Below are 56,031 nucleotides of genomic sequence, written 5' to 3' on the forward strand. Positions count from 1 at the left end.
CGCCGACGGCGCGTAGCGCCAGCAGCGTCACGGTCTGGACGGCGTCGCGCATCTTGACGGGATCCTCGAGATTGTCGGGCGCGAGCGGGCCGACCAGGGCCTCATGCAGCGCCCCGAGCAGCGCGGTCGCGGCGAGCGCCGTGTCCTGCGCCGGCAGATGGCCGGCGCGCACCGCAGCGTCGATCCGCGCGGCGATCTCGCCCGCGATCTCGCGGCGGCTGGCCAGCCGTGAGGCGCTGACATCGACATCGACAGGCTCGGCCAGGATGCCCCAGGCGAGGCGCCGCTGCGACAGCGTATGGACCGCCACGGTGGTCACGGCTGCCGCCAGCGCCGAGGACGGCCCCGGCGCGGCATCGGCGGCCCGCCTGATCGCCGCGAGCTCGTCGCGGGAGACTTCGGAAATCAGTTCAGAGATCAGCTCGGCCTTGGAGGGGAAGTAGCGGTAGACGGTGCCGGCCGCCACATTCGCCCTGACGGCAACCGGCGCGATCTGAACCGCGGCCATGCCGCCTTCGGCTGCGGCTTCCCTTGCCGCCGCCAGGATGGCGCTGCGCCGAGCCGCAAGGCGCTTCACCACTTGATGCGTCCGCCGATAAACCATGGCGCGCTTCCTGTCCCACCACGCCTGCCGCACGCCGCGGCCGAACGCTTCGTCACCGATTGCACTGCAAATCGCCCCGCAAGGACTGAACAACTATTCAGGGAGGATGACAAGAAGCAAATGTGTTGTGCATCACACGCGCAACGCTGCACTGCAAACCACTCAAATTGTAGGGAATCGGTTGGCAAACGGCTGACCACACTTCTTACCGCGGTCTTAAAGCGCCTCGGTGAGTGTGGCTGCGATCCAACCCGGTGCAGCATGGTCGACACGGACGCCAAAACCGCCTGGCAGCTTTTCCATTTGAATTGGCTTCCCATCGCGATCATGGGCAGCCTGCTCGCGCTTGGCCTGTCCGCCACCGGCCTCCGGCTCGAGCCGGTCGCCTACGGCATCACGCTCGCGGTCGCCGCATGCTTTGTCGCCATCGCCTATCGCCACCGCTTCGCCAAGGGCGATCGCGCCGATCCGAAACTGATCTTCTCGCTCGGCACGATCGGTCAGGTCATCATCACCTGCGCCATCGTCGGGCCGCTCAGCTACGTCGCCGGCAAGATGGGTTTACCGCTGCAGGATCAGGCGCTGCTCGCGGTCGATCGCGCGTTCGGATTGGATCCCGAGCCGATCGCGCGCTTCGTCAACGACCATCCCTGGCTCGCCGACCTGCTGTCACGCAGCTACGGCCTGATCAAATGGCCGCTGCTCTTCATCCCCATCGCGCTGACGCTGTCCGCGCGTTACGTGCGGCTGCAATTGTTCATGCTGGCGATGAGTCTCGCGCTCGCGATCACCATCGCGATCTCGGCACTGGTGCCGGCGATCGGCACCTATTACGGACTGCAATTGGCCGCGGCCCACTTCCCCGACATCAACACTGCTGTTTACGCCGGACAGCTGCGCGACATCCTGTCCCTACGGGACGGCAGCCTGCACGAGCTGCGATTGTTCAAGCTCTCCGGCATCGTCTCGTTCCCGAGCTTCCACGCCGCATCCGCCGTGCTCTACATGTGGGCGCTGTGGCCGGTGCGCCGCATCGGCGGCATCGCGGCGGCCCTCAACCTCATGATGATCGCGGCAGCGCCTGTCATCGGCGCACACTACATCATCGACGTCGCCGGCGGCATTGCGTTGGCGGCAGGCTCGATCTGGGCGGCGAAGGCGTACCTGGCGTGGATGAGCAGCGCGGCGCAGGTCTCCGCAGCGCCGGCGACGTGGCAGCCGAGCCTCGCGGAATAGCAACCGCTATCAATCACATTTACAGCTCCCGTAGGATGGGCAAAGGCGCGTAGCGCCGTGCCTACGATGTATCCGCGTCGATGATATATGCGGCGAGCACTCTGTCGCCTCCTCGTCATTGCGAGCGCAGCGAAGCAATCCAGAATCCCTTCGCGGATGCAGCCTGGATTGCTTCGCTGCGCTCGCAATGACGGTGGGGAGGCGCTGTCGACCACCCAAAACAAAAAGAGCCCCGTCCGAGGACGGGGCTCTTAAAACTCTTGCTACGTCTCAGCTTACTTGAGGCTGGACGAGATCGAGCCGAACTTGGTGTTCAGCGTCGAACCGAGGTTGTTGACGACGGTGATGATCGCCAGCGCGATGCCGGCGGCGATCAGGCCGTATTCGATGGCGGTGGCGCCGGATTCGTCCTTCACGAAACGCGAAACGAGGTTCTTCATAGACTGCTCCAAAGGATACACGTGGCTTCAACTGGTCTGGTCTTTTCGGCTTCCCAGCGCCGCCCGACCATGGAACCGACCGTAAGGGCAAAGACTTGCGCCGCAGTTAATTCGACTGCGTAAACAATGAACGGCTTAGATGTATTCGCCGATGGTAAACCGAAATTAAAAACAATCAGTTAAATTGCGCAGACATAAAGCCGCGCCAAAGGCGTGTATTCCGCCGATTTACTGGAAGTTATGACCGCCGTGGTCCAATGCCGCCCGCTCGGCCAACACGACCCAAGAACAAGACGAGGCGGCATGTCGCTTTCCTTTACCAACAGCATCACCATGCAGAGCCGCGCGCGCGCGCTGGTGCCGCTGTGTGTCGGCGCGGGCGCCTTTCTCTTCTTCCTCACTGTCGGCGACACGCTGCTTCAGGACTCCGACTCGTTCTGGCAGATCAAGATCGGACAATGGATCCTCGACCACCGCGCCCTGCCCTATACTGACTTCTATTCCTTCACGCGCTCAGGCCAGCCCTGGATCTCGACGTCCTGGCTGTCGCAAATCCTGTACGCCATCACCTATGCGCAATGGGACTGGGCCGGACCGGTGGTCCTGACCGCGCTTGCGATCGCGGCTTCCGTCGCGATCTTCGTTTATCTGCTCGAAGCCCATCTCGAAATCCCGCGCTCGGTGCTGTTCGCGATGCTGGCCGTGCTGCTGTCGCTGCACCACATCCTGGCGCGGCCGCATATCCTGGCGCTGCCAGTGATGATCGCGTGGGTCGGCGTGCTGATGAACGCGGCCGACCGCAAGGTCACGCCGTCCTGGGTCTGGCTGCCGCTGATGTCGCTGTGGGCGAATTTGCATGGCGGCTTCGTGCTCGGCCTCGCGCTGATCGGCCCGATGGCATTGGAGGCGATCTGGACGCTCGACCAGGCCAAGCAGATCCGCCTGCTTTCGCGCTGGTTCGTGTTTGGTGTCGCTGCGATGCTGGCTGCCTGTGTCACGCCCTATGGCTGGCGCACGTTGCTGGGCGCGACAAATATCCTCAATCTGGGCGAGCTGCTGTCGGTCATCTCGGAATGGATGCCGGCGAATTTCGCCTCGTTCTCCGCGTTCGAAGGCGCGATCCTCGGCTTGATCGCGATCGGCATGTTTCGCGGCCTCACGCTATCGCCGCCGCGCATCCTGCTGGTCCTGCTGCTCACCTGGATGGGACTGACCCATGTGAGGAGCATCGAGGCGTTTGCCTTTCTGGTGCCGCTGGTGCTGGCCAAGCCGCTCGGCGAGACATCGCCGCTGCCACATCTCACGCGGGGCACCGAGAGCCCGGCGGCGCGCTATGTCACGGTGATGGGCGCGCTGATGATCGCGGCCGCGGCCTGGACCTCGACCTCGATCTACATGTCGCATCACCGCTTCACCTTCACGATGGACCAGACGCCGGTCGCCGCCGTCGATCTGCTGCAGCAGCGCAAGGCGCAGCGCATCTTCAACGCCTACCAGTTCGGCGGCTACCTGATCTCGCGCGACATTCCTGTTTTCGTCGACGGCCGCGCCGAGCTCTATGGCGAGAAGTTCGTGATGGACTTCTTCAAGGCGATCGAGGTCAAGAAGCTCGATAACCTGACGCGGTTGCTGGAGGAGTACAAGATCGACGCCACGCTGCTGGTCGCCGACAGCCCCGCCGCCCAGGTGCTCGATCACATCAAGGGCTGGAAGCGGCTCTATGCCGACAACATCGCCGTGATCCATGTGCGGGATGGCGAACCGGGCGCTGACACGCCGGCCAAGCCATGACTATCAAGCCATGATCCTAAAGCCATGACCATCGCCGCCAGCCTTCCGGTCGCGCGCGCCCAGCGCAATCTGGCGCCGCTCTGCGTCGCGGCCGCGAGTTTCCTGCTGCTGCTGGTGAACGGCGACAGTCTGCTGCACGATCCTGACACCCTCTGGCAGATCAAGGTCGGCCAGTGGATCCTCGATCATCGCAGCGTGCCGTGGACCGACCTCTATTCATTGACGCGCCAGGGCGAGGCCTGGCTCTCGACCTCCTGGCTGTCGCAGGTCCTGTTCGCGACGACCTATTCGCATTGGGGATGGGCCGGGCCCGTCATCCTGACCGCCGCCGCCATCGCGCTGGCGATGGCGCTGCTATTGTCCTTCCTGCAGCGGCATCTCGATCTTCCCTACGCGCTCGTGTTCTGCCTGCTGGCGATGACGCTGGCCGCGCCGCATCTGCTGGCGCGCCCGCACGTCCTTGCACTGCCGGTCATGGTCGCCTGGAGCGGCGCGCTGATGGCCGCAGCCGATCGCGGCCGCGCGCCCTCCTTCATGCTGCTGCCGCTGATGGTGCTGTGGGCCAATCTTCACGGCGGCTTCGTGTTCGGCCTCGCGCTGATCGGCGCGATCGGCTTGGAAGCGCTTTGGTGTGCCGCGCCGGCGCGCCGGCCGGCGCTCCTGCTGCACTGGGCCGCCTTCGGCCTTGGGGCGCTGGCCGCGAGCTGCTGCACGCCTTACGGTGTTGATACAATGCTCGGGGCTGCCCGCATCCTCAGCCTCGGCAAATCCTTTTCGGTCATCGCCGAGTGGCGACCGGCCGATTTCAGCGCCTTCAGCCCCTTCGCGGGCGCCCTGCTCGGCCTGCTCGGCCTCGCACTGACCCGCGGCCTGACGCTGTCACCGCCGCGCGTGCTGCTGATCCTCGGGCTGACCTGGATGGCGCTGGCGCATGTCCGCAGCATCGAGAGCTTCGGCGTGCTCGTCCCTCTGTTGCTGGCGCAGCCGCTGAGTGGCTGGTTCAGAGCTTTCCCTGATACACCCCGCGGCTTGCGGATGGCGCCCGGCGCCCCCGCGGCGCTGACTGCTGTGGGAATTGTGCTCGCGACTGCAAGCGCAACGGCGGCCTTCACGGCGCATCACACCTTCGCATTCTCCACCGCGCAGACGCCTGATGCCGCGGTCGATGCCTTGATCGAGCGCAAGGCCACGCGCATCTTCAATTCCTACGGCTTCGGCGGCTACCTCATCGTTCGCGACATCAGGCCGTTCGTCGATGGACGTTCGGAGCTCTACGGCGAAAAATTCCTGATGGATTATTTTGCCGCCGAGGACGGCCGCGACGTGTCCGGCCTGTTGCGCATGCTCGACGAGAACAAGATCGATGCGACGCTGCTGACGGCGGATTCACCGGCAGCGCAGATCCTGGATCATATCAAGGGCTGGAAGCGGGCCTATGCCGACAAGATCGCGGTGATCCACGTGCGGGACGATCGGGACGGCGCGCCGTCAGAGTGAGGACGGCGTATCAAGCGGACTTGTCTCCTGCCGTCTGACGCAGTTCAATGCGGCGGGATCGGGGCGATGCAAGTGGCCAGAAGCAAACCGTGTCATGAAAAATCCGGACGCCATCGCCGTCATCGTATCGACGCTCCGCCAGGTCCATGGTGACGACATCGCGCGGATGATGCTGGTCGAAGGCATGAGCCTGGCCAATCTGATCGATGCGATGTTTTCGGCGCCGCTGGCGCACCGCGATGCCGTGCGGGCGATCACCGACGGGCTCGACGACTTCGTCATCACGCCGGACCTCGGGCTGATATGGCACCTGAAATATGTCTACGGACCCGGCTCCCTCCACGTCGTGGACCTGGAGATCGCCACGCCTGACGGTACGCTGGCGAGCAAGGACGTCTGGCTGCGTCTGGCGTCGTGACAGGGCGGGGCGTCAATACAAGCGCAGCTATTGTAGGGTGGGCAAAGCGGCAGCGTGCCCACGACTTGTTGCGATTGGCGAAAGGTGGTGGGCACAGCGCTTGCGCGCCTTTGCCCACCCTACGAGAGCGGAGTTACTTCCCGCGATCCTTGACGGGGATCACGAGCTTCAGGCCGGACCAGATCTCGTTGACGGCGCAGATCTTGATATCGACGAGGCCGTTCGCGAGCGCGGTCTCGCGCACCAGCGCTTCCGTCACGTCAGTCGCGACGCCGGAGGCCTTCTTCGGCCATGACGCCCAGATCATGCCATCAGGGGCGATCGCCTTGCGGTAGAGGCGCAATTTTGCAGGCGAGGCCTTTGGTCTCGCCTGCGAAGAGATGGACCATGTCGAGCGGCGCCTTGGCGGCCTTTGCGATCGCCACGCCGTCAGGCAGCTCGCCGACGATGTCGCGATAGGGCGTCGCAAGGCCGTCCACAAAAATACAAAAGCCCGGCTTGATGCCGAGCTTTTGCACTACAGCTTTGCCGGAATATCCGGCCATGGGCCGAGGCGTTACGCCTGCGGCTGCGGCTCCAGGCCGGGATCCGGATCGGGCCGTGGGCGCGGCTTGCCGGCCGGGGGCACGGCGGAAGCGCGCGGCGTGGTCGGCTCCAGCACCGACTCGCGGTTCGGCTTCTTGCCCTTGAGCAGGTCGATGATCTCGTCACCGCTGAGCGTTTCGAACTCGAGCAGGCCCTTGGCCAGGGCTTCGAGATCGGCGTGCTTCTCGGTGAGGATGCGGGTCGCTTCCTTGTAGCCTTCCTCGACCAGACGGCGGATTTCCGAGTCGATCTTCTGCACGGTCGCTTCAGAAGCGTTCTGGGTGCGCGAGACCGACATGCCCAGGAACACCTCGTCCTGGTTCTCGCCGTAGGACACGGTGCCGAGCTCTTCCGACAGGCCCCAGCGCGTGACCATCATGCGGGCAAGGCGGGTGGCCTGCTCGATGTCGGAGGCGGCGCCTGATGTCACCTTCTCGCGGCCGAAGATCAGCTCTTCGGCGACGCGGCCGCCCATCATGATGGCGAGGCGCGAGGTCATCTGCTCCAGAGACATCGACAACTTGTCGCGTTCGGGGAGCTGCATGACCATGCCGAGTGCGCGGCCGCGCGGAATGATGGTCGCCTTGTGGATCGGGTCGGTCGCGGGCACGTTGAGGCCGACGATGGCGTGGCCGCCCTCGTGATAGGCCGTCAACAGCTTCTCTTCCTCGGTCATGACGAGCGACTTGCGCTCGGCGCCCATCATCACCTTGTCCTTGGCTTCTTCGAACTCGGCCTGGGTCACCATGCGCTTGTTACGGCGGGCAGCGGTCAGCGCGGCTTCGTTGACGAGGTTCATCAGATCGGCGCCGGAGAAACCGGGCGTGCCGCGCGCGATGGTCTTGAGGTTGATATCCGGCGCCAGCGGAACCTTGCGGACATGCACCTTCAAAATCTGCTCGCGGCCGACGACGTCGGGGTTCGGCACCACGACCTGGCGGTCGAAGCGGCCCGGACGCAGCAGCGCCGGATCGAGCACGTCGGGGCGGTTGGTCGCGGCGATCAGGATCACGCCCTCGTTCGCCTCGAAGCCGTCCATCTCGACCAGCAGCTGGTTCAGCGTCTGCTCGCGCTCGTCATTGCCGCCGCCGAGACCGGCGCCACGGTGACGACCGACCGCGTCGATTTCGTCGATGAAGATGATGCAAGGCGCGTTCTTCTTGGCCTGCTCGAACATGTCGCGGACGCGGGAGGCGCCGACGCCGACGAACATCTCGACGAAGTCCGAACCCGAAATGGTGAAGAACGGCACGTTGGCTTCGCCCGCGACCGCACGCGCGATCAGGGTCTTACCGGTGCCGGGAGGGCCGACCAGCAGCACGCCGCGCGGAATGCGGCCGCCGAGACGCTGGAATTTGCCGGGGTCACGTAGGAATTCGACGATCTCCTGCAGATCCTGCTTGGCCTCGTCGACGCCCGCGACGTCCTCGAAGGTGACGCGGCCGTGCGCTTCGGTCAGCATCTTCGCGCGCGACTTGCCAAAGCCCATCGCCTTGCCGGCGCCGCCCTGCATCTGCCGCGACAGGAAGATCCACACGCCGATCAGCGCGATGAAGGGCAGCCAGGAGACCAGCAGCGAGACGAACCACGGCACGTTGTCGCCGGGCGGCTTGGCAGTGATCTGGACCTTGCTGTCATAGAGACGCTTCACCAGCGTCGGATCGTTCGGCGCATAGGTCTGGAAGCTCGAGCCGTTGGTGAAGGTGCCGTGAATGTCGGGGCCCTGGATCACGACGTCGCGGACATGGCCCTGGTCGACCTCGCTCAGCAGCTGCGAGAAGGCGATGTCCTGCGAGGAGGCCCGCTGACCCGGATTCTGGAAGAGCGTGAACAACGCCAACAGCAGCAAAACAATGATGACCCAGAGGGCGAAATTGCGCAGATTGGCGTTCATCGATCTTCCTTCGTGGTCGCGCGGATCGCGGCCTCATCCTTGGGGCAGTACGAGGAAATCCCCAAGGAATCCTCATCGTTAGACGTATACAATCTAGGTGCCGTCCCGGTCGCTGCCAAGGGAACGAGATGGGACTATTTAGCCCATCTTAGAGCGATTCCCGCTGAAATAATGGCATCAAGTGCGGGGTTTTTCCTGCCTGGTTAAGGTGTCCTGACGGCGCCTCACGGAAACGGCCGGTGTCATGATCCGCCCTCATCCGCCCTCGAACCGCCTTTAGACCGCCGGGCCGGCGCAGGCGCGATGTGGATACGCCCCCCGACAAGGCTGATCAAGGCTCCCGCCAAGGTCTGCTTGAGAAGGGTCTGCTTCAGGATGGCACGGCCATTTGCCGGTGCGCCGGTGGCCATGGCCTGATCGAGCGCGGCCAGCAGGGTCTCGACCTTGCCGAGTTCCGCCGGGCCCTCGTGCCCGAGCGCGTCGATCGCCCGCAGCAGGATCCGCAGCCGGACCTCTTCCGGCAGCATGGCGAAGGCCGTGGCCTCGAAACTGCGAACGCCCGCACGCCGCAGATGGCCGCGATCCCGCAAGCGCAGAAAGCGCTCGGCACCGTCGGTCAGCACCTCGACCGCCGCGTTGGCGCGGGCGAGCCGCGCCGACAGCCGCACCAAGGTTCTGATATCACCGCCTTCGGCAGCAAGCTGCGGCAGCAGCGCGCGAAGCCGCGGCCGCGTGAAGGCCGGGTCGCGGTTGGTGGGATCCTCGACGAAGCCGATCCTGGCCCGTTTCAGGGTCGCGATGAGTTGCGACTTCGGAACATCGAGCAGCGGACGTGCCAGCACGAGGCCGTCGCGGCTGGTGAGGCGCGCCATCGCCGACAGCCCCGCGATGCCACTGCCGCGGAACAGGCGCATCAGCAGCGTCTCGGCCTGGTCATCCCTGGTGTGCGCGGTCAGCACGTGGCTCGCGCCGGCGGTGCGCGCGGCCTGCGCGAGCAGGCGGTAGCGGGCCTCGCGCGCGGCGGCCGGCAATCCCGTCTTTGGCTTGGCGCCGCGCCAGCGCAGGGTCCGGTGTGTCAGTCCAAGTTCTGTCGCGAGCCGCTTGACCTCGCGCGCTTCGCGCGCCGCCTCCTTGCGCAGGCCGTGATCGACGGTGACGACGGTGAGCTCCGGGCCGCGGGCGAGGCTGCGCCGCCAGCGCGCCGCCAGCCACATCAGCGCGACCGAGTCGGGTCCGCCCGAGACGGCGAGCACCAAGGCGGGCGCACCTTTCAGCTCGGCGAAGAGTTGCTTCGCCGCACGTGCGGAGATCGGAGAGATATCGTCGTCTGACATGACGCGGCCCGGCAATCGCCAGCGAATGGCGCGCGCGATTTTAGCGCAACGCCATCCGCCTTGTCAGCGATTGCCGTCGCAGATCAGCACTTCACCCGCTTCTGCTCGCGGTCGACGGCGGCCTTCACACCTGCGGAGGCGCGCGGATATTTGCGGCCGACCTCACCGAAGGCGGCGCAGGCGGCTTCCTTCTCCTTCAGCGCGGCGAGCGACTGGCCGAGCCGCAGAAGCGCGTCCGGCGCCTTGGCCGACTTGTCATATTTGGTGGTGACGGCAAGGAAGGCCTCGGCGGAATCGCGATATTGCTGGCGCTGGAAATAGCTTTCGCCGAGCCAGTATTGCGCGTCCCCAAGCAACGGGTCGTTCGGATATTTCGCCGCAAAATTCTTCATGGTCTGCTCGGCGAGCGCGTAGTCCTTGCGCTGCATGTAGCCGATGCCGAGGTCGAACTCGTCGCGGGGCGTCGCCGAGGGCGGCAGGGTCGCGAGCGCAGGACCGCCGCCTTGCGCGGGGTTGCCCTGCTGCTGGGCCGGCGGATAACCCGGCTGGGCCGGTGCCGCTCCTTGCGGGTATTGTCCGCCATTGTTGGAGAGATCGAGCGGCGCGCCTGCCGGCATCGGCTGCTGGCCGCCGCCGAGCGCGCGCGGCGCACCGGGCGCGTTGGGGCTCTGGCTCGGATCGAACGCATCGCCGCGGCGGCGCGTGCCGGGAGCACCCGGGCCCGGCTGCTCCTGAACGATCGGCGCGGGCGCGGCGGTCTGGGGCTGCTGGTAGTTCGGTTGCTGGTAGTTCGGCTGCTGCACGGCCTGTTGTTGCGGCGGCGGCTGGCGATAGGGCGGTGCGACCTGAGCGGGCGGGACGCCCGCGACATTGGGCTGGACCGGCGCCTGCCCCGGCGTCGCGCCTTGCGCGCCGCCCTCGAGCTGCCGGATGCGATCCTCGAGCTGGCGGTTGCGATATTGCAGCTCTTCGTTCTGGCCGGTGAGCTGGCGCAGCTGGTTCTCCAGCCGCTCGATCCGCATCTCGGGATCATCGTCCGTCTGGGCGAAGGAAGGCGCGCACAAAGAGAGCAGCGCGGCCAATGCCACGATGCCGGTAATTCCCTTGGATCTGGATGACATCTTGCCCTGACGACGAAAACGATATCTGCGACGGAACACTGAAGGCGCCACACATTGAAACGCACTACGCCAAAAATGTGACTGGCACCACAGGGTTTCTGTCACAGTTGGCTGAAACGAAACCGGCGCCCTTGAGGGCGCCGGCATATTCGGTTTCCAAAGATGAACCGTACCTGACTGGACGTCAGGAGCTCGCGTTCAACACGGTCACAGCACGACGGTTCTGCGACCAGCAGGAGATGTCGTTACACACGGCGACCGGGCGCTCCTTGCCGTAGGAGATGGTGCGCATCCGGTTCGGGTCGATGCCGCGCGAGGCGAGGAAGGAGCGCACCGACTGGGCGCGGCGGGCGCCGAGCGCAATGTTGTATTCGCGGGTGCCGCGCTCGTCGGCGTGACCTTCGATGGTGAAGGAGTAGCGCGGATAGGTCTGCAGCCACTGCGCCTGCTTCTCCAGGGTCACGATCGCCTGCGGGGTCAGATCGGTCTGGTCGCTCTCGAAGAACACGCGGTCGCCCACGTTCACCACGAAATCCTGCTGGCTGCCCGGGGTCGCCGCACTCGCATTGGCGTCCAGACCTGCGTTCGTTTTTGCGCAGGCACCCATTGACAGCGCGATGGCAACCACCGCGGCCAGCTTCAATCCCTGGAGGATACGCATAGGATATTTCATTCCGGAGCCTCCACGCTCACGTTCGTCCACTGCTGTCCGGTCTACAGGGGGTTGGTTAAGCGAACGTTCCGTCAACCTTGACGGAACCTTGCCTCAGCCGGTCAAATGCCCCCAACCAGCGAAAAGCACCCATCGTGGTTAATGGGTTGTAAATGTGGCGCGAGGGTGAAAGCAAGCCGCACGAGCTGGCAAAATCAACGAATTCCGGACCTTTACGGGGCTGGGGTGCTCGCCCAAAGGCAGAGCACGGCCGGAACCGCCCGGTCAGGCCAGGCTGGCGGCGGTGGGGCTGAGCGGCGCTTGAACGAGCACCGGCCGGGACAAGGGCTGGGGCTGGCTGTTGCGCTCGAACAGCATCCGCCGTTCGAACGCGCTCGAGCGCATGATGGGAAAGCGTGTCAGCACCTTTTCCCGCAGGTTCTTGAAATCGGACGCCATCAACGACGTCTTCATGGTGTGCCAGCCGGGAAACGCGCGAGGCTCGGCGACGGGTTCATGCAAGAACACGCGCCGGTAAAACGGCTGGTGATCGGGCCGCACCATCGCAAGGCCGGTATCGGCATTGAAATATTCGCAAGCCAGATAGGCCAGCCGCAGGGTGAGATAAGGAAGCTCCGGCAGCCGCCTGGCTTTCTCGGGATCGGCGGCAAGCCGCGCCGGATCGACGAAAACCTCGCCCCGATCGAGGCGCGGGTGGAGATGATCACCGTACAACTCGGTCGAATAGGACATCCTGCATTCGTTCGTCAGGACGTGGATGCGGACCGAGCTGCACAGCTGTCCATCGACGTAGACGCCGAAGATCCAGACATTGGGCGCGTCATCATAGACGTCGCGAACCTGACCCGTCTCGGACGGCAGGATCAACCCGCCATTCAGATACGCCTTGTAGCGCAGACGGTAGATCTCATCTCGATCTTCGGGAGTCTCGATCAGCCGGTAGTCGGTGCGATCGAACAGCGCAGCTCCGCGCATCGGCGAGGGCCTGCGCAGCTCGGCTTGAGACGACATCCGCTACTCCAAACTTCCAATCAACTTCCGCGAGTACGCAAAAGATTAAAGGTTCATTAACACAATTGCAAAGGGTTCGAACTGTTAGGGTTAAGGGTTGCGCCCCCGTAGTATCCCGGGAAACGACTGGAAACATTGAGGAAATGGCGACGGCTTAGGAGCGCGGGAGGCTCAGGCGAGCGATCGCGAGGAGACGACGATCAGTTGCTCCTGCACGCGCTTGCCGTGCGAGGCATTGAGCAATTGCCTGATACGGACGGCAGGAACGGGGCGGCTGAACAGGTAGCCCTGCCCTTCGGACACGGTGCCGTCCGCGCTGATCAGCTCGAGCTGCTCGTTGGTCTCGATGCCCTCGACAACCACGGCCATGCCGAGGTCGGCCGACAGCCGCGCCACGCCGCGCAGAAGCGTCAGCGGGCGGTCGGCATCGATCCCTTCGAGGAATGAGCGATCGATCTTGACCTTCTGCATCGGGAAGTTGTGCAGATAGCTGAGGCTTGAATAGCCGGTGCCGAAATCGTCCAGCGAGATTCGCACGCCGAGCGCGTGCAACTGCGAGAGGATGTCGTGCGTGAGCTGCGTGTTGCGCAGCAGCGAGGATTCGGTGATTTCGATCTCGAGGCGATGCGCCGGCAGGCCCGACACTTCCAGCGCGTAGCGAATCTCGCTCAGCACGTCGCGCTGGTGGAATTGCTGCGGCGAGAAGTTGACGGCGACACTGACGCCCTCCGGCCACTTCATGCATTCCATGCAGGCACGGCGCAGGATCCAGCGGCCGAGATCGACGATCAGGCCCATGTCCTCGGCAACCGGGATGATGTCGACCGGCGAGACGGTGCCACGCACCGGATGATTCCAGCGCAGCAGCGCCTCGCAGGTGGAGATCTTGCCGGACTTCAGATTGACCAGCGGCTGGTAGAACAGCTCGAACTCTTCGTTGGCCAGCGCCTTGCGCAGGTCGAGCTCGAGGATGCGTCGGGCTTCGGCGGTTGCCGCCATCTCGTCGCGGAAGAAGCAGAAGGTGCCGCGGCCATCGGCCTTGGCGCGGTAGAGCGCCATGTCGGCGTTCTTGAGCAGGGTATCGGCGCTGGCGCCCTCCGGCGAGGTCAGCGCGATGCCGACGCTGGCGCCGATCTCGACCAGATGATTGTCGATGCGATAGCGCTCGCTCAGGCGTTCGACGATACGGCGGGCAAGGCTCGCGGCATCCTCGGGCGCGCTGATATTCTGCTGGAATACGACAAACTCGTCCCCGCCGAAGCGGGCGACGAAATCCTCCGGCCGCAGCATCTCGCGCAGGCGGTTGGCCACCGCACAGAGCAGCTGGTCGCCACAGGGATGGCCGAGCGTGTCGTTGACCTGCTTGAACTGGTCGAGGTCGATGAACAGCAGCGCAGACAGCCGCGCATCATGGTGCGCGGCCGCCAGCAGGGATTCGATCTCGTTGCGGAAATGGACGCGATTGGGCAGCGCCGTCAATTCGTCGTAACGGGCCAGATGGGTGATCTTGGCCTCGGCGTTGCGGCGCTCGGTCACATCCTCGAGCAGCACCACCGCGCCGCCGTCGACCATCGGCTGGACCGTCCAGGACAATGACCGGTTTCTCTCCGCGTCGGGATCGACGGTCACGATCTGGTTCGCATGCGCGTTCTCGATCTCGGCGACGATCATCTCGCCGCTCGCGGCCGAGATGGAGCCCGAGCTGACGCACGCGGACAGGATGTCACGCGCGGTCGAGCCGCTCCGGACCAGATCGTCGGGCAGATTCAGCATTTCGCTGAACCGGTGATTCATCACGGCCAGCTGCCGGTCGACGCGGAACATGCACAGGCCGTGCGGCATGTTGTTCAGGGCAGTATCGAACTGACCGGCGAGCGCCGATTCGCGTTCACGGGCGACGACGGCCCGCATGAAGATTTTGTGCAGATTGGCCGAAAGCTGCATGATCGCCAGCAGGAACGCTGCGCTCACGAACGCCATCGCGATGTAATAGGGCGTGCCGCGGATCGCCAGGGCGATCACCGCGGGACCGAACTGAAGCAGCGCCTGCTGATGGAATATCGAAGGCCGTCCGTAAGCCCTGCCCGCGCCTCCCGCCACGATCCCTGTCGTCACGGACAGCGCGATGAGGTGGACGACGGCATCGTCGTTGCTGAGCAAGGCGGTCGAGCACCAGGTGCCGATCGCAGCCGCCTGAATCAATGCTCCGATGCGATAGCGCTGCTGCCACTTGGCGGCTTCCTCGGCGGTGAGATCCGACTTACGAGGATCGAAGCGGCGAAGATCGAACACACGGATCGCGCCCGCAACGACGAGAAACAGCACGCAGCCCCAGAGCAGGCTTTGTCCGGTCTTCAGCGCGGTCATGCCCGCCGCAAAGGAGACGAAGACGATGCCCGCCAGCAACGGGCCGGACGCTTCGAACAGCGAATCGATCAGCGCCGCCGAAAGCTTCGTCGGCTTTTGATCAATCCCGCCGGTCTGGTCTGCGAATTGCATTTTGGTTTGTACGCGCGTCCTGTTTGGCACGTACTTTTACCCACAGCAGGTGAAGCCTTTCTGAGGGAACATCGTTAAAGTCGAGTTGTTTTTCGGCAATAGCGAAACTGTTTCTGCTGAGAAATCAAGCAACTAGGCAATGCTTGCCGGGCACAAGGTGAAGGAAAGCTTGCCGCGTGCGCAGAAAGCGAAAAAATCGGTACCCTTTTTCGAAAAGATCGCGCGTTGCGGAACGTGCGATCTTTTATTGGCCTGCGGTCGCGGAGAGCAGCGGCGACCATGCGGGATCGGATGCGAAGCCCGGCGTCGGCACTTTCAATTCGTTGCGGCCGGAAATGTCGACCGAGAACAGCGATGGACCGGAATTACCGCCTGGATCGCGGAACCACATCAGCACGCGCCCGTTCGGCGAGAAGGTCGGACCTTCATTGTGATAGCCCGAGGTGAGCAGACGCTCGCCGGTGCCGTCAGGCTTCATGACGCCGATCGAGAACTGCCCACCGCCCTGCCGGGTGAAGGCGATGTAGTCGCCGCGCGGCGACCACACCGGGGTCGAATAAGTCGCGTTGTTGTCGTCCTTTGAGAACGAGATGCGCTGCGCCTGGCCGCCGCCCGCCGCCATCACGTAGATCTGCGACCGGCCGCCGCGATCGGACTCGAAGCAGATCCGCGTGCCGTCGGGCGAGTAGGACGGCGAGGTGTCGATCGCCGGCGTGTCTGTGAGGCGCGTGGTCGAGCGCGATCGCAGGTCCATCACGAACAGGTTGGAATTGCCGCCCTGCTGCAGGCTCATGATGACACGCTGGCCGTCCGGCGAGAAGCGCGGCGCGAAGGTCATGCCGGGGAAGTTGCCGACGATCTCACGCTGGCCGGTCTCGATGTTGAAGAGATAGACCTTCGGATCGCCCTGGCCGAACTCCATGTAGGTGATCTCTTGCGAGTTCGGCGAGAAGCGCGGTGTCAGCACGAGGTCGGCGCCACGGGTCAAATAGCGCACATTGGCGCCGTCCTGGTCCATCATGGCGAGCCGCTTGACGCGGCGCTCTTTCGGCCCTGACTCGTCGACGAACACCACGCGGCTGTCGAAATAGCCCTTCTCGCCGGTCATCTGGGTGTAGATCTGGTCCGAGATGATGTGGGCGATGCGGCGCCAATATTCCGGCGAGGTGAAATATTGCTGGCCGGCGAGCTGCTGCCCGGTGACGACGTCCCACAGGCGGAATTCGGCCTTGAGACGGCCGTCCTGCTGCCGCGTCATGCGGCCAGTGACGAGCGCCTGCGCGTTCAGGGTCTTCCAGTTCTGGAAATTGGGCGCGACGTCGATGTTGCTGATGCGCTCGATGAAGGCAGCCTGGTCGATCGGCGCAAACAGGCCCGAGCGGCTCAGATTGTTGGTGATGACCTGCGTGACGCCGTTGCTGACATCGCCGTCGGCGGGCGAGCCCGGCACAAAATTGGTGATTGCGATCGGGATCGGCCGAAATTCGGTGGGGTCGATGCGGATGCGCCCCTGGGCGAAGGCCGGTCCGCTCCCAAGCAGCGCGAGCGTCGACCCGGTCAGGGTCATGAAGCGACGGCGGTTCATCGATCGAACGTCATTCATTGCAAAATTCTTTTGTTCGGATGTCACAACATGTCTTTCAGACCGAAAGTCATCGGAATGAGCTTCCAGCTGTCGTATTGCTGCTTCGGCAGGAACGAATAGACCTGGCACTGCACGATGGCGCGCTTGGCGCTCTCTGCCACCGCCTGCGCGATCGACCGCGACGGTCCGCGCACCGCGACGATGACGGGCTCGGACGCCAGCGATCCGTCGATCCTCATCGGAATATCGATGTCGGCTTCGTACAGGTTAGCGTCCTGCCCGTTATACGTGGGCGTGAAGCAGCGCTTGACCGCGCCTTGGAATGCGCCTTGCCAGGTCGCAACGTTGTTGGCCGCAGCTCCTGATGTCGAGCCCAGCGACGCCGACGCATTCAGCGCCGAGCCCGTGAGCTCGTGCCGGGTCGCAGCGCGCTTGTCGAGGTCGCGGGCGATCTGCGCGGGATCGAAGGTGCGTTCCTTCGGCTTCGGCTGCTGCTGCGGCTGAACCGCTGCGACCTTCTGCTCCACGGGCTTGGGCGGCGGCTTCTTGGTGTCCAGCTTCTTCTGCAGCTCCGCGATCGGATCTTCCTTGGCCGGGTCAGGCTTCTTCTCCTGCGGCTTCGGCTCTTCCTTCGGCTTGGTCTCGGCAACCGGCTTGGGCGGATCGGGCTTCTTCTCGACCGGCTTTTCGACGGGCTTCGGCGGCGGCGTGTCGGGGGTCGAGTTGGTCTTGATCAGCTCTTTCTTCTCGGTGACCTTGCCGACGGCATCTTCCTCGGGCTTGGCCTCGGCGATCTTCTCGACCTTGGGCTTCGGCTCTTCCTTCTTGCCGGTCTTCTGCCCCTGCATCATCTGCGCAAGCTGGTCGCTGGAGATGATGTCGACCGGAAGCGACTCCTCCGGCGAGATGTAAGCCTTGCTGCTAAAGGTGAGCAGGCCCCACCCCAGCACGAGGACGTGGAGGACAATCGACGCAACGAGTGTCTTGTCGACGTTCACCTTCACGGCCTTAAGACCCCTGATCCGCTTCCGTGACGAGCGCCAGCTTCTTGAAACCTGCGCCCGACAGCAGCCCCATCACCTTGGCCACCGTGCCGTAATCCGCTTTCTTGTCGGCGCGGAGATAAATGCGCTCCTCGAGGCCGCCGCGCGCATCCGTGATCGCCTTCAGCTTCGGGATCAGCTCGTTGATTGCGATCTCGGCGTCGGCGATGAACACCTTGCCATTGATGTCGACCGACATCTGGATCGGCTTCTGGTCGCTCTGATCGAGGCTCTTGGCCTGGGTCTGCGGCAGGTCGAGCGGCACGCCCACGGTAAGCAGGGGCGCCGACACCATGAAGATGATGAGCAACACCAGCATCACGTCGACCATCGGCGTGACGTTGATCTCGGCCATGACCGGCTTGCGCCGGCTGCGACGGCCGCCGCCTCCGGACGAACTGGCTACGTTCATGCCCATGGCTTGGTGCCCAATCTCGCCTTCACACTATACATGCCGCCCGTCAGCCCCGCTCGTCGATCTGGCGGGACAGGATGGCTGAAAATTCATCAGCGAAGCCCTCGAGCCGCTGGGCCTGCCGGTTCACCTCGGAGGTGAACTTATTGTAGAAAATAGTGGCAGGAATTGCGGCGATCAGGCCGACCGCGGTCGCAAACAGCGCCTCGGCGATACCGGGCGCCACCACCGCCAGAGAGGTATTTTTCGACGCCGCGATCGACTGGAAGCTCGACATGATGCCCCAAACCGTGCCGAATAGGCCGACAAACGGGCCGGCCGAGCCGACGGTCGCGAGCACCAGCAGGCGCCGTTCCAGCCGCTCGACCTCGCGGGCGATCGAGACGTTCATGACCTTGTCGATGCGCATCTGCAGGCCCGCAACCGAGCGGGCATGGCTCTCGAACGAACGTTTCCACTCGCGCATCGCGGCAACGAAACAGGCCGCCATGGAATGGGTCGGCTTGGCCGAGAGGGTACGATAAAGCTCCTCGATCGACTCGCCGGACCAGAATGCCTGCTCAAACCGGTCCATCGAGCGGCGGGTGCGGGCATAGAGGAAGATCTTGTCGATCGCGATGGCCCAGACCCAGACCGAACAGGACAACAGGCCCAGCATGACGCATTTCACGATCCAGTGAGCCTGCCAGAACAGCGCGATCAGCGACACGTCGGCGGAGGCGGCAACCGGAAGGGCAGACTGAGCCACGTCGGCCGGATTCATCAGAAATATCCTCTCAAAACGACCGTTTTGGCGATCGTTACCTATGTCCCGCCCGCCTATGGCGGCCGGTTCCCAATAGCCGCGCTAGCACCGCGCGGCCGGCAAGCCCGCTCAAAGCCTTGTCTTTCTGGGGTGCAGGGGCTCGTCCAAGCCGCCGCCTGCATTCCCTGCCAAGATGTCAAAACTATGGGCCTCGACGACAGCTCCGGGCGCGATTGTCCGGAAATACCAGAGCCCGGCGATGGTTAATGCCGGGTTACCGGGGCTGAATTTGGCGGCGGGAAACGCAGGCGACGCAGGGGGATGGGGAGCGTGGGCGGGGTCACGGGAACAAGGATCGCTCGTGGCGACAGATTACGCTGCCGGTGCCGGTTCGGGGCAGTTGGTCAGTCGCGCGGGATTGCCGACCGCGGTGCAGCCGCCGGGGATATCCGATGTCACCACCGTGTCGGCGCCGATCTTGGCGAAATCGCCAATGCTGATATCGCCGAGAATGGTCGCGCCGGCGCCGATGAAGACACCGCGGCCGATGCGCGGGGAGCGCGCCGGCATTTCACTGCTGCGGCCGATGCTGACGTTCTGGAGGATGGTGACCTCGTCGCCGATCACGACGGCGGCACCGACCACGATGCCGGTGGCGTGGTCGAGATAGACGGCCGATCCGATTGACGCGGCAGGATGGATGCTGATCTGGAGGACGTTGGACGCCTCGTTCTGAAACAGCAGCGCCGCGTCGCGACGGTCATGACGCCAGAGCCAGTGCGAGACGCGCCAGGCTTGCAGCGCGACATAGCCCTTGAAATGCAGCAGCGGCGGCAGCAGGACGGTGATCGCGGGGTCGCTGCGCGCAATGGCCTGCAGATCACGGCCAGCCACCTCGATCAGGTCCGGCTGCATGCGAAAGGCCTCGCGGGAAAATGCCGTGAAGCGCTCGCACGCGCTGGCGCTACCGCCAAGCCGGCGCCCGATCAGATCGGCGAGAACAGCCGCGAAATCATCATGGGCCAGAATGGCGTCGGTAACGGCCTTGCCAAAGACAGGGTCGGCGGCCGCGGCGCGCTGCGCCTCGTCGCGAATGCTTCGCCAGAGGTCATCGCTCGCCATGATCGCAGCTCGTGCCATCGCCGCCTCCGGTATTTTGGTGCTTCCCTATATAGGTCGCAGGCAAGAGGGCGCCAGCGGCGGCCCGACCGAGCCGAGCATCATGCCGCAGCTCCCCGTGTGGCTACGAGCTTGCATGCCAGATGCCCGCGCCCCTATAGTCCGGCGGATTTTAGGCCGACGCTGTGTTGGCCGGACATTCAGAAAGCATCCCAAGCCCGCGCGGTGGTCCGCCATCCGCGGGTTTTTTGTACCCGATGGTCTTCGGCCCGGCCGAAGCAAATCCCAGCTACCGTTACCCGAGGTTACGCCAAGATATGTCGCCCAACGCGCCCGCCGACGACCAGCACGACGACATCATGTACCCCTCCGCCGTGCCGTTCCTTCTGGTCCATCTCGGCTGCATTGCGGCGATCTGGTCGGGCGTCACCTGGCAGGCCCTCGCGATCTGCGCCTCGCTGTACGTCGTGCGCATGTTCGGGGTCACGGCGGGCTACCACCGCTATTTCTCGCATCGGACTTATACGACCAGCCGGGTGTTTCAGTTCATCCTGGCCTTCACGGCGCAAAGCAGCGCGCAGAAGAGCGTGTTGTGGTGGGCGGCCAAGCATCGGCATCATCATTTGCATTCCGATACCGAACACGATGTGCATTCGCCGCGTCAGCGCGGCTTCCTGTACAGCCACGTCGGCTGGATTTTTTACCGGGAGCACGACACGACCGACCTCGTGAAGGTCGGCGATCTCACCGTCTATCCGGAGCTGGTGTGGCTGCATCGGCTGGAGCTCCTGCCGGCCGTTGCACTTGCGGTGCTCTGCTTCCTGGTGGCGGGGTGGTCGGGTCTGGTCGTCGGTTTCCTGTGGAGCACGGTGCTGCTCTACCACGCGACCTTCTGCATCAACTCGCTTGCCCATGTGCATGGACGCAAGCGCTACGTGACGGGCGACGATTCCCGAAACAACTGGCTACTGGCGTTGTTCACGCTCGGTGAAGGCTGGCACAACAATCACCACGCCTACCAGAGCAGCGTGCGACAGGGCTTTTGCTGGTGGGAAATCGACGTGACCTATTACGTCCTGACGGTCCTGTCCTGGTTCGGCGTGGTCTGGAACATGAAAGCGCCGCCCGAGCTGGTGCTGCGCAACGAGCAACCGCTCGGCGCACGCGTCATCAATCGCGCCGCCCGCGAGCTTGCCGGGCGGTTCGACGCACACGCGCTGGCGCACGCGATCTCATCGGCGCTGCACCGGGCCGATCTGACCCAGCTGCAGCTGCCAACGCTGCACGACATCTTGAATCGCGCCCATGAAGGTGTCGATGCGTTGACGCATCTGCATCTGCCGAAGATACCGACCCGCGACGAGTTTCTCGCCGAGGCCAGGGCGATGTTCGCGCGGACGCGATCGCTCAACGAGATCGTCGACCACGCCTACGAACACTTCCTGACGGCGGTTCGCGCAAAGCTCGCCACGGTGCGCTGAAGCTCGCGGCCATCGCTGGCGCGGCCAGACCGGGCTTGCTTGCGCAAGTCGAGCGCATAAAGCCAGCCGCCGGCCGCGACGAGCCCGGGAAGGACGAAGAGCGCGAAATCGCGGAGCAGGATCATGGCTCGAGTCCCGCTTTCGCGAAAATGACGGCGCGGTCGAGGGCGAACGAGGCCAGAAAATACAGCAGGCAACTGAGAAAGAATTTCCAGGACTCGCCGACCTGCCAATGCGGATAGAGCTCGACCTGCGTCGGCCATCGATTGAGGAATGCGATCGCCATCGGGATGTAGCCGCCGAACCGGTCGAACAGCGCGCTGGCGCGCTCCAGTAGCGCGATGCGCAGGTCGATCTCTTTGCGTTCGGCGTTGATCATGGTCGGACCCGTCGGCGCGGGAGGCGCCGTCACGACTTGGTCGCGCCGCGGATCGATCGGGTTCTACGGGGTCGGGCCGTTCTCGGGATGGTTATAGACGACGCCACAAAATCGATGGCCGCAGACGCGGAAATGGCAATCAGGATCGCCTGCGCAGCGGCCGTAGACGAAGCTGACAAAGGCCAGCACCGCGAATGTGGTCGCGCCGAGCAGCAGGCGGGTGGTGAGGTCCATGGTCGTTGGTGTCGGCGAACCGCGCGCCGGTTCGGAGGCAGGAACGCGAACGTATCCTGACAACGGCCTTCAAAAACCAAACCGCCCGCCTGCGGTGCGCAGGCGGGCGGCTCGGGGCCATCAGGACTTTGGGGGCATGCGCCTGAAGGCTTTGAGAGGTGTGAAGATCAACCCTGCGGCTGGTCGGTCGGCGGCGGGGTCGGACGCGTCTTGTGCTGGGCCATGAACTGGTCGAACTCGTCCTTGTCCTTGGCGTGGCGCAGACGGTCGAGGAAGTTCTTGAACTCGACCTGCTCCTCCTCGAGCCGGCGCAGCGTTTCGGAGCGGTACTCGTCGAAGGCGCGGTTGCCGGAGGACGGCGGGCCGAAGCCAAAGCCGCCGAAGCCGCGGCGCTCCATGCGGTCGCGCATGCGGTCCATCTTGTACTGCATCCGCTCCATCTTGTTCTGCCAGCGATCAGAGTTGCTCCAGCACGACATTCTTCTGCTCCCGAGTGTGAAAAAGAGAAGGGCGAGTCCGATCGGCCACCAGATGATGAAGCCGAGAATGGTCACGGCAATCCAGCCAGGATGCCAGGGCGTATCGAGCATGTGAGGCCGCTCATACGATCGATCTTGGTCCGAGGGGCCGCGCCAGCGATTGACATCAGCGGTGTAGGCCATTTCCCTTCTCCATCACGGCATCAGCGCCGTTGTGAATGTAAATAACATTTACATAGCTAGACAATCCCGCGATTTTGTCAAGCTGGCCGCCTGACACGCCCGCGTGATTATTTGCGTAACTTTATTTCGGCTTGCCCCAGGGTCCACCCGGCGGGACGCCAGAACCGGAGGATGCCTCCGGCGGCACCGGCGGCGGCTCGGCGCTCTTCGCCTGCGGCCTGCGGTCGGTCGGGAAACCGAGGCCGCGCAGATAGATCAGCACCTCGGCCTCCAGCAGTTCATCCGGCGACATCGGCAGTTTGCGGCGCGCGGCATCACCACGCGAGAACAGCGAGGCGACGCCATGCGCCATCGACCAGATGTGCAACGCCATCATCATCGCCGGCGGACGCGGCGTACCGGGCGAGGCGAGCGCCGCAAGACGCTCCGCAGCCGCGCGAATGACGTTAAAGGCGCGCTCGCTTGCGGCCTGAAGCGCCGGATTGGCATCGACAGGCAGGCCGGATTCGAACATCGCGTTGTAGAAGGCCGGCTCCTCGCGGGCGAAGGCGAGATAGGCCCGGCCGACGCGCTCGAACGCCGTGACGGTGTCGGGGCGGCCGTCATCCCAGGCTGCGGTGAGCCGCGATTCGAATTGCTCGAAACCGCGCTCGGCAATCGAGGACAGCAGCTCGTCGCGGTCGCGAAAATGCCGGTAGGGCGCCGCAGCGCTGACGCCGGCCATGCGTGCGGCGTCGGCAAAGGTGAAGCCGGCCGCACCCTTCTCGGCGATCAGCCCGAGGGCGGCCTGCAGAAGTGCTTCCTTCAGATTGCCGTGGTGATAGCCGCGCTCGGCGCGGCGCTGCTCCTTGCGCCAGCTCATGTGAACGATCTTTACATGAGCTGCGCATGAAGGTCACTAGCGGCCGCGGGGTTTGGTGAACCCGTACTTCCCCGTCATTCCGGGGCGGCTCGACAGAGCCGAACCCGGAATCTCGAGACTTCCGGGTTCGCGCTTGCGCGCTCCCCGGAATGAACAATGCTTGGGCCCTAACCGCCCGGGATCGGCAGCACCGGCATGATCTCGACGCGCTCGCCGGGGAAGATCGCGAAATGCGGGTGGTTCTCGAACATCTTGGCGGCCGCCTCATGCGAGGCGGCGCGAACGACCGTGAAGGCGCCCATCTCGTTGGCGATGTCGGCGATGCCCTTGGCATCGACCTTCTTGGTCTTGCCGAGCGGACCGCCCATCGCCTGGATCGCGCCCTGGTGCTTCTCGACCCAGCCCTTCCAGGCCGCCATGCCCTCCATCTCCTTCGCCTTGCGCTCGGCGTCGGACATCGCGTTCCACGCGGCCCATTTCGGACCGGTCTTGCTACCCAGGAAGACGGCGAGATAGGTGTCGTTGCTCATTGGTTTGCTCCCTTGTTGACGGATTGACGAAGCCGCGAAGTCTCGGCAGCGGCTAGTTCTTCAGGTTTTCGAAGCCGGCGGCTGCCGCCTGCACGTCGGGCGGAAAATCGCTCATCTCCTGGACCTGGCGGATCTCGATGATTTCGTTGGCGGAGGCCGGGCACTGCTTTGCCCAGGCAATCGCCTCCTCGCGCGAAGAGACCTCGATCATCCAGTAGCCGCCCAGCACTTCCTTGGCTTCCGCAAACGGGCCGTCGGTCACGACGGGAATGCCGGTCGAGAACGAGACGCGGGCGCCCATTGAGGGCGGATGCAGTCCGTCCAGCGTGATCAGCACGCCAGCATCCTTCAGCGCCTCGTTGTAGCGCATCATCGCGGCGACGCGTTCGGGATCGAGTTGCACGTCCGCCGGCGCGGTCTCATAGCCGAGCGGAATCATCAGCATCATGAATCGCATGCAGTGCCTCACTGAGGCAGGTGTTCTGTCACCCGCTCAGTTCCAAGACGAACGGCCGTCTCCGAGACCGACACGGCCGCGAAAATTATTTCGGACGCCATGGCTTGGAACTCGCGAGGCGGATGTAGGAGGCGGCCGCGCCCGCAACGCGGTCTGGAGGCGATCCATCAACGCGCCGCGCAAAATAATGCGAAATAACGACCCGTACAAATACGTGCGACCAATGAATTCCGCCGTGCATATGAATCCGGAACGTGTGCGCGCTGAGGGACATGGCTGGAACACGGCCAATGACGGAGCCGATGCGGTTCCCCGCAAGCGTTTACAGTTGCTCAAGAAGCACATGCAACTTTTCCGAACAATGCAGACGGTGTGGCGAATCTGCCGATTCGGGAACTTTGCGGAGCAAACGTGTTCAATTTTCAAAGCAAGAAGGTCAAACACGCGGTCGCAGAGGTCGAGGCGCTCGATCGGTCGCAGGCGGTGATCGAGTTCGGTCTCGACGGCACTATTCTCGATGCCAACGAAAACCTGCTGAAGATGAGCGGCTATTCGCTCGCGGAAATCAAAGGCAAGCACCACAGCATCTTCGTCAGCCCGACCGAGCGCGAGAGCGCGCGCTACCGTGATTTCTGGGCGAGCCTCAATCGCGGCGAGTTCCAGACCACGCAATACAAGCGGTTCGGCAAGAACGGCAAGGAAGTCTGGGTCCACGCCTCCTACGCGCCGCTGCGCGACGGGAACGGCAAGGTGGTCAGCTTCATCAAATTCGCCACCGACATCACGGCCTACAAGATCAAGACTATGGAGGACGCCGGCAAGATCGCCGCGGTCAACCGAGCCCAGGCCGTGATCGAATTCCAGATGGATGGCACCATCATCACCGCCAACGAAAACTTCCTCGGCGCGATGGGCTATACGCTCGACGAGATCAAGGGCAAGCATCACAGCATGTTCGTGACGCCGGAGGACCGCGCCAGCGCGGCCTATGGCGCGCTCTGGGCCAAGCTGAACCGCGGAGAGTTCGAAGCCGCCGAATTCAAGCGCATCGCCAAGGGCGGCCGCGAGATCTGGATTCTTGCCAGCTACAATCCGATCCTCGACGAGGCCGGCAAGCCGTTCAAGGTGGTGAAGTTCGCAACCGATATCACCGCACAGAAGATGAAGGCGGCCGACAATGACGGCCAGCTCGCCGCGATCCAGAAATCGCAGGCGGTAATCGAGTTCAACATGGACGGTACGATCCGTACCGCGAACCAGAATTTCCTGAAGGCGATGGGTTATTCCCTGGACGAGATCAAGGGCCAGCATCACTCGATGTTCGTCGAGCCTAACGAGAAGAACTCGCCAGCCTACCGCCAGTTCTGGGAAACACTCAACCGCGGCGAATTCCAGGCCGACGAATATAGACGCCTCGCCAAGGGCGGGCGTGAGATCTGGATCCAGGCATCCTACAACCCCATCTTCGATCTCAACGGCAAACCCTATAAGGTGGTGAAATACGCCACCGACGTCACTGCGCAGGTCATCGGCCGCAAGAAGGCCGACAATGCGCGCGGACTGATCGAGGCGGTCGCGGCCGGCAGCGAAGAGATGAGCGCATCGATCCGCGAGATCTCCGAGACCATGGCGAAGTCGCGCGAGAACTCCAAGGTCGCGACCACGAGGGTCGAAGCCGCCGACGGCCAGGCGCAGCGGCTGAACGCGGCCGCACAGGCCATGAGCGGGATCGTCGAGATGATCGCCGGCATCACCAGCCAGATCAATCTGCTGGCGCTCAACGCCACGATCGAATCGGCACGTGCGGGCGAAGCCGGACGGGGCTTCGCAGTGGTCGCCTCCGAGGTGAAGAACCTCGCCAACCAGGCCAAGCAGGCCACCGACACCATCACCTCAGAAATCGACGCGCTGAACACCATCTCGGGCGACGTCGCCAGCTCGCTCACCGCGATCAAGGCTGCGATCGCCGGCGTCAACGAGTTCATCGCCACCACAGCCGCCGCGGTCGAGGAGCAGAGCGCGGTGACCGCGGACATGTCGGCCAACATGCAGCGGGCGTCGGCGGAGCTGGCCTAGGCTCTCGTTCTATCGCAATCTCTGTCATCCTGAGCGCTCGCTCTCGCCACGGGGATCATTGCGAGCGCAGCGAAGCAATCCAGAATCCCTCCGCGGAAAGACTCTGGATTGCTTCGCTGCGCTCGCAATGACGAAGCAAGGGGCTAAATCGCCGTTCTCCCACTCGGGCCTTCCTCCTCTAAGCCAAAGCGCGGTAAAAGGAGCGCGTGTTCAAGCACGCCACCTTTCGACTCGAGGATAAGTCGCCCATGCCGCAAGCCCAGCCAAAGATCGCCCTCGTCACCGGAGCCGCGCGCGGTATCGGGCTTGCCACTGCGAAGAAGTTTCTCTCCGAAGGGTGGCGGGTGGCCCTGCTCGATATCGAGGGCGAGCTGCTTGCAAAGGCCGTCGCCGACATCGACAGGAGCGACGATACGCTGGCACTCGCCTGCGATGTCTCGGACGCGGCCGCGGTTGACGCCGCAGTGACCGCTGTCGGGCGGCGCTTCGGCCGGCTGGATGCGCTGGTCAACAATGCCGGCATTGCGGTGTTCGCGCCGTTGATGGAGACGTCGGAGGCCGACTGGCGCCGCGTGCTCGAGGTCAATCTCACCGGGCCGTTCCTCTCCACCAGAGCGGCCGTGCCGCTGATGCGCGAGGCCGACGGCGGCGCCATCGTCAATATCACCTCGATCTCGGCCGTGCGTGCTTCGACGCTTCGCTCGGCCTACGGCACCAGCAAGGCCGGGCTCGCGCATCTCACCAAGCAGCTCGCGGTCGAGCTCGCTGCGCTCAACATCCGCGTCAACGCGGTCGCGCCCGGGCCGGTCGACACGGCCATGGCAAAGCAGGTGCACACCAAGGAAATCCGCGCAGATTATCACGACGCCATCCCGCTCAACCGCTATGGACTGGAGGAGGAACTGGCGGAAGCGATTTACTTCCTGTGCTCGGAACGGGCGAGCTACATCACCGGTCAAATTTTGGCCGTCGATGGCGGCTTCGATGCCGCGGGCATCGGCCTGCCGACGTTGCGGGGGCAACGACGGAACGGGTAGGCACAGGATTTGTAGGGTGGGCAAAGGCGCAACGCGCCGTGCCCACCATCTCTGGATTTGCCGAGCAGATCGTGGGCACGCTACGCTTTGCCCACCCTACAAGATCGAATGTGTGGAGTGCACCATGCGACGCGTCACCTTCTTCAGTGCCCTGCTGCTCGCGACCGCCCTCCTCGCCGCCACGCCCGCCGCAGCCGAGATCCGCATCATCCAGAGCCCCGGCGGACAGGTCGGGCCGTTCCTTGATCTGTTCGAGAAGGTGCGCGCGAGCGGCGAGCGTGTCGTGATCGACGGTCCCTGCCTATCGGCCTGCACGCTGGTGCTCAGCATCGTACCGGGCGAACGCATTTGCGTCACCAGGCGCGCCGTGCTCGGTTTCCATGCCGCGCGTTCGGTCGACCGCCGCGGACGCTTCTATGCCGAGCCGGAAGCATCCGAAGCCGTGCTCGAAGCCTATCCCGGTCCGGTGCGTGACTGGATCAGCCGCCGCGGCGGCCTCACGTCTCGGTTGCTCTTGCTGAGGGGGCGCGATCTCGCCGCCATCTATCCTCGCTGCCGGTGAGGATCAGCGACCATCGGGTGCGGGTCATCGCTACCGCGAGAGTCCTCGCATAGGTCATTTCGTTCGCAGCATCGCTCGCGAACGGGCCAATGTTAGAACCTAGAAGAATCTCTCGATCGTTTGCGCCAGCTCCAGGCTCGCGCAAATGAGCATTCCCCACAGTGCAAAGTTGATTTGCAGCGCCGCCGCCATCGGTCGCTCCCTTCCGAGTTACGTCCACCCCAGTTTTTAAATTTATGAAGGAATTATTAGCGGATTCTCGCGTGAGGTGCACAGCCTATTATTACGCCAATTGTTGTGCATTGCGATCCGCTTCATTTCACGAAGCGGCCTCACTGCTCTCGCAATGTTGTGCGAATCGAAACTTCAGATTCAGCCTCGCCGACGGTGTCATTTCTTTTGGGTTCCATTTATTGGCGCGATGCAGAACGTCCTGCGCAGCTTTTGCCTGTCGCGTGGAGCACCGAAAGTCCGACACGATGCGACACATCTTCGTCTTGCTTAGTTTTTGCGCAGTGCTCGCGGGATGCGCGGCCGCGCCGGCGGCGGAGCGGCGACCAATCGCATGGGACGGGCTCGGCCAGGATCCGAATCGTCCTCATGCCACAAAGCGTCGCGTTGCCGTTCGCGCAGCGCCGGAGACTGATCCAAATCTCGAGAGGCAAAGGGTGCTGGCCACGTTGCGCCCTTATTCCGACGCATGGTGGGCCGTTCAGGACGAGATCGAGGCTGAGAACGACAGGCAGCTCGGCTCGAAGCTCGTGATCTGCCGCAGCTGCGTGACACAGAAGCCGAACGAAGAGACGACAGGATCGATCCGTTGACATGCGCCCTCCTCTCTCGCGGCGAAGGAGAGAGGAAGGCGCGGCGATCAGTGGAACGATACTCTTACATTCCCTCGGCCGGGCAATTCACCATCCAGGGGATACCGAACTTGTCGACGCACATGCCGAAGCCCTTGGCCCAAAACGTCTTGGTGAAGGGCATGGTCACGGTTCCACCTTCGGCGAGCGCGTTGAACTTGCGCTCTCCGTCCGCAGGATCCGCCACCGTGAGCGAGATCGAAAAGCCCTGCGGCTTTTGAACATGCTCGGGCGGCGCGTCGGAGGCCATCAGGACGCTGCCGCCGGGCAGCGACATCCGCGCATGCATGATCATGTTTTCACGTCCGGGTGACGGGCCCATATCGGCGGGCGCTTCGCTCGCGCGCATCATCATCTCGATCTTGCCGCCCAAGACCTTGGCGTAATGGTTGAACGCAGCTTCGCAAGTGTCCTGATAGAACAGATAGGGATTGAGCATCGCTTCTCTCCTCTTCGTTTCTTTGGCGATGGTGGGTTACTTCTCGGTGAGCTTCTTCAGGCTGGCGAGGCCGACCTCGAAGTCCTTGCCGATCATGGTGTCCATGTTGACGAAGACCTGCATCACCTTGGACATGAAGGAGGCCGGACCGTACATCGCCCATGTGACCAGCGTAGCATCGCCTTGCGGCACAAACGTGAACTCGGCGGTGTTGTGCCCCTCGAAAGGACGCTCGAAATCGAGCTTGATGCGGAGCTTCGACGGCGTGTTCGCCTCGAGGATCTCCATATGGCCGGCGCCGACATTGTTGTTGCCGTCCCAGGCATAGGTCGCGCCCTTCCCTGAGGCGGCGCCGTTGTAGGTACGCTTCATGGCGGGATCGCGATTCTCGTAGGGCGACCAGTTGGTCCAGAAGTGGAAATCGGCGACCAGCGGATAGATCGCATCGGCCGGCGCCTTCAGCGCGAGCGACCGTTCGACACGGAACGTGTCGGGCTTTGTGAGGGCGAAGACGAGGATGCCCGCGATCCCGACCGCGAGCACGATAGCGATAATGGCAACAGCTTTCAGCATGATTGGCTCCCTTGATACGGGATTAAGACGAAGGGGGCGGATGGGAGCCGACAAATGGGGAGCGATTTTTTTATCGTCATTCCGGGGCGGTCCGCAGGACCGAATCCGGAATCTCGAGATTCCGGGTTCGATGCTTCGCATCGCCCCGGAATGACAGGCGCCCTATTTCGCCTTCGCACTCTGCCGCGTACCGCCATTGGCACCCTTCGGCTGGCTATCACGGATCAGCCGATCGATGTGCATGCGGATGTGGGCGGCTTCAGCAGAGGTGTTGGCGAGCGCGATGGCGCGGTCGAAGGCGACGCGCGCTTCGTCGTTGCGGCCGAGTTGCATCAAAAAGGCACCGCGCACGCCGTAGAAATGGAAGTAGTTGGCCAGCTTCGGTGCCAGCGGCTCGATCAGATCGAGCGCGGCCTGAGGCCCGCGCACCTTGGCGACCGCGACCGCCCGGTTGAGCGTCACGACCGGCGAAGGCTGCACGACTTCAAGCGCGCCGTAGAGCAGGTCGATCTGGGTCCAGTCGGTCTCGTCGGGCGTCGCCGCGCGTGCATGCAGCGCCGCGATCGCGGCCTGGATCTGGTAGGGCCCGCTGCGGCGGTGACGCATGGCCTTGTCGATCAAGGCGAGGCCTTCCGCGATCATAGTGCCGTTCCACGACGCGCGGTTCTGGTCCTCCAGCAGGATGAGCGATCCATCTTCGGCAAAGCGCGCGGCACTGCGGGCGTGCTGCAACAGGATCAGCGCCGTCAGCCCCATGATCTCGGGTTCGCTCGGGAACAGGCGCAGCAACAGGCGCGCCAGACGGATCGCTTCCTCGCAGAGCGGCTTGCGGATCTCCGCGGTATCGCCGCTCGCCGAATAGCCCTCGTTGAAGATCAAATAGATCATCGCGGCGACACCGGCGAGCCGCTCGGAGCGCTCGATCGCACCGGGCGTCTCGAACGGCGTCCCCGCGTCCGCGACCTTGGCCTTGGCGCGGGTGATGCGCTGCTCCATCGCGGCTTCCGAGACCAGGAAAGCGCGCGCGATCTGCTTCACGGTGAGACCGGAGACGATGCGCAGCGCCAGCGCGATCTGCTGCGTCGCCGGCAATTGCGGATGGCAGCAGATGAACATCAACCGCAAGATGTCGTCGCGATAGTGCGAGCCGTCGAGACGCTCGGCGAGCGCGCCTTCGGCGTCGTCGAGATCGGAGATCGCCTGATCGTCCTCCGGCAGCGGCTGCTGCTTGCGGGTGCGGCGAACCTCGTCGATGGCGACGTTGCGGCCGACCATGATCAGCCAGGCCGCGGGATCGCGCGGCGGCCCATTCTGCCGCCAGCTCTTGAGCGCGCGCAGGCAGGCGTTCTGGAAGGCTTCTTCAGCCGTATCGAGATCGCGGAAATAGCGCAGCAGCGCGCCGACGGCCTGGGGGCGCGCCGAGCTCAGCGCGGTCTCGATCCAGCCAGTGTCGGCCTCGTTCACGCCGAAATTCCTCCTGGCCTGAATACGCCGACAGGGCGCACCTCATAGGCGCCGCCGGGATTGGCAGCGCCGAGATCGCGCGCGACGTCGAGCGCCTCGTCGAGGTTCTTGCAGTCGACGATGTAAAAGCCCAGCAGCTGCTCCTTGGTCTCGGCATAGGGACCATCGAGCACCAGCGGCGGGTCTTCCTTGCGCAAGGTCGCCGCCGCAGTGGTCGGCAGCAACCGCGCCACCGGGCCGAGCCGGCCCTGGCTCGTGAGCTTGTCCTGCACCACGGCGAGCTTTTTCATCACGGCCTCGTCCTGGTCCTTGCTCCAGGAGCCGACGAAGTCCTCGTCATGATAGCAAAGGATCGCATAGAGCATGGGCGGCACCTTCCAGGAACGCTTGTTTTGAAGACGATCCACTATGCCTCGCCCCGACAGGGCTGCGGAAAAAATTTGCGAGAAAAATCCGCCGGATCGTGCCAAGGAGGGCTAACAAAAGCGGAACCTTATGAGGCACTTCGAATGACCATGGGCACCCTGGCCGTCCTGATCAACAGCACGCAGCAGAACTGGCTGCCCGAGCGCTGGAAGGCCCGGTTCGATGCGGTCTGCAACGGTCGGCCCGTGGTGCTGTTGCCCGATTCCGGGCTCGATCCGGCAAAGGTGCACTATGCCGCGGTGTGGAAGCCGGCGCCGGGCGATCTCAAGACGTTACCGAACCTGCGCGCGATCTTCAATCTTGGCGCCGGCGTCGATGCACTGATGGCGGACAAGAGCCTGCCCGACGTGCCGCTGGTGCGCGTCGCCGTGCCCGACCTCACCAACCGCATGACCGAATATGTCGTGCTGCACGTGCTGATGCACCACCGTCAGGAGCTCTATTTGCGCGACTCGCAGCGCGCAAAGCGCTGGGAGCCGAAATATCAATGGCCGGCGAGCGCGGTCACGGTCGGCGTCATGGGCCTCGGCACGTTGGGTGCCGACGCGGCCGACGTGTTGCGCCGGCTCGGCTTCCGCGTCGTTGGCTGGAGCCGCAGCCCGCGCAGCGTCCCGGGCGTGGAGTGCTTCCACGGAACCGCCGGGATGGATGCGTTCCTGCGCCAGACCGACATCCTGGTGTCGCTGCTGCCGCTCACGCCTGACACCAACGGCATTCTCAACCGGGAGGTCTTCACCAAGCTCAACCGCACGAGCCCGCTCGGTGCGCCGGTGCTGATCAATGCCGGCCGCGGCGGCTTGCAGAATGAGGCGGACATCCTGGCCTGTCTCGACGACGGCACGCTGGGCGCCGCCTCGCTCGACGTTTTCGTGCAGGAACCGCAGCCCGCGGACAGCCGGTTCTGGACCCATCCCAAGGTGGTGCTGACCCCGCATAACGCCGCCGACACCGATGCGGACGCGATCTCGGCCTATGTCGCCGAACAGATCGCGCGGTTCGAGGCCGGAAGTGCACTGGAAAATGTGGTGGATCGGGTGAGGGGGTATTAGGGCGTCGAGATTATCGCGAACGCCGGCACCCTATATTCAGTGTGGCCATGGCGTTGCCGACGCCACCCCGCATCGACGGTATCCCGTTCACGCTCTTTTAGCGAGAAGTTGATAAGCCTTGTTAATCAACGCTCAACAAACGAGTCGGATATGCGAACGAGCCTCGGCCTCAGGATGCGGATCACGGTTGCGCTGGCGCTGACGGCGGCGGCGACCGCGCTGATTGCCGTGCTCGGCGCCATGTGGATCATCGCTGGGATCATCGACCGCGCCGACCAGCGCGAATTGCGCAGCCATTATGATGCGCTGCTGTCGCGCATTGCCGAAGAGTCCCATCGTGCCGCCGCCATGAGCGCGGTCGTGGCCGCGATCCCGGCGACGCAGGAGGCGATGGCCAAGCAGGATCGCGACGCCCTGGTGCGCCTGTTCGGGCCGGTGTTCGCGGCGACCAAGTCGGAGTACGGCGTCGAGCAGTTCCAGTTCCATACGCCGCGGGCGACCTCCTTCCTGCGCGTGCACCAGGTGGCGAAGTTCGGCGACGATCTCTCGAGCTTCCGCAAGACCGTCGTCGACGCCAATCAGGAGCACAAGGTCGTGGTCGGCCTCGAAGGCGGCGTTGCCGGGCTCGGCATCCGCGGCGTGGTGCCGATCGCGCAAGCGGGCAAGCATCTCGGCTCGGTGGAATTCGGTCTCACTTTCGGTCAGTCCTTTCTCGACGATTTCAAGGCCAATCGCCATGTCGACATCGCTTTCCATCTCGCCGATGGCGCGGGCTTCAAACTGTTTGGCGGCACCCTGAAGGGCGCGAGCTTCTTCGATGCCGCCGATTACGGCCGCGCCACCAATGGCGACTTTACGGTACGGCAGTCGAAACTCGACACCAGGCCGGTCGCCGCTCTGCTCGGACCGATCAAGGACTTCTCCGGAAAGCCACTCGGCGCTGTCGAGCTGGTGATGGACAACGCCGATTACGTGGCTTCCGCCGACCGCGCCTGGATGCTCGCGATCGGCATCGCCGCGCTCGGACTGGTCCTCGCCGCCATCGTCGGCTATCTCATCGCCCGCGGCATCTCGCGGCCGATCCTCTCCATCACCAGCGTGATGCGTGAGCTCGCCGATGGCCGGCTCGACGTCGCCGTTCCCGAAAGCCGGGCGAATGACGAAGTTGGCGCGATGGTAAAGGCGGTCGCGGTGTTCCGCGATAATGCCGTCAATTTCAGCAAGCTCCAGGCCGGTCAACTCGAAGCCAAAGCACAATCCGAGGCGGAGAAACGGCGCGCCTTCGCCGCGCTTGCCGACAATTTCGAGGCCAGCATCCGCGACGTCGTCACCACGGTCTCCTCGGCCGCGGTCGAGATGGAACACACCGCACGCTCGATGTCCGCCATCGTCGACCAGTCGCGCAATCAGACTCGCGCGGTGTCGTCGGCTTCGGCGCTCGCCTCGGAGAACGTGCAGACGGTTGCGGCTGCCGCGGAGGAATTGTCCTCGTCGATGACCGAGATCAGCCGCCGCCTCGCGCATGCGACGCAGGTGGTGGGCAAGGCCGCGAGCGACGGACAGGCGTCGAATGCGCGCGTCCAGAGCCTCGCAGATGCCGCGCAGAAGATCGGCGACGTCGTCTCCTTCATCAATGGGATTGCCGGCCAGACCAATCTGCTGGCGCTGAATGCAACGATCGAGGCGGCGCGCGCGGGCGAAGCCGGCCGCGGCTTCGCGGTGGTCGCCTCCGAGGTCAAGGCGCTCGCGACCCAGACCGCAAAGGCGACTGAGGAAATCGGCGCACAGGTGACAGCCGTCCAGGGCGAAACATCAGGTGCGGTCGAAGGCATCCAGTCGATCTGCGCGACGATCCGCGAAGTCGACGAAATCTCGGCCGCGATCGCGGCCGCCGTCGGCCAGCAGGGCACCGCGACGCAGGAAATCGCACAGAACGTCCAGCAGGCCGCCGCCCGCACCGGCGAGGTGTCGCAAAATATCGCCGGCGTCACCGACGGCATCGCAGCAACCGGCACGGCTGCGGAAGAAGTGCTGGTCTCGGCGGTCGAGCTGTCGAAACAGTCGCAGCGCCTGCGCGATGAGGTGGATCGCTTCCTCGCGCAGATCCGCGCGGCGTAGTTCGAGGCGGGGTCGCGCGACACCCGCAGCGTGTCGTCCTGGCGAAAGCCAGGACCCGTCACCCCAAGAGGTCATTGCAGCGCGAAGCTGTTCACTCCGAGTCTTCGCCAAACAGCATTCGGTGGTTATGGGTCCTGGCCTTCGCCAGGACAACGATGAGGAGATAGGTTGCGCCACACGCTCACCGATGTCGCGACGACAGCCTAACCCTTAGACCCCACCATCACGTCGATCGCGCCCTTGACGATCGCTTCCAGCTCCTTGCGCGGCACGCGCGCGCGGGAGCGGATGGCGATGGTGTGGATGGTGGCGGAGGCGAGTTGCGCCAGCGCAGCGGGATCAGCGCTCGCGGATAGCTCGCCCTGCTCCTTGGCGCGACGGAAGCAATTGGCAAACGCCTTGTCGAGGTCGGTGAGCCCCTCCAGTACCATGGCGCGAATCTCCGGATCGGCCACCGCTTCCGATGCGGCCGTCACCACGGTGAAGCAGCCGCGCGGGCCGGTATCGCCCGAGAGATAGATGTTCAATGCGGCCGCATAGATGCGCTCCAGCCGCTGGCGCAGCGGCATCTCCTGGCGGAAGATCTCGACCATCGATGCCCGGGCGTCCTCGCGGTAGCGCTGGTAGCTCTTGATGTAGAGCTCACGCTTGTCGCCGAAGGCGCCGTACAGGCTCGGCCGGTTCATGCCGGTGGCTTGGCTGAGATCGTCGAGCGACGTCGCGGCAAAGCCCTGTTTGCGGAAGAGATCGAGCGCCTTGCCCAGCGCGATGTCGGGTTCATAGGCGCGCGGCCGGCCGCGGCGCTTGGTTTCGCCGCGGCGCTCGGGGCGCTCTGGTTCTTTGGCACCAGCTGGCAGTTTCGATTTTTGTACCATTTCGCAAATTAATCCTTGACCCGCCCCATATTATGCAAGATGGTACAAAAATCAATCTGGCCAGGTTGAGCGACACTCACAAGAGGAATTGCCAAGGAGGCCCACGATGGATCTTTATTTCTCGCCCCTCGCCTGCTCGATGGCGACGCGCGTCGCGCTCTATGAGGCCGGCGCTGATGCGAATTATCTCGAAGTCGATTCCCCGACCAAGACGGTGCTGAAGGACGGCTCCGACTTCCGCGCTGTGAACCCGATCGGCCTGGTGCCAACGCTGCGCACCGACGAGGGCGTGGTGCTGACCGAGAACGCGGCGATCCTGCAATACGTCGCCGACCGCTTCCCGCAATCCGGCCTCGGCGCGGCTGAAGGCATCGATCGTACGCGGTTGCATCAATGGCTCTGCTTCATTGGCACCGAGCTGCACAAGGGCCTGTTCATCCCCGTGCTCGACCGCAAGGCGCCGCAGGAGACCAAGGCCTACGCGCTGGAGAAGAACCTGTCACGGCTCGACTATCTCGACAACTACCTGAAAGGTCGCGAGTTCCTGCTCGAGCATTTCAGCGTGGCGGACGCCTATCTCGTCACTGTCATCAACTGGACCATGGCGACGCCGCCGATCGAGCTTTCGAAATGGCCGAATGTGAAGGCGTATTACGAGCGCCTGCGCCAGCGGCCGTCGATCGCCAGGGCGGTCGCGGAAGAGTTCGAGCTGTACAAGGCCGAGCAGGCACGGAGGAAGGCGGCGGCGTAAGCCCAGAGCATCAAGACCTCGTCCCGGCCATCAAGGCCGGGACGATTTTGTTCGTGCCTCAGCGCGCGTAGCCATAGACCGCGGCCGCATTGTCAACGGAGACGAGCCCGCTCTCGACATCCGCCTTTACCGCGGCGCGATCACGCTCCGTGGGCGCGCCGATGCCGGCGCCGCCGGGCGTCATCACCACCAGCCGGTCATCAGGCGGTACCTGCTGAAAGCCTTTTCCGCGCAGCTTCTTGCCGGACTTCAAGCCGACATAGCCGGCCTCGCCATTATTGCCGCCATCGCGGCCGCGTGGCGGATGATCGATGCGGTCGAACGCTGCGAGAATGTCGAAGGGCGCATCGACGCCGCTGCCGACCTCGATGATCTGGCCGAGACCGCCGCGGGTGCGCCCTGCCCCGCCAGAGTCGGGACGCAGCTCCTTGCGCCAGAAGATCAGCGGCGTCTGCGTCTCCGCGATCTCGACCGGCGTGCCGCGCACGCCGCTGGGATAAGCGGTCGCCGACAGCCCGTCCTTGGCAAAGCGCGCACCGGTGCCGCCGTTGGACGTCACCGCCATCGAGAACCCGTAATTGCCGCCGACGCCGCTGCGCGTCTGGCCGCGCACGTTGAGATTCCACAGGCACGACGTGCCTTCGGCGGGCACGCGCTCGGGAATGATTTGGCGCAGGCAGCCGAACACCACATCGGGCAGCATCTGGCCGATGACGTGCCGCGAGGCGACCGGCGCTGGCTTCGGCGCGTTGAGAATAGCCCCCGCAGGCGCCGACACCGTCAGCGGCGAGAGCGAGCCGGCATTGTTCGGGATCTGCGAGGCGACGACGCAGCCGAGCCCGAACACGGTATAGGCCGTGGTGTAGGACAAGGGCACGTTGATGCCGAACTTCGACGCGGCGGAGGTGCCGTCGAAATCGACATGGATGCCTTGGTCGGAGATCGTCAGCGTCGCCGCGAGCGTCACCGGCGCGTCGTAGCCGTCGACGACCATGCTGTTGCGCCAGCTGCCCTTCGGCAGCTTGGCGATCTCGGCGAGCACGGCCTCGCGCGAGCGGTCGCAGATGTAGTCGCCGAGCTCGTCGAGCGTGTCGATGCCGAACTCGGTCATCATCTCGACCAAGCGTTCGCAGCCGACGTCGTTGCAGCCGGCGAGCGAATAGGTGTCGCCTTCGGTATCGATGGGCAGGCGCGTGTTGGTGCGGATCATCGCCATCAGCGTCTCGTTGACGACGCCCTGGTCGATCAGCTTCAGCATGGGGATGTAGAGCCCCTCCATGAACACGTCGGTGGCATCAGGGCCGAAGCCGATGCCGCCGATGTCCATCAGATGGCTGGTGCAGGAGAACAGCGCGACGATCTTGCCGTCCTTGAAGCAGGGCGTGGTGACGACGAAATCGTTGAGATGGCCGGTGCCCATCCAGGGATCATTGGTGATGTAGGCATCGCCCTCTTTCATCGTCTCGAGCGGGAAATGCGCGATGAAGTGCTTGACCGATTCCGCCATCGAGTTGACATGGCCGGGCGTGCCGGTCACGGCCTGCGCCAGCATCCGCCCCTTGAGGTCGAACACGCCGGCCGAGAGGTCGCCGCATTCGCGCACGATCGGGCTGAACGCGGTGCGCAGCAGCACCTGGGCCTGCTCCTCGACCACCGCGATCAGCCGGTGCCACATGATCTGAAGGTCGATCAGGCTCGCGCTGTTTGCCTTGCTCATGATCAGGCTGCCTTCCGTTCCATGACGATGCTGCCGGCACCGTCGATATGGGCATCAAAACTGGTGGAGACGAAGGTCGACGTTTCGTCCTCGGCAATCACGGCGGGTCCGGCGATGGTCGCGCCCGGCGCCATGTCCTCGCGGCGATAGAGCGGGATCTCGATCACTTCCCCGGCCCGGCCGTCAAAGAACTTTCGGCTGCCCGACGCTTTGCCCGCAGGCCTGCGCGCGACCGCCGCGACTGTGGGCGGATTGCGCGCCTCCGTCGTCGCGAGCACCGACCAGCTCAGCACCTCGATCGCGGCGCCCGGGATCGGGCGCTCGAACATCGCGGCATAATCCGCCTCGAATTTCTGGCGCAGACCTGCGAGATCAGCCGATGTCAGCGGCCGGTTCGGCAGCTCCACGGTGATCTCATGGCCTTGGCCGACATAGCGCATGAAGGCCGCGCGGCGCTCACGCACCGGCGCGCCGGCCGCACCGGGCTCGACCAGCGCGCGCGCTTCGGTCACCATCTCCTGCAGGAGATCGGAGACGGCCCTGGTGTCGAAATCATCGAGGCGGACGTGACGGCTGCGCACCAGCTCATAGGCGATCGGAGCTGCGAGGAAGCCGACGGCAGAACCGACGCCGGCATTCGAGGGCACGATCACGCGGGAGACGCCGATCTTCTCGGCAACGCGCGCCGCATGCAGCGGGGCAGCGCCGCCGAAAGCAATCAGCGTGTGCTGGCCGACGATTTCACCACGCTCGACCGCGTGCACGCGCGCCGCGCTTGCCATGTTCTCGCAGACCACCTCGTGCACGGCATAAGCAGCAGTTTCAGCCGACAGGCCGAGCGGCGCGCCGACGTTTTGCAGCAGCGCCTGCTTCGAAAGCTCCGGGTCGAGCCTGATCGTGCCGCCGGCAAAGGCGTCGGGATCGATCATGCCGAGCGCAACGTCCGCATCCGTCACCGCCGGACGCTGGCCGCCACGGCCATAGCAAGCGGGACCCGGCTCGGAAGACGCACTCTCCGGGCCGACGGTGACACGCTTCATCGCGTCGACATGAGCGATCGAGCCGCCGCCGGCGCCGATCTCGACCATCTCGATCACGGGAATACGGACCGGCAGACCTGAGCCTTTCAGGAAGCGCGCGGCACGATCGACCTCGAACACACGCGAGGTCTCGGGCTGGTATTTTTCGATCAGGCAGATCTTTGCCGTGGTGCCGCCCATGTCGAAGGACAGCACCTTGCTCTCGCCGAGCCTTGCGGCGATCTGCGCCGCGAAGATCGCGCCGCCGGCGGGACCGGATTCGACCAGCCGCACCGGAAAGCGTCGCGCCGTCTCGATCGAGGTGACGCCGCCTCCCGACGTGACGAGATAGATGGCGCCGCGGAATTGCTCGACCTGCAAGGCGTCGGCCATGCGCGCGAGATAGCCGTCGATCAGCGGCTGCACATAGGCGTTAGCGACAGCGGTCGAGGTGCGCTCGTATTCGCGGATCTCGGGGCAGACGGCCGACGACACCGTCACCGAAATGCCCGGCATCTCCTCGCTGAGGATCGCGGCTGCGCGGCGCTCATGGTCGGGATTGGCATAGGAATGCAGGAAGGCGATGGCGACGCTCTCGACCTTCAATTCGCGCAATTTCGGCGCGAGTGCGCGGACGGCAGCCTCGTCCAGCTGGAGGCGAACGGCGCCGTGGGCGTCGATGCGCTCTGGCACGGTGAAACGCAGGGATCGCGGGGCCAGCGGCTTCGGCTTGTCGATGGAGAGATCATATTGATCGTAACGGCTCTCGGTGCCGATATCGAGCACGTCGCGAAAGCCTTCGGTCGCGATCAGGGCCGTTTTGGCGCCACGCCGCTCGATGATGGCGTTGGTGGCCAGCGTTGTGCCGTGAATGAAGACATCGATGTCGCTGATATGCACGTGCGCATCGGCGAGGATGAGGCGCATGCCGTCCAGCACCGCCTGCTCCGGGCGTTGCGGTGTGGTCAGCACCTTGCGCGTCTTGCGCACCTCGCCCACGTCAAGCACGATATCGGTGAACGTGCCGCCAATATCCACGGCAAGCCGCACCTCGGCTCCCTCATGCATTCCAAACCTCTCCGTGCACAGTCAAATCGGGATTGAAACCGCAGCAATTTTCATACCAGCGACGGTGCAATTGGTGAAGCGGCAGGGCCGGTTTGCGTGGCACCTATGCGAGAGGAGAGTGCTCGCGACGTTGCCGGATCAGAGCAGGAAAGCCAGCGCCGCTTCGCAGCGCTCCTCAACCTTCAGCGTCAGGAGATCATCGGCACGGGTGCGCCCGAGATTGACCGCAGCGATCGGGATTTGCCTGGCCGCCGCAGCCTGCACGAAGCGGAAGCCGGAATAGACCATCAGCGAGGAGCCCACGACCAGCATCGCATCGGCCTGCGCCAGATGATCGTGCGCGGTGGCGACCACATTGCGGGGGACGTTCTCGCCGAAGAACACGACGTCGGGCTTGAGGAGGCCGCCACAGGCCGCACAGGCCGGCACCTTGAACGAGGCGAAATCCGCGTGCTCCAGATCGGCATCGCCGTCGGGGGCGTCCGCAGCGTCGAGCGCCAGCCATTCCGCGTTGGCGCGGCCGAGCGCATCCTGGAATTCATTGCGCGGCGTCTTGGCCCCGCAGCCCATGCAGCGGACCAGATCGAGCCGCCCGTGCAGATCGATTACCTGCTGGTGGCCGGCGGATTGATGCAGCCGGTCGACATTCTGCGTCAACAGCATCTCGCAGCGCCCGCCCGCCTCGAGCCTGGCCAGCGCGTGATGCGCATCGTTCGGCCTCGCTTGTCCGAATCGCCGCCAGCCGATCAGGCTGCGCGCCCAGTACCGCTGACGCGTCTGCTCTTCCGACATGAACGCCTGGAAGTTGACGGGCTGGGTCCGCTTCCAGTTGCCGTGGCTGTCGCGATAATCGGGAATGCCCGAATTGGTGCTGCAGCCGGCGCCGGTCAACACGAACAGTTTTTCGTGCCGGCCGACGAAATCCTGGAGTGGTCGGGTTGTCATCGCGCAGATGTAGTCTGCGCCATGGCATTTTGCCAGATCACCCCTTCTAGCTGGCCCAATTGTCCCGAAATTCCGGAAAGAGCGTCAGGCCTCCGCAGGCATAGATGGTCTGCCCGGTGATGTAGCTGGCATCGTCGGAGGCGAGGAAGGCAAATACGGCGGCCATCTCTTCCGGCGTGCCGACGCGGCCGAGCGGTATGTGGCTGGTGACGGTATCACGCTTTTCGGCGTCGCCGGTCCAGGCCGCATTGATCGGGGTGTCGATTGCGCCGGGGCCAACCGCATTAACGCGAATGCCGCGGCCGGCAAACTCCAGCGCCAGCGTGCGCGTCAGATTAGCCATGCCGCCCTTGCTGATCGAATAGGCGAGATAGGCGGGCTTTGGAATGATCTGGTGGACACTCGAGCAGTTGATGATGCTTCCGCCTCCACCGCGGGCGACGAAATGCGCCAGCGCCTTCTGCGCACAGAGCACGGCGCCGTTGAGATTGACGTCGATGATGCGGCGATAGGTTTCGATATCGAGCGCCTCGCTCGGCGATTCGCGCTGGAAGCCGGCATTGTTGACCAGGCAATCGAGACGCTTCCAGCGCGCCAGCACCGTCTCGAACATCGCGGCGACCTCCTGCTCGTTGCTGACGTCGGCCCTGACGATGATATGGTCGAGCTTGCCATGGCCGCGGTCGCTCGATCCCGTCCTCGCCAGCGCAAGCGTCTCCTCGGCTCTCCCGGGATGATCAACATAATTGATGGCGACGGTCGCGCCTTCCTGGGCGAGCCTGATCGCAATGGCGCGGCCGATGCCCTGGGAGGCACCGGTCACCAGCGCATAGCGGCCCTTGAGGCGGGAAGGAAAGGCGGGCGAGAGATCGGTTTGTGACATGAGTATTCTCCGGGACTATTCATCATGGATGGAACCGAGATTTTGTTCCACCCTCGTGGCGCATCGCTGGGATTCATTCCGCGCGGCGCGCGATCGGCGAGGTCAGGATCTGATACAGGATGATCGCGCCGAAGGTCGCGGTGCCGATTCCGCCGATCGTGAATGCGCCGAATTTGAGCGTGAGATCACCGGCTCCTGCGGTCAGCGCCACGGCGACGGTGATCAAATTCGCCGGATTGGCAAAGTCGACCTTGTTCTCGACCCAGATCCGGCCCGCCATCGCCGCGATCAAGCCGAACAGCACGATCGAGAGACCGCCGATGACGGGGCCGGGAATCGACAGGATCAGCGCGCCGAATTTCGGCGAAAAGCCCAACAGGACCGACACGGTGGCGGCGAAGGCAAACAGCAGGGTCGAATAGACCTTCGTCGCCGCCATGACGCCGATGTTCTCGGCATAGGTGGTGACGCCGGTGCCGCCGCCGCAGGCCGCCACGATCGTCGCCAAGCTGTCGGCCAGCAAGGCGCGGCCGAGATAGGCATCGAGGCTCCGGCCCGTCATGGCGCCGACGGCCTTGATGTGACCGAGATTCTCGGCGACGAGGATGACCGCAACCGGCGCGATCAGGAAGATGGCATCGGCCTGGAAGGTCGGCGCGGTGAAGTGCGGCAGGCCGAACCACGGCGCGGCCGAGAGCTGTGCGAAGTCGATTGGCTTGCCGAAGCCAAGGCCGTTCGCGAACAGCAGGTACAACAGATATCCGCCGATCGCCCCCAGGATGATCGGCAGGCGGCGCCACAGGCCAGGCGCAGCCACCGCGACCATGCCAATCATCAGAACGGTCGCAAGCCCGATCCAGGTCTCGAAAGCGTTCGCGCTCACCGCCTTCACCGCCACGGGCGCGAGGTTGAGGCCGATCGCCGCAACCACGGCGCCGGTGACCGCCGGCGGCATCAGGCGCTCGACCCAGCCGATGCCCGACCACATCACGATCAGCGCAATCACGCCATACAGCACGCCCGCGCCGACGATGCCGCCGAGCGCAACCGAGATGTTCGGATTGGGGCCGTGCCCGGCATAGCCGGTGGCAGCGAGGACGACGGCGATGAATGCGAAGCTCGAGCCGAGATAGCTCGGCACGCGGCCTGCGACGATGACGAAGAAGATCAGCGTGCCGATGCCGGAGAACAACACCGCAACATTGGGATCGAAACCCATCAACAGCGGCGCGATGATCGTCGAGCCCGACATTGCGACGCAATGCTGGAGGCCGGAGACGATGGTCTGGCCCCATGGCAGCCGCTCCTCCGGCATGATCACGCCGGAGGCCTTTAGCTTCCAACGCGGAAAATAGCCTTGCGATTGCTCGTCCGCGCCCATCGCGTTGGACATGTTCCCCCTTTACGGTGCAGCGATTGATCTTCGTGCGATCCGACAAAAATGTGATTGTTGCTTATGCTGTGACCATCAGATGATGTAAATCATGCAAGATCAATGTGTTCCGGGATTTAACTTATGACACAGATTGCGATCCAGCCAGCCGCCCATCGCCGGCACCAGCCCTGGTACAAGATCCTCTACGTCCAGGTGCTGATCGCGATCGTGCTCGGGGTGCTCATCGGCTATTTCTATCCGGACCTTGGCAAGGCGCTGAAGCCGCTCGGCGACGCCTTCATCGCACTTATCAAGATGATGATCGCGCCTGTCATCTTCTGCACCGTGGTGCACGGCATCTCCTCGATGGGCGACCTCAAGCGCGTCGGCCGGGTCGGACTGAAATCGCTGATCTATTTCGAGACGATCTCGACCGTCGCGCTCGCCATTGGCCTTTTGGTGGGTGAGGTGCTCCAGCCGGGGCACGGCTTCAACATCGATCCCGCCACCATCGATCCGAAATCGGTCGCGACCTACGTCACCAAGGCCCATGAAGACGGCATCGTCGCCCATCTGATGGCGATCATCCCCGACAGCTATGTGGGCGCGATCGCGCGCGGCGACCTCTTGCAGGTGCTGCTGGTCTCGATCCTCTCCGGTTTCGCGATCGCCTTCCTCGGCAAGGCCGGCGAGCCGATCGCGGAGGCGATCGACAAGGCCGCAAAGATGTTCTTCGGCATCATCCGCATCATCGTGCGCGTGGCGCCGATCGGCGCGTTCGGCGCGATGGCGTTCACCGTCGGCGCCTACGGCCTCGGCTCGCTGCTCAACCTCGCCGCGCTGATCGGCACGTTCTATCTCACCAGCATCCTGTTCGTGCTGATCGTGCTGGGCTCGATCGCACGGCTTGCCGGCTTCTCCATTATCCGCTTCATCGCCTATATCAAGGACGAGCTCCTGATCGTGCTCGGCACTTCCTCGTCGGAGACGGTGCTGCCGCAGATGATCCAGAAGATGGAGCATCTCGGCGCCTCGCGCTCGGTGGTCGGCCTCGTGATCCCGACCGGCTACAGCTTCAACCTCGACGGCACCAACATCTATATGACGCTGGCGACGCTGTTCCTGGCGCAGGCGACCAACACGCATCTGACGATCTGGCAGGAACTCGGCATTCTCGGCGTCGCCATGATCACCTCGAAGGGCGCATCCGGAGTCACAGGCGCCGGCTTCATCACGCTCGCCGCAACGCTGTCGATCGTGCCTGACATCCCGATCCAGTCGATCGCGATCCTCGTCGGCATCGACAAGTTCATGAGCGAATGCCGCGCGCTGACCAATCTGATCGGCAACGGCGTCGCCTGCGTCGTCATCAGCATCTCGGAAGGCGAACTCGATCGCGAGGCGCTGCACCAGACCATGGCGCATCCGCTGGAGCTCGGCGAAGCGCTGGAGCCCGGCGGCGGCGCATAGAGCCGCGAAGCGAAGGGAGACGCCGCGCGGTTCCATTGCGGTAGTTTTCCGGAGTAGAAAATTGGTAGGACTAGAGTCACAACCACGGCGTTGGGATCACGGATTGATACTCATCCATTCCACCCGACGCGCTGGGGGCAGAGCGTCGGGTTTTTGAAGAATTGTCACTGGGATCTGCCGAGCGGGTAGGTCGGCGGCAGCCACGCTGGCCTGGCGCGACGTTGGATCGGCGATGCGACGGCCATTGCGCAGCCGCCGCGCCGCTTCGCCTGGAACCTATTTGAAGGTTCCCTTCCGATTGATCGCGAGCTGGCCGTCAAAGCTTGGATCCCAGATCGAGCCGGCGTGTGATCCCGATGGCGTCCAGGAACGCCTCATCGTGACTGACGACGAGCAGCGCGCCGTCATAGGCGCGCAAACCCGCTTCGACGGCCTCGATGGATTCGAGGTCGAGGTGATTGGTCGGCTCGTCCAGGATCAGCAGCGACGGCGGCGTCGCCCCGCCAAGCACGCAGGCAAGGCCCGCGCGAAACAGCTGACCACCGCTCAGGCGGCCGACGATCTGCAAGGCCGCATCTGCGCGAAACATGAAGCGGGCCAGCGCGGCATGACATTCATTCGCGCCTGCTCTCGGATTGAGACGCCCGAAATTATCGAGAACGGAGATCTCAGGATCGAGCAGGCTGACTTTCTGGTCGAACAGAACGAAGTCGCGCCTGACACGCACGGTGCCAGTGACAGGGCGAAGCTCTCCGGCGACCAGCTTCAACAGCGTGGTCTTGCCGGAGCCATTGGGCCCGACAATCGCGATGCGCTCCGGCCCGACGATGGCAAGCGATAGATCGCGCAACACCGGCCGTTCCGGCCGATAGCCGCCACTGACGCGATCTAGCCAAACCACTTCCCTGCCCGCGGGCAACCGGGTCGAGGGCAGTTTCACGGACAAGGGCTGAAGGATCTCGATGCGTCGGCGTGCGGCGTCGACCGCATCCAGGGCCTGCGCGCGACGCCGCTCGGCGATCTCCGCGGCCTTGCCACCGCTGTCTTCGCTGCGATCCTTGCGCGCGCCCGCCATGATGCGTGGGATGTCGCCCTTGGCGCGCTTCGCCCTTCCGCCACTGTCCTTGCGCGCTTTCCGCTCGGCGGCCTCCTGCGCCTTGCCGTCGATCTCGGACAGATGCTTCTCGGCATGCGCGAGATCGTGCCTGACGGCAGCGAGCTCGACGGCCTTCTGGGCGCGATAGCTGTTCCAATTGCCGCCATAGCGTGCTGCGCCGAGCGAGGTCAGCTCGACGATGGCGTCCATCGTCTCGAGCAGGGCGCGGTCATGGCTGACGACAATCGCGCCGCCGCGCCAGGCGGCGAGCAGATCGATCACGGCATCGCGCCCATCCCGGTCGAGATTATTGGTTGGCTCGTCCAGCAACAGGAAATCCGGCTCCACAAACAGCAGCGCGGCCAAACGAACGCGCGTGATCTGTCCGCCAGATAAACGATCCAGTTCCGTATCCGGCGCAATATCGAAGCCGACGCGCGCAAGGGCGGATGCCAGTCGCGTCTCGAGGGTCCAGTCGACCTCGGCGACCTCCTCGGCCGAGGCCTCGCCGCGCTCCGCCCGGCGAAGCAGATTCAGGGCATCGCGTACACCAAAGAGGTCGACAACGCTCGCACCTGCGCGGAGCTGGGCATCCTGCTGCAGCAGCCCAACGGTGCCGTTGACGACCACACGTCCCGACTGCGGAACATGCTCGCCCGTGATGGCGGCAAGCAGCGTTGTCTTGCCGACACCATTGCGGCCAACGAGGCCCGCGCGCTCGGCGCCGAAGGTCAGATCGATGCTGGAAAGGAGCGAGCGGCCGTCAGGCGTGGACAGCGACAGGCGTGACAGGATGATGGAAGCAGGCATGGAATTCCCCGTGAGCAAAGCGGATGGGCGTTGCGGTCGGGGTAAAATCCATGGCTGCTGATATCCTTGATGGAAGGCTCTCTTAGTAGTCCCGCAACAGGGCGAAATCAAGCCGCGGCGCGAGCGCCGACATCTCCTCTGTTAAAGTGCCGAAGGATGGAAACGCTCGATGCCGAGATCGCTGATGCGCGTCTGGGTGCCGCCGTTGACGATCAACTCCGCCATCACGGCACCGGCGCCGGGGCCGAGCTGGAAGCCGTGCAGCGAGAAGCCGAACTGGTGATAGAGGCCCTTGTGGCGGCTGCTTGGCCCGAACACGGGGATATCGTCCTTCATCTTCGCCTCGATGCCAGCCCAGGCGCGCACGATGGTGGCGCCACGCATCACCGGAAACAGCTCGAACACGGTCCGGGCGCTGATCGCGAGGCTCTTCCAGTCCAGCACCGTCTCGTTGCGATCCTGGTACGGCGTTGCCAGATGGCCGCCGCCGATCAGCACGGTGCCGTTCTTGAATTGCTTGAAGGACAGTTTGCGTCCGCGCAGGATGACAACGGGATCGATGAAGTGCGGCACGCGCGAGGTGATCATCAGCATCGGCGCCACGGTCTCGACGGGCACAGGCTCACCGAGCGCGGCGGCGATCTTGCCGGCCCAGGCGCCGGCGGCGTTGACGAGCACCGGCGCGGCAAAGCTCTCGGTGCCGACATCGACGTGCCAGAGGCCGTCGCTGTAGCGGATGTTGCTGGCCGCGACGCCTTCGCGCACGGTGGCGCCGAGCTGCTCGGCCTTGCGGCGGAACGCCGTCGTCGTCTGGGCCGGATTGGCGGCGCCATCGCGGCGCGAGACCACGCCGCCGGGACAGGTCTCGGCGACCGCGGGCACAAGGCGCCGGAGCTCGGCCGCGTCGATCAGCTCCTCATGGGTGAAGCCCAGCGCGTTGAGCTCGGCCACGCGCGCACGGCAGACCGCGAGCTCCTCCTCATTCTCGGCGACCAGCACCTGGCCGTAGCTTTCGAAGCTGCAATCGTCGTCGAGCAGCTCCGAGATCCTCTCCCAGATTCCCATCGAGCGGATCGAGAGCGGAATCTCCGGAATGTGCCGCGCGAGTTGGCGCACGCCACCTGCGTTGACGCCTGACGCGTGGCGGCCGGCATAGTCTTTCTCGATCAGTACGGGCTTCAAGCCGGCGAGACACAGATGCAGCGTCGTCGAGCATCCGTGGATGCCGCCGCCAATGACGATCGCATCCACGTTTTTCGTCATCCGCGCACTACCGCCTTGATGTCGTCCTCCGTCTTCGGAACCGCGGCGAGCTCAGCAAGCGTGATCGGCTTCACCGGCGCACGCAGCCGGTAATATCCGATCTCCTGCGGGGTTTTCCCGCGCGCCTGCGCCATCAGCTCCGTGACGGTAAGGCCGCAGAGCCGGCCCTGGCACGGCCCCATGCCGGTGCGGCGATAGGCCTTGAGTTGGTTCGGACCGGTCGCGCCGATCGCGACGGAATCGAGAACGTCCTTGGCGGTCACTTCCTCGCAGCGGCACACGATGGTGTCGCCCGCGGGAATGCGAAACTGCGGCGCCGGGCGGAACAACGCGTCAAGGAAGACGCGGCCGCGCTCGGCCTTGGCGAGATCGGCGCGCAGCATCGCCATCGGCGCAAGCTTCGCAGTGGCCGCAGGTGCCAGCGCCTCCACCGCCGCGCGAGCCGCGATGCGGCCGCGGACCACCGCCGCATTCGCACCGCCGATACCCGCGCCATCACCGGCGATCGCGATGCCCGCGACCGACGAATTGCCGCTCGCATCAAGCACCGGTGACCAGCATAGCTGCAAATCGTCCCAGCGATGCTCGATCCCAGCCGCCATGGCCAGATTGACGTTGGGCACGACGCCCTGATGCAGCAGCAACAGATCGGCTGGAATGGTCTCGCGCTTACCGCCGGCGACATAACTGACACTTGCGAGCTGGCCGTCACCAGCCGCCGCGAGCTCCGTGACACCGGAAACGACCTGCACCTTCGCCTTCACCTCCCGCATCATCGATAGGCCCTTGGCGAAATAGGGCGAGGTCAGGAACGCGAAGGCGTGCGGCAGCGCTGCGAAATAATTGCCGCGCTCGGTGGTGTCGAGAATGCGGTCGATGCGGCCACCAAGCCGCAAAATCTGCGCGGCGAGTAGCCAGAGCAACGGCCCCTGCCCCGCCATCACCGTGCGTCCATCAGGCACCAGCGCCGACGATTTCAACATCGTCTGCGCAGCGCCTGCGGTCATCACGCCCGGCAAGGTCCAGCCGGGGATCGGAAACGGCCGCTCCAGCGCACCGGTCGCGAGGATCACGCGCTTTGCCTTGACGAAGGCGGAGGCGCCGCCAATCGAGACGGCAATGTCGAGATTGCGGTCGAGGCTCCAGACCGTGGCACGATGGATGACCTCGGCGCTGCTCGCACGCAGCGACTGCACGAGATCGGCGCCCACCCAATAGTCGGCGCCGAGCTGATTGCGGTCGGTCACGGGCGTCGACGAGATGGCGCGAAACACCTGGCCGCCAGGGCCGACATTCTCGTCGAGCAATAACGTCGTGAGACCGGCTTCGGCGGAGGTCGCGGCGGCGGCAAGGCCCGCAGGGCCCGCGCCGATCACCACGACGTCGTAGGCTTCGCGCTTGGGCGCCACAGTCATTTTCCGATCTCCCGCTTGCCCTTCTGGATTTCGATCTGCATGCCCTCGGCGACGGGAACGAGGCAGCCCTGGCGATTGCCGACACCGTCGATGGTGACGAGGCAGTCGAAGCACACGCCCATCATGCAGTAGGGCAGACGCGGCGCGCCGCTCACCGCGGTCGAGCGCCGCGCGTCCTGGCCGGACACCAAAAGCGCTGCGGAGACGGTGTCGCCCTGGCGCGCCGCGACGGCGACACCGTCGACGAAGATCTGCACCTGCGGACGCTTGTCCTGTTCGGATCGTCTAAACATGGGATGCCTCTAGGCCTCTTAAATGTCTCTAGTAGCCGCTGTTGTTCGCAGCGCCCGCGCCGCCGAAGCGGCTGGCCGAGAACGCGCCGACCAGCTCCGGCTCGAGCGCGCCCTGCGCCACCATGCGCGCGACGTCGAAGGCATGGTTGGAGGCGAGCGTCACGCCGGAATGGCAGCAGGCGACGAAGGCGCCGGGATGCGTCTCCGACTGGTCGTAGATCGGAAAGCCGTCCTGCGGCATGACGCGGATGCCGGACCAGCTCCTGACGACGTTGAGCCGCGCCAGATGCGGAAACATGCGCTGCGCGCGATCGGCCATCACGCCGCTGATCGAAGGCCTCCAGGCGCGATCGTCCAGCTCGTCTTCCTTGCTGTCGCCGATCATCACCGTGCCCTCGTCGGTCTGGCGGATCGTGGTCAGCGGATGCGGCAGGAACGGCATGGTACGCTCGGTCACCACGACCTGTCCGCGGGTCGGGCCCATCGGCGCGTAGAGGCCGACCATCGGCGCCAGGGTCTGGTTGGCATTGCCCGCGGCAAGCAGGATTTTTGCGGCGCGCAGCTCGCCCTTCGGCGTGGTCAAGCGGAATTCACCGCCACTCTTGCTGATCGCAGAAACCGGCCGCTCCGGAAAATAGTCGATGCCGAATGCCTTGAAGCCGGTGTGGAAGGCGCGGAAGGTGCGCAGCGAGTTGACGTGGCCGTCCAGAGGACAATAGCTGCCGCCGGAGACCTCGGGGCCGATCAGCGGCAGCAACTTCTTCACATCCGAGGCGGAAAGCATCTCCATCTTGTAGTCGGCCGCGCCGACCTGGTTGTGCATGCGCGTGACGAGCTCGGTGCGCTGGCCGAATTCGTCATCGCCAAGTGTCAGATGGAAGCCGCCGTTCTGCTGGAGCGCGACATCGAGCCCGGTCTGCTGCTTCAGTTCGGAGGCCAGCCGGCTCCAGGCGTGCGAGGCCTGCACGGTCCAGACCGTATAGGCGGGCATGCCGAGCCCTTTGCTCTGCACCCAGACCAGCGCAAAATTCGCGCGCGAGGCGCGCTTGGTGATGTCGCCTTCGTCGAGCACGGCCACGCGTCTGCCGAGCCGGCCGAGGCCCCAGGCAATGGCGGAGCCGAGCAACCCGCCGCCGACAACGGCGACGTCGTATTCAGTTCGCATAGGTTCTCCTATCGTCCGGGATCGCCCTTGCCGGCGAGCACACGGTCGAGCCCGTAGAAGCGGTCGAGCAGAATGAGGGCAGTCATGGTGACAGCGATCACGCAGGCCGAGACCGACGTCACCAACGGATCGATGTTGTCCTGGATATAAAGGAACATGCGCACCGGCAACGTTTCGGTGCCGGGCGCCGCGAGAAAGACGGTCATTGTGAGATCGTCGAACGACTGGATGAAGGCCAGCGCCCAGCCGCTGATGACGCCGGGCAGGATCAGCGGCAAGGTCACGCGGCGAAACAGCGTCCAGCCGCCGGCACCGAGCGAGACCGCCGCCATCTCGACCGTGCGGTCCATGCCGGTTGCCGCCGCCAGCGTCAGCCGCAGCGCGAATGGAAACACGATGATGACATGGGCGATGATCAACGCCGCAAAGCTGCCGCCGAAGCCTACCGATGTGAAGAAGCGCAGGAAGGCAATGCCGAGCACGACATGCGGGATCATCAGCGGCGACAGGAACAGCGCCGCCAGCGCATCACGGCCACGGAAGCGATAGCGCGCGATCGCGAGCGCCGCCGGCACCGCAAACAGGAGCGCTACGAAGGAGGACAACGCACCAAGCCCGAGACTGACCCAGAACGCATGGATGAATTCAGGATATTGCGCAATCGCCCTGAACCAGCGCAATGAGAAGCCGTTGGTCGGCAGCGACAGAAAGCCCTCGGGCGTGAAGGCGACGAGGCAAACCACCAGGATCGGCGCCACCATCACGATGACGAAGATGGTGTGGAAGATCAGCGCCAGCGGGCCGTTCCGTCTCATCGGAACACCTCGGCGTAACGGCGTTCGATCAAGGCATTGCTGCCGACGACGATGAGCACCAGCGCCACCAACAGGAGCGTCGCGACCGCCGCGCCGAGCGGCCAGTTCAGCGTGTTGAGGAATTCGTCGTAGGCGAGCGTCGCCGCGACCTTGAGCCGGCGACCGCCGATGATCGCGGGCGTCGCGAAAGCACTGGCCGAGAGCGAGAACACGATGATCGCACCCGACAGCACGCCGGGCATGATCTGCGGCATGATGATGCGGCGGACGATGGTGACGGGGCCGGCGCCGAGTGACATCGCGGCATTCTCGATCTGCGGATCGAGCCGCTGCAGCGCCGCCCATACCGACAGCACCATGAACGGCATCATCACATGCGCCAGCGCGACGACCATGCCGGTTTCAGTGAACATGAAAGGAATCGGCGAGCGGATTGCGCCAAGCGACATCAAGAGTTTGTTCACGAGCCCGTTGTTGCCGCCAAACAGCAGCGCCCAGCCGAGCGTGCGCGCCACCACGGAGATCAGCAGCGGGCCAAGGATGACCAGCAGGAAGAAGCTCTTCCAGCGGCCGCTCATGCGGTTGAGGATGTAGGCCTCTGGGGCGCCCAACAAGGCGGTGAGCAGCGTGGTCAGGATCGCGATGCGAAACGTCCGCCAGAACATCTCGGCGTAGTAGGGATCGGTCGCGATCTCGCGCCAGTTCTTGAGGATGAAGACCGGCTCGATGCCCTTGTACTGGCCCCAATCGTGGAACGACAGCATCACGGTCATCGCCAGCGGGATCAGCAGCACGCCGACGAACAGCATCAAGGCAGGCGCCGTCAATGCCCATGGCGCACGCGTGCTGCGCTCCTCGGCGGCCATACTCATGCGCCAGCCCTCGCGCGCACGCTCATGTCCTCCGGACGCCAGGTAAGGCGAACGGCCTCGCCTTCTGCCGGTTGCGCCTTGCCGTCATTCTGACGGATCACGATCGCCGGGCCGCATTCGCTGTCGCACTGGAACAGCCAGTGATTGCCCTGGAAGATGCGCGTGACGATCTTTGCGCCAAGGCCAGCGTCGCCGAAGCCAATACGTTCAGGACGAATGCTGACCGTGACTGCACCATTCAAGCCAGCGGGCGCCGGCGCACTCCACGAGCCCGCGACGATCCGCAGCGGTACTGTGGCTCGATCGATCGTTCCGGCAAAATCGTTGGTCTTGCCCAGAAACTGCGAGACGAAGGCTGAGGCCGGCTTCTCGTAGGTCTCCTGCGGCGTGCCGATCTGCTCGATCCTGCCCTGGCTCATCACCACGATGCGGTCGGACAGCGACATCGCCTCGTTCTGGTCGTGGGTGACGAGGATCGTGGTGGTGCCGATGGTGCGCTGGATCTGGCGCAGCTCGATCTGCATCTCCTCGCGCAGCTTGGCGTCGAGGTTGGATAGCGGCTCGTCGAGCAGCAGCACGCTCGGCTTGATCACCAGCGCGCGTGCCAGCGCGACGCGCTGCTGCTGGCCGCCGGACATGCGACGCGGATGGCGATCCTCGTATCCGGCGAGGCCCACCATCGCGAGTGCGGCACGGACGCGCTCGGCCCTGTCATCGCGCGGCACGTTGCGCATCTCGAGGCCGAAGGCGACATTCTCCGCCGCGGTCATGTGCGGAAACAGCGCATAGCTCTGGAACACGATGCCGAGCCCGCGCTTGGCGGGGTGGATCGCGGTCAGGTCCTTGCCCTCCAGGCGGATCGCACCGCGCGTGGGATCAAGGAAGCCTGCGATCATCTGCAAGGTCGTGGTCTTGCCGCAGCCGGACGGGCCAAGGAAGGAAATGAATTCTCCCTTCCCCACCGACAGGCTGAAGTCGTCGACCACAGTCTGCGCGCCGAACTGCTTTGCCACCCGATCGAGCTCGAGAAAGGCCATACGCGGTCTCCGCTACGACGATCAGATCAGCGCTCGACCTCGCGGTTCCAGCGCTTGGTCCACTCCTCGCGCTTCTCGTTGATGGTGGTCCAATCGGGATTATAGAGCTTGGCCGCGCGCTCGCCGATCGGGGCCATCTTGCCGAGCTCCGACGGCACCTTCAGGGATTTCAGCACCGGGCCGTAGCCGTAATCCTTCAGCATCACGAGCTGGATCTTGGGATCGAGCAGCATCTTGACGAACTTGGATGCCAGCGGCGAGGCGTTGGGCTTGGCGATCGGGCACGCCGTTGTCAGTAGCGTCGCGGCGCCTTCCTTGGGATAGACGAAGTCCACCGGGAAGCCGGTATTCGCGAAACTCTGCACGCGGCCGGTGCCCCACACCGCGATCACGGCCTGGCCGGACTGAAACAGCTCGGTCATCTTGCCCGGCGACGGCTCATAGGCGAGCACGTTCGGATTGATCTCTTCCTTGAATATCTTGAAGCCGGAATCGACGTTGGACTCGCCGCCGCCATTCATCTTCGACAGCATGACCAGAGCTTCGAGGCCATAGGTGTTGTTGATCGGCGGGATGACGAGCTGCTTGGCGTATTTCGTGTCCTTCAGATCGTTCCACGAGGTCGGTGGCGCCCAGCCTTTCTCCTTGAACACCTTGGTGTTGTACATCAGGCCGGTGGCGACGATACCGATCGCCACGGCGCGATCGTCCTTGAAGCGCGCGGTGTCGTAGAGATCGGCGGCCGGCAGGCCGTCGAGCTTGCCGCAGAAGCCGAGCTGGATCGCCTGGTACATCGGGCCGTCGTCGACGATGGCGACGTCGATCTGCTGGTTGCCCTTCTGCGCCTGCAGCTTGGCGAGCGTGTCGGTGGAGTTGCCGGCGACGTATTCGACCTTGACGTTGTTCTCCTTCTCGAAGGTCGGGATCACCTCGTCGCGGATGGTCTTCTCGAACGAGCCGCCATAGCCGGCGACATAGAGCGTTGTCTGCTGGGCCGAGACGGCCGACGGGACGGCGATGAGCGCTGCGAAGCTGACCGCGGTCAGAAGGCGAAAAGTCGTCATGAATCCCTCCAATCTGCCGAAAAAGCGGGCCGTCTCCAGTCCTGATGAAAAGATCGCAAACCCCGGCTTCCATCGTCCAATGAATAATGACACCCTCTGCATGCGTAAATGTTATGAATGGAAACCGAGATGGCGCGGATCAATTCGCGGCAGGTGGAGGCCTTCCGGGCGATGATGCTGACCGGCAGCGTCACCGAGGCGGCGGCATTAATGACCGTCACGCAGCCGGCAGTGAGCCGGTTGCTGCGCGACCTCCAGGCGCTGTTGAAGATGGAGTTGTTCGAGCGGCGCGGCACGGGCCTAGTGCCGACCGCTGCGGCGATGGCGCTCTACACGGAGGTCGAGCGCTCCTTCGTCGGCCTCGAACGCATCACTGCGGCGGCCGAAGAAATTCGCGGGCGGCGCACCGGCTCGCTGCGGATCGCGGCATTACCGGCGCTGTCGAACGGCTATCTGCCGCGGCTCACCGGGCATTTCCTCAAGGAGCGGCCGAACCTCAATCTCGCATTCTTCGGCGTGATCTCGCCGATCGTGGTCGATTGGGTGCTGAACAATCAGTGCGACGTCGGCTTCGCCGAGGTGCCGATCGCGCATTCCGGCCTGCCAACCATGAAATTGCCCGCGCCCGCCCGTGTCGCAGTGCTGCCGACGGGTCATCGACTTGCGGAGAAGGAGGTGCTGGAGCCGCGCGACTTCGAGGGCGAGACGTTCATCTCGCTGTCGGCGGGATCGTCGAGCCGGCACCTCGTCGACCAGATTTTTCATCGTCACGATGTCCGCCGCGTGCTGCGCGTGGAGACGGCGCTGTCGGAGATCATGTGCGGAATGGTGTCGTCAGGACTCGGCGTCGCGATCTGCGATCCCTTCACGGCCCAG

Annotated in this window: 54 protein-coding genes (1 of these 54 only partly in view); 14 read left to right on the top strand and 40 right to left on the bottom strand. The window is 64.4% G+C overall.

Features of this window, described 5'->3' with window-relative positions; translation table 11 throughout:
* Nucleotides 1-604: TetR/AcrR family transcriptional regulator (locus Q0687_RS21080; RefSeq protein ID WP_298880741.1), on the bottom strand; the 604-nt coding region annotated here is incomplete at its 3' end.
* A gap of 303 nt (nt 605-907) precedes the next feature.
* Here Q0687_RS21080 and Q0687_RS21085 point away from each other — a divergent pair.
* Nucleotides 908-1,840 carry a phosphatase PAP2 family protein gene (locus Q0687_RS21085; protein WP_298880743.1) on the top strand — a complete coding sequence of 311 codons (933 nt, stop codon included), beginning with the start codon at nt 908-910 and terminating at the stop codon, nt 1,838-1,840.
* Between the two features lie 275 nt (nt 1,841-2,115).
* Here Q0687_RS21085 and Q0687_RS21090 read toward each other — a convergent pair whose 3' ends face one another.
* Nucleotides 2,116-2,280, bottom strand: coding sequence for a Flp family type IVb pilin (locus tag Q0687_RS21090; RefSeq protein WP_128949876.1), 165 nt, complete (start codon nt 2,278-2,280; stop codon nt 2,116-2,118).
* Nucleotides 2,281-2,583: 303 nt separating this feature from the next.
* Between Q0687_RS21090 and Q0687_RS21095 the strand changes: the two genes are divergently transcribed.
* The 3 genes from Q0687_RS21095 to Q0687_RS21105 all read left to right on the top strand — a co-directional run bounded on the left by Q0687_RS21095 (nt 2,584) and on the right by Q0687_RS21105 (nt 5,986).
* Nucleotides 2,584-4,071 carry a hypothetical protein gene (locus tag Q0687_RS21095; RefSeq protein WP_298880754.1) on the top strand — a complete coding sequence of 496 codons (1,488 nt, stop codon included), beginning with the start codon at nt 2,584-2,586 and terminating at the stop codon, nt 4,069-4,071.
* 24 nt (nt 4,072-4,095) lie between these two features.
* Entirely contained in the window at nt 4,096-5,568 is a 1,473-nt protein-coding gene (locus Q0687_RS21100; protein WP_298880757.1) for a hypothetical protein, read from the top strand.
* Between the two features lie 94 nt (nt 5,569-5,662).
* Nucleotides 5,663-5,986: a hypothetical protein gene (locus tag Q0687_RS21105; RefSeq protein WP_298880760.1), complete on the top strand. Its 324-nt coding sequence runs from the start codon at nt 5,663-5,665 to the stop codon at nt 5,984-5,986.
* Between the two features lie 133 nt (nt 5,987-6,119).
* Here the strand turns inward: Q0687_RS21105 and Q0687_RS35845 are convergent, their stop codons facing one another.
* The 13 genes from Q0687_RS35845 to Q0687_RS21165 form a co-directional block, all read right to left on the bottom strand.
* Nucleotides 6,120-6,293, bottom strand: a complete 174-nt coding sequence (locus Q0687_RS35845; protein WP_363323972.1) for a hypothetical protein — start codon at nt 6,291-6,293, stop codon at nt 6,120-6,122.
* Nucleotides 6,294-6,297: 4 nt separating this feature from the next.
* Nucleotides 6,298-6,531, bottom strand: a complete 234-nt coding sequence (locus Q0687_RS35850; RefSeq protein ID WP_363323973.1) for a hypothetical protein — start codon at nt 6,529-6,531, stop codon at nt 6,298-6,300.
* 11 nt (nt 6,532-6,542) lie between these two features.
* Nucleotides 6,543-8,465 carry an ATP-dependent zinc metalloprotease FtsH gene (ftsH, locus tag Q0687_RS21115; protein ID WP_298880763.1) on the bottom strand — a complete coding sequence of 641 codons (1,923 nt, stop codon included), beginning with the start codon at nt 8,463-8,465 and terminating at the stop codon, nt 6,543-6,545.
* A gap of 242 nt (nt 8,466-8,707) precedes the next feature.
* Complete coding sequence (gene tilS / locus Q0687_RS21120; protein WP_298880766.1) at nt 8,708-9,799, bottom strand: tRNA lysidine(34) synthetase TilS; 1,092 nt, start codon at nt 9,797-9,799, stop codon at nt 8,708-8,710.
* 83 nt (nt 9,800-9,882) lie between these two features.
* Nucleotides 9,883-10,920, bottom strand: coding sequence for a tol-pal system protein YbgF (gene ybgF / locus Q0687_RS21125; RefSeq protein ID WP_298880767.1), 1,038 nt, complete (start codon nt 10,918-10,920; stop codon nt 9,883-9,885).
* A 184-nt stretch (nt 10,921-11,104) separates the two neighbouring features.
* Complete coding sequence (gene pal / locus Q0687_RS21130) at nt 11,105-11,593, bottom strand: peptidoglycan-associated lipoprotein Pal (RefSeq protein ID WP_057759160.1); 489 nt, start codon at nt 11,591-11,593, stop codon at nt 11,105-11,107.
* Nucleotides 11,594-11,857: 264 nt separating this feature from the next.
* Nucleotides 11,858-12,604, bottom strand: coding sequence for a hypothetical protein (locus Q0687_RS21135; RefSeq protein ID WP_298880772.1), 747 nt, complete (start codon nt 12,602-12,604; stop codon nt 11,858-11,860).
* A 171-nt stretch (nt 12,605-12,775) separates the two neighbouring features.
* A complete protein-coding gene (locus Q0687_RS21140; RefSeq protein ID WP_298880775.1) occupies nt 12,776-15,103 on the bottom strand; it encodes an EAL domain-containing protein in 2,328 nt (775 codons plus the stop codon).
* Between the two features lie 244 nt (nt 15,104-15,347).
* Entirely contained in the window at nt 15,348-16,688 is a 1,341-nt protein-coding gene (gene tolB / locus Q0687_RS21145; protein ID WP_298881270.1) for a Tol-Pal system beta propeller repeat protein TolB, read from the bottom strand.
* 41 nt (nt 16,689-16,729) lie between these two features.
* Nucleotides 16,730-17,692, bottom strand: coding sequence for a protein TolA (locus Q0687_RS21150; RefSeq protein ID WP_298880778.1), 963 nt, complete (start codon nt 17,690-17,692; stop codon nt 16,730-16,732).
* Nucleotides 17,693-17,696: 4 nt separating this feature from the next.
* On the bottom strand, nt 17,697-18,149 hold the full coding sequence (tolR, locus tag Q0687_RS21155) for a protein TolR (RefSeq protein WP_092227175.1): 453 nt from the start codon (nt 18,147-18,149) through the stop codon (nt 17,697-17,699).
* Nucleotides 18,150-18,192: 43 nt separating this feature from the next.
* The gene (gene tolQ / locus Q0687_RS21160) at nt 18,193-18,909 is read right to left on the bottom strand and encodes a protein TolQ (protein ID WP_027532430.1); all 717 of its coding nucleotides are present in this window, start codon (nt 18,907-18,909) and stop codon (nt 18,193-18,195) included.
* A 354-nt stretch (nt 18,910-19,263) separates the two neighbouring features.
* Entirely contained in the window at nt 19,264-20,031 is a 768-nt protein-coding gene (locus tag Q0687_RS21165; protein WP_298880796.1) for a serine acetyltransferase, read from the bottom strand.
* 296 nt (nt 20,032-20,327) lie between these two features.
* Here Q0687_RS21165 and Q0687_RS21170 point away from each other — a divergent pair, with 296 nt between their 5' ends.
* On the top strand, nt 20,328-21,491 hold the full coding sequence (locus tag Q0687_RS21170; RefSeq protein ID WP_298880799.1) for an acyl-CoA desaturase: 1,164 nt from the start codon (nt 20,328-20,330) through the stop codon (nt 21,489-21,491).
* Between the two features lie 121 nt (nt 21,492-21,612).
* Here the strand turns inward: Q0687_RS21170 and Q0687_RS21175 are convergent, their stop codons facing one another.
* From Q0687_RS21175 to Q0687_RS21200, 6 genes are all read right to left on the bottom strand, one after another.
* Nucleotides 21,613-21,870, bottom strand: a complete 258-nt coding sequence (locus Q0687_RS21175) for a hypothetical protein (protein ID WP_298880801.1) — start codon at nt 21,868-21,870, stop codon at nt 21,613-21,615.
* A 63-nt stretch (nt 21,871-21,933) separates the two neighbouring features.
* Nucleotides 21,934-22,104 carry a hypothetical protein gene (locus Q0687_RS21180; RefSeq protein ID WP_298880804.1) on the bottom strand — a complete coding sequence of 57 codons (171 nt, stop codon included), beginning with the start codon at nt 22,102-22,104 and terminating at the stop codon, nt 21,934-21,936.
* A 167-nt stretch (nt 22,105-22,271) separates the two neighbouring features.
* Nucleotides 22,272-22,766, bottom strand: coding sequence for a DUF2852 domain-containing protein (locus Q0687_RS21185; protein WP_298880806.1), 495 nt, complete (start codon nt 22,764-22,766; stop codon nt 22,272-22,274).
* Between the two features lie 121 nt (nt 22,767-22,887).
* On the bottom strand, nt 22,888-23,628 hold the full coding sequence (locus Q0687_RS21190) for a TetR/AcrR family transcriptional regulator (RefSeq protein ID WP_298880809.1): 741 nt from the start codon (nt 23,626-23,628) through the stop codon (nt 22,888-22,890).
* A gap of 167 nt (nt 23,629-23,795) precedes the next feature.
* Nucleotides 23,796-24,158 carry a hypothetical protein gene (locus tag Q0687_RS21195; protein ID WP_298880812.1) on the bottom strand — a complete coding sequence of 121 codons (363 nt, stop codon included), beginning with the start codon at nt 24,156-24,158 and terminating at the stop codon, nt 23,796-23,798.
* Nucleotides 24,159-24,210: 52 nt separating this feature from the next.
* A complete protein-coding gene (locus Q0687_RS21200; protein ID WP_298880813.1) occupies nt 24,211-24,615 on the bottom strand; it encodes a YciI family protein in 405 nt (134 codons plus the stop codon).
* A gap of 411 nt (nt 24,616-25,026) precedes the next feature.
* Here Q0687_RS21200 and Q0687_RS21205 point away from each other — a divergent pair, with 411 nt between their 5' ends.
* The 4 genes from Q0687_RS21205 (at nt 25,027) to Q0687_RS21220 (ending at nt 29,114) form a co-directional block, all read left to right on the top strand.
* Entirely contained in the window at nt 25,027-26,691 is a 1,665-nt protein-coding gene (locus Q0687_RS21205; protein ID WP_298880815.1) for a PAS domain-containing methyl-accepting chemotaxis protein, read from the top strand.
* A 248-nt stretch (nt 26,692-26,939) separates the two neighbouring features.
* Nucleotides 26,940-27,728 (top strand): SDR family oxidoreductase, encoded by a 789-nt coding sequence (locus tag Q0687_RS21210; RefSeq protein WP_298880817.1) that lies wholly within the window; start codon nt 26,940-26,942, stop codon nt 27,726-27,728.
* Between the two features lie 124 nt (nt 27,729-27,852).
* Entirely contained in the window at nt 27,853-28,290 is a 438-nt protein-coding gene (locus tag Q0687_RS21215; protein WP_298880820.1) for a hypothetical protein, read from the top strand.
* Nucleotides 28,291-28,769: 479 nt separating this feature from the next.
* Nucleotides 28,770-29,114, top strand: a complete 345-nt coding sequence (locus tag Q0687_RS21220; RefSeq protein WP_298881271.1) for a hypothetical protein — start codon at nt 28,770-28,772, stop codon at nt 29,112-29,114.
* A 64-nt stretch (nt 29,115-29,178) separates the two neighbouring features.
* On the opposite strand, the gene Q0687_RS21225 is transcribed toward Q0687_RS21220, so the two are convergent.
* The 4 genes from Q0687_RS21225 to Q0687_RS21240 all read right to left on the bottom strand — a co-directional run bounded on the left by Q0687_RS21225 (nt 29,179) and on the right by Q0687_RS21240 (nt 31,994).
* Nucleotides 29,179-29,592: a VOC family protein gene (locus tag Q0687_RS21225; RefSeq protein WP_298880822.1), complete on the bottom strand. Its 414-nt coding sequence runs from the start codon at nt 29,590-29,592 to the stop codon at nt 29,179-29,181.
* Nucleotides 29,593-29,628: 36 nt separating this feature from the next.
* Nucleotides 29,629-30,165 carry an SRPBCC family protein gene (locus Q0687_RS21230; RefSeq protein WP_298880824.1) on the bottom strand — a complete coding sequence of 179 codons (537 nt, stop codon included), beginning with the start codon at nt 30,163-30,165 and terminating at the stop codon, nt 29,629-29,631.
* Between the two features lie 162 nt (nt 30,166-30,327).
* Entirely contained in the window at nt 30,328-31,629 is a 1,302-nt protein-coding gene (locus Q0687_RS21235; RefSeq protein ID WP_298880827.1) for an RNA polymerase sigma factor, read from the bottom strand.
* Entirely contained in the window at nt 31,626-31,994 is a 369-nt protein-coding gene (locus Q0687_RS21240; protein ID WP_128949852.1) for a YciI family protein, read from the bottom strand. The genes Q0687_RS21235 and Q0687_RS21240 overlap by 4 nt, the downstream gene beginning before the upstream one ends.
* Nucleotides 31,995-32,138: 144 nt before the next feature.
* On the opposite strand from Q0687_RS21240, the gene Q0687_RS21245 reads away from it, so the two are divergent.
* Both Q0687_RS21245 and Q0687_RS21250 read left to right on the top strand, forming a co-directional pair.
* Complete coding sequence (locus Q0687_RS21245) at nt 32,139-33,104, top strand: glyoxylate/hydroxypyruvate reductase A (protein WP_298880829.1); 966 nt, start codon at nt 32,139-32,141, stop codon at nt 33,102-33,104.
* Between the two features lie 150 nt (nt 33,105-33,254).
* A complete protein-coding gene (locus tag Q0687_RS21250) occupies nt 33,255-35,222 on the top strand; it encodes a methyl-accepting chemotaxis protein (protein ID WP_298880831.1) in 1,968 nt (655 codons plus the stop codon).
* A gap of 203 nt (nt 35,223-35,425) precedes the next feature.
* On the opposite strand, the gene Q0687_RS21255 is transcribed toward Q0687_RS21250, so the two are convergent.
* Entirely contained in the window at nt 35,426-36,097 is a 672-nt protein-coding gene (locus tag Q0687_RS21255; RefSeq protein ID WP_298880833.1) for a TetR/AcrR family transcriptional regulator, read from the bottom strand.
* A gap of 106 nt (nt 36,098-36,203) precedes the next feature.
* On the opposite strand from Q0687_RS21255, the gene Q0687_RS21260 reads away from it, so the two are divergent.
* Complete coding sequence (locus tag Q0687_RS21260) at nt 36,204-36,848, top strand: glutathione binding-like protein (protein ID WP_298880835.1); 645 nt, start codon at nt 36,204-36,206, stop codon at nt 36,846-36,848.
* A 58-nt stretch (nt 36,849-36,906) separates the two neighbouring features.
* Here Q0687_RS21260 and Q0687_RS21265 read toward each other — a convergent pair whose 3' ends face one another.
* From Q0687_RS21265 to Q0687_RS21285, 5 genes are all read right to left on the bottom strand, one after another.
* Nucleotides 36,907-38,565 (bottom strand): hydantoinase B/oxoprolinase family protein, encoded by a 1,659-nt coding sequence (locus tag Q0687_RS21265; protein WP_298880837.1) that lies wholly within the window; start codon nt 38,563-38,565, stop codon nt 36,907-36,909.
* 2 nt (nt 38,566-38,567) lie between these two features.
* Nucleotides 38,568-40,652, bottom strand: coding sequence for a hydantoinase/oxoprolinase family protein (locus Q0687_RS21270; protein WP_298880839.1), 2,085 nt, complete (start codon nt 40,650-40,652; stop codon nt 38,568-38,570).
* Between the two features lie 138 nt (nt 40,653-40,790).
* Entirely contained in the window at nt 40,791-41,597 is an 807-nt protein-coding gene (locus Q0687_RS21275; protein WP_298880841.1) for an NAD-dependent protein deacetylase, read from the bottom strand.
* 46 nt (nt 41,598-41,643) lie between these two features.
* On the bottom strand, nt 41,644-42,480 hold the full coding sequence (locus Q0687_RS21280) for an SDR family oxidoreductase (protein ID WP_298880843.1): 837 nt from the start codon (nt 42,478-42,480) through the stop codon (nt 41,644-41,646).
* A 73-nt stretch (nt 42,481-42,553) separates the two neighbouring features.
* Nucleotides 42,554-43,873, bottom strand: coding sequence for a solute carrier family 23 protein (locus Q0687_RS21285; RefSeq protein ID WP_298880845.1), 1,320 nt, complete (start codon nt 43,871-43,873; stop codon nt 42,554-42,556).
* 123 nt (nt 43,874-43,996) lie between these two features.
* Here Q0687_RS21285 and Q0687_RS21290 point away from each other — a divergent pair, with 123 nt between their 5' ends.
* Nucleotides 43,997-45,325, top strand: a complete 1,329-nt coding sequence (locus tag Q0687_RS21290) for a dicarboxylate/amino acid:cation symporter (protein ID WP_298880846.1) — start codon at nt 43,997-43,999, stop codon at nt 45,323-45,325.
* A 316-nt stretch (nt 45,326-45,641) separates the two neighbouring features.
* Here Q0687_RS21290 and Q0687_RS21295 read toward each other — a convergent pair whose 3' ends face one another.
* The 9 genes from Q0687_RS21295 to Q0687_RS21335 form a co-directional block, all read right to left on the bottom strand.
* Entirely contained in the window at nt 45,642-47,231 is a 1,590-nt protein-coding gene (locus Q0687_RS21295) for an ABC-F family ATP-binding cassette domain-containing protein (protein WP_298880847.1), read from the bottom strand.
* A gap of 141 nt (nt 47,232-47,372) precedes the next feature.
* A complete protein-coding gene (locus tag Q0687_RS21300) occupies nt 47,373-48,494 on the bottom strand; it encodes an FAD-dependent oxidoreductase (protein WP_298880850.1) in 1,122 nt (373 codons plus the stop codon).
* On the bottom strand, nt 48,491-49,909 hold the full coding sequence (locus Q0687_RS21305; protein WP_298880853.1) for an NAD(P)/FAD-dependent oxidoreductase: 1,419 nt from the start codon (nt 49,907-49,909) through the stop codon (nt 48,491-48,493). Before Q0687_RS21305 ends, Q0687_RS21300 begins: the two co-directional genes overlap by 4 nt.
* Nucleotides 49,906-50,202 (bottom strand): (2Fe-2S)-binding protein, encoded by a 297-nt coding sequence (locus Q0687_RS21310; protein WP_298880854.1) that lies wholly within the window; start codon nt 50,200-50,202, stop codon nt 49,906-49,908. Before Q0687_RS21310 ends, Q0687_RS21305 begins: the two co-directional genes overlap by 4 nt.
* A gap of 28 nt (nt 50,203-50,230) precedes the next feature.
* A complete protein-coding gene (locus Q0687_RS21315; protein ID WP_298880856.1) occupies nt 50,231-51,367 on the bottom strand; it encodes an FAD-dependent oxidoreductase in 1,137 nt (378 codons plus the stop codon).
* An 8-nt stretch (nt 51,368-51,375) separates the two neighbouring features.
* Nucleotides 51,376-52,182 carry an ABC transporter permease gene (locus tag Q0687_RS21320; RefSeq protein WP_298880860.1) on the bottom strand — a complete coding sequence of 269 codons (807 nt, stop codon included), beginning with the start codon at nt 52,180-52,182 and terminating at the stop codon, nt 51,376-51,378.
* Nucleotides 52,179-53,054: an ABC transporter permease gene (locus tag Q0687_RS21325; protein WP_298880862.1), complete on the bottom strand. Its 876-nt coding sequence runs from the start codon at nt 53,052-53,054 to the stop codon at nt 52,179-52,181. The genes Q0687_RS21320 and Q0687_RS21325 overlap by 4 nt, the downstream gene beginning before the upstream one ends.
* On the bottom strand, nt 53,051-54,091 hold the full coding sequence (locus Q0687_RS21330) for an ABC transporter ATP-binding protein (protein ID WP_298880864.1): 1,041 nt from the start codon (nt 54,089-54,091) through the stop codon (nt 53,051-53,053). Before Q0687_RS21330 ends, Q0687_RS21325 begins: the two co-directional genes overlap by 4 nt.
* A gap of 26 nt (nt 54,092-54,117) precedes the next feature.
* Entirely contained in the window at nt 54,118-55,155 is a 1,038-nt protein-coding gene (locus tag Q0687_RS21335) for an ABC transporter substrate-binding protein (protein WP_298880866.1), read from the bottom strand.
* A 129-nt stretch (nt 55,156-55,284) separates the two neighbouring features.
* Between Q0687_RS21335 and Q0687_RS21340 the strand changes: the two genes are divergently transcribed.
* A protein-coding gene (locus Q0687_RS21340; RefSeq protein WP_298880869.1) for a LysR substrate-binding domain-containing protein crosses the window boundary here: on the top strand, nt 55,285-56,031 show its 5' portion. Its footprint extends 153 nt past the window's final position; 747 of the gene's 900 nt are visible here — the first part of the coding sequence; the start codon lies at nt 55,285-55,287; its stop codon lies beyond the right edge, outside the window.

The organism is uncultured Bradyrhizobium sp. (assembly GCF_936928535.1).
Classification (GTDB): Bacteria; Pseudomonadota; Alphaproteobacteria; order Rhizobiales; family Xanthobacteraceae; genus Bradyrhizobium.

Excerpts from the sequence above, each read along its gene's own strand:
- Q0687_RS21090 (WP_128949876.1), bottom strand. The coding sequence starts at position 2,280 with ATGAAGAACCTCGTTTCGCGTTTCGTGAAGGACGAATCCGGCGCCACC.
- Q0687_RS21095 (WP_298880754.1), top strand. The coding sequence starts at position 2,584 with ATGTCGCTTTCCTTTACCAACAGCATCACCATGCAGAGCCGCGCGCGC.
- Q0687_RS21100 (WP_298880757.1), top strand. The coding sequence starts at position 4,096 with ATGACCATCGCCGCCAGCCTTCCGGTCGCGCGCGCCCAGCGCAATCTG.
- Q0687_RS21105 (WP_298880760.1), top strand. The coding sequence starts at position 5,663 with ATGAAAAATCCGGACGCCATCGCCGTCATCGTATCGACGCTCCGCCAG.
- Q0687_RS35845 (WP_363323972.1), bottom strand. The coding sequence starts at position 6,293 with ATGATCTGGGCGTCATGGCCGAAGAAGGCCTCCGGCGTCGCGACTGAC.
- Q0687_RS35850 (WP_363323973.1), bottom strand. The coding sequence starts at position 6,531 with ATGGCCGGATATTCCGGCAAAGCTGTAGTGCAAAAGCTCGGCATCAAG.
- ftsH (WP_298880763.1), bottom strand. The coding sequence starts at position 8,465 with ATGAACGCCAATCTGCGCAATTTCGCCCTCTGGGTCATCATTGTTTTG.
- tilS (WP_298880766.1), bottom strand. The coding sequence starts at position 9,799 with ATGTCAGACGACGATATCTCTCCGATCTCCGCACGTGCGGCGAAGCAA.
- ybgF (WP_298880767.1), bottom strand. The coding sequence starts at position 10,920 with ATGTCATCCAGATCCAAGGGAATTACCGGCATCGTGGCATTGGCCGCG.
- pal (WP_057759160.1), bottom strand. The coding sequence starts at position 11,593 with ATGAAATATCCTATGCGTATCCTCCAGGGATTGAAGCTGGCCGCGGTG.
- Q0687_RS21135 (WP_298880772.1), bottom strand. The coding sequence starts at position 12,604 with ATGTCGTCTCAAGCCGAGCTGCGCAGGCCCTCGCCGATGCGCGGAGCT.
- Q0687_RS21140 (WP_298880775.1), bottom strand. The coding sequence starts at position 15,103 with ATGCAATTCGCAGACCAGACCGGCGGGATTGATCAAAAGCCGACGAAG.
- tolB (WP_298881270.1), bottom strand. The coding sequence starts at position 16,688 with ATGAACCGCCGTCGCTTCATGACCCTGACCGGGTCGACGCTCGCGCTG.
- tolR (WP_092227175.1), bottom strand. The coding sequence starts at position 18,149 with ATGGGCATGAACGTAGCCAGTTCGTCCGGAGGCGGCGGCCGTCGCAGC.
- tolQ (WP_027532430.1), bottom strand. The coding sequence starts at position 18,909 with ATGAATCCGGCCGACGTGGCTCAGTCTGCCCTTCCGGTTGCCGCCTCC.
- Q0687_RS21165 (WP_298880796.1), bottom strand. The coding sequence starts at position 20,031 with ATGGCACGAGCTGCGATCATGGCGAGCGATGACCTCTGGCGAAGCATT.
- Q0687_RS21170 (WP_298880799.1), top strand. The coding sequence starts at position 20,328 with ATGTCGCCCAACGCGCCCGCCGACGACCAGCACGACGACATCATGTAC.
- Q0687_RS21175 (WP_298880801.1), bottom strand. The coding sequence starts at position 21,870 with ATGATCAACGCCGAACGCAAAGAGATCGACCTGCGCATCGCGCTACTG.
- Q0687_RS21180 (WP_298880804.1), bottom strand. The coding sequence starts at position 22,104 with ATGGACCTCACCACCCGCCTGCTGCTCGGCGCGACCACATTCGCGGTG.
- Q0687_RS21185 (WP_298880806.1), bottom strand. The coding sequence starts at position 22,766 with ATGGCCTACACCGCTGATGTCAATCGCTGGCGCGGCCCCTCGGACCAA.
- Q0687_RS21190 (WP_298880809.1), bottom strand. The coding sequence starts at position 23,628 with ATGAGCTGGCGCAAGGAGCAGCGCCGCGCCGAGCGCGGCTATCACCAC.
- Q0687_RS21195 (WP_298880812.1), bottom strand. The coding sequence starts at position 24,158 with ATGAGCAACGACACCTATCTCGCCGTCTTCCTGGGTAGCAAGACCGGT.
- Q0687_RS21200 (WP_298880813.1), bottom strand. The coding sequence starts at position 24,615 with ATGCGATTCATGATGCTGATGATTCCGCTCGGCTATGAGACCGCGCCG.
- Q0687_RS21210 (WP_298880817.1), top strand. The coding sequence starts at position 26,940 with ATGCCGCAAGCCCAGCCAAAGATCGCCCTCGTCACCGGAGCCGCGCGC.
- Q0687_RS21215 (WP_298880820.1), top strand. The coding sequence starts at position 27,853 with ATGCGACGCGTCACCTTCTTCAGTGCCCTGCTGCTCGCGACCGCCCTC.
- Q0687_RS21220 (WP_298881271.1), top strand. The coding sequence starts at position 28,770 with ATGCGACACATCTTCGTCTTGCTTAGTTTTTGCGCAGTGCTCGCGGGA.
- Q0687_RS21225 (WP_298880822.1), bottom strand. The coding sequence starts at position 29,592 with ATGCTCAATCCCTATCTGTTCTATCAGGACACTTGCGAAGCTGCGTTC.
- Q0687_RS21230 (WP_298880824.1), bottom strand. The coding sequence starts at position 30,165 with ATGCTGAAAGCTGTTGCCATTATCGCTATCGTGCTCGCGGTCGGGATC.
- Q0687_RS21240 (WP_128949852.1), bottom strand. The coding sequence starts at position 31,994 with ATGCTCTATGCGATCCTTTGCTATCATGACGAGGACTTCGTCGGCTCC.
- Q0687_RS21245 (WP_298880829.1), top strand. The coding sequence starts at position 32,139 with ATGACCATGGGCACCCTGGCCGTCCTGATCAACAGCACGCAGCAGAAC.
- Q0687_RS21250 (WP_298880831.1), top strand. The coding sequence starts at position 33,255 with ATGCGAACGAGCCTCGGCCTCAGGATGCGGATCACGGTTGCGCTGGCG.
- Q0687_RS21255 (WP_298880833.1), bottom strand. The coding sequence starts at position 36,097 with ATGGTACAAAAATCGAAACTGCCAGCTGGTGCCAAAGAACCAGAGCGC.
- Q0687_RS21260 (WP_298880835.1), top strand. The coding sequence starts at position 36,204 with ATGGATCTTTATTTCTCGCCCCTCGCCTGCTCGATGGCGACGCGCGTC.
- Q0687_RS21265 (WP_298880837.1), bottom strand. The coding sequence starts at position 38,565 with ATGAGCAAGGCAAACAGCGCGAGCCTGATCGACCTTCAGATCATGTGG.
- Q0687_RS21270 (WP_298880839.1), bottom strand. The coding sequence starts at position 40,652 with ATGCATGAGGGAGCCGAGGTGCGGCTTGCCGTGGATATTGGCGGCACG.
- Q0687_RS21275 (WP_298880841.1), bottom strand. The coding sequence starts at position 41,597 with ATGACAACCCGACCACTCCAGGATTTCGTCGGCCGGCACGAAAAACTG.
- Q0687_RS21280 (WP_298880843.1), bottom strand. The coding sequence starts at position 42,480 with ATGTCACAAACCGATCTCTCGCCCGCCTTTCCTTCCCGCCTCAAGGGC.
- Q0687_RS21285 (WP_298880845.1), bottom strand. The coding sequence starts at position 43,873 with ATGTCCAACGCGATGGGCGCGGACGAGCAATCGCAAGGCTATTTTCCG.
- Q0687_RS21290 (WP_298880846.1), top strand. The coding sequence starts at position 43,997 with ATGACACAGATTGCGATCCAGCCAGCCGCCCATCGCCGGCACCAGCCC.
- Q0687_RS21295 (WP_298880847.1), bottom strand. The coding sequence starts at position 47,231 with ATGCCTGCTTCCATCATCCTGTCACGCCTGTCGCTGTCCACGCCTGAC.
- Q0687_RS21300 (WP_298880850.1), bottom strand. The coding sequence starts at position 48,494 with ATGACGAAAAACGTGGATGCGATCGTCATTGGCGGCGGCATCCACGGA.
- Q0687_RS21305 (WP_298880853.1), bottom strand. The coding sequence starts at position 49,909 with ATGACTGTGGCGCCCAAGCGCGAAGCCTACGACGTCGTGGTGATCGGC.
- Q0687_RS21310 (WP_298880854.1), bottom strand. The coding sequence starts at position 50,202 with ATGTTTAGACGATCCGAACAGGACAAGCGTCCGCAGGTGCAGATCTTC.
- Q0687_RS21315 (WP_298880856.1), bottom strand. The coding sequence starts at position 51,367 with ATGCGAACTGAATACGACGTCGCCGTTGTCGGCGGCGGGTTGCTCGGC.
- Q0687_RS21320 (WP_298880860.1), bottom strand. The coding sequence starts at position 52,182 with ATGAGACGGAACGGCCCGCTGGCGCTGATCTTCCACACCATCTTCGTC.
- Q0687_RS21325 (WP_298880862.1), bottom strand. The coding sequence starts at position 53,054 with ATGAGTATGGCCGCCGAGGAGCGCAGCACGCGTGCGCCATGGGCATTG.
- Q0687_RS21330 (WP_298880864.1), bottom strand. The coding sequence starts at position 54,091 with ATGGCCTTTCTCGAGCTCGATCGGGTGGCAAAGCAGTTCGGCGCGCAG.
- Q0687_RS21335 (WP_298880866.1), bottom strand. The coding sequence starts at position 55,155 with ATGACGACTTTTCGCCTTCTGACCGCGGTCAGCTTCGCAGCGCTCATC.